Source organism: Flavobacterium piscisymbiosum (assembly GCF_020905295.1).
In the GTDB taxonomy this organism is placed as follows: Bacteria; Bacteroidota; Bacteroidia; order Flavobacteriales; family Flavobacteriaceae; genus Flavobacterium; species Flavobacterium piscisymbiosum.
Genome location: NZ_JAJJMM010000001.1, coordinates 1038085 through 1095157, shown reverse-complemented (window position 1 = coordinate 1095157; position 57073 = coordinate 1038085). Strand labels below are relative to the sequence as shown.

Sequence of the window (57073 nt, the reverse complement as noted above, 5' to 3'; positions counted from 1 at the left end):
ATAACCGTCATTGTTTTTTAACAGAACAATAATCCCTCTTCGGTTACGATCTAATTCGCCGCGGCTTTCATCTTTCACAAACTTACTTTTATCTGTTCCTTTAATGATAAGAGCGCAATCTTCCAGGTCGTCTTTATTTAAATCGCCAAAAGTTTTCTCAAAAATAACGTAACCTTTGGGTAGAAAATCTTCCGGTTTTTTTCCTTTTTCAACTGCTGAAGTTTCATCTTCAGGAACTTCTTCAACACTATTTAAGGATTCCTGAATTTCTGCCGGTTCTTTCTTGTCTTTAGGATCTTTACAACTTGTGTTTAGTAATAGTAAAGCTGTTGCTAAATAGAGTATATATTTATTCATGAATTTTAGGTAGTGATTTATTAAGTTTTGGTTTATTGCTTTTCTTTAGTTTTAGACTTTAATTTCCATTTTCCATTTTTCCCCACATATTCATAATCATACATTCGCTTACCTGTTCGGTCCTGAAAATGCTTTTTTATTGGTATAATAGTAAGATCGGGTTTTAAATAATAATTGCTTTCTTCAGAAACTCCAAAAGCACTTCCGTACAATTCTGTATTAATAGTTTGGGTTGCTTTGTCAAATTCAGGTTTTGACCAGATATCCGTTTTTTCGACTGTATTCAATAATCTGACAAGTTTTTGTTGCTTTTGATCATTAATAAAAATTACAGTCCACTGATTTCCATTTACATTAGAAAATACCCAACACAAAAGATCTTCATCTCCGTCATTATCAAAATCAATTATTTTAAAATTTGAAATAAGCACATCGTTATCAAAGTGCCACATAAAAGGTTGAAAATCCAGGTTTTCCTGAAATTGCAAATTGTTGTTTTTGAATTGATAAAGAGATGCTATCGAGTCATTTTGTAAACGAAAAGAATATTTTAATGGAATTTTTCCTTTCAATTCAAATTCACATTCAGGTTTTTCTTTAGTAAAATCAATATCCTCAATACTTAATGAAGCTGGAGGGAAATTCACTTTGAAAGCAAGATGAAAAGAAGAATCAATTTCAGTTTGTGAAAAAGTAAAGTTGAAAATAAATAAAAAAAACAGATATGAAAATTTCATTAGATCGCTACTAAAGATGTAAATATACTGTTTTGTAAGTAATTTTTTAGTTTTTAGAAGTCTTTAAAATTATCTTAGAAGTTAGTAATACTCTATTTGATTTTCAAAAGTTGTTTTAGATGAAAGTTCTATTTTTTGGTTAAAGATATTTTTTTCATAAACTGTTTTTTGTTTCCAGATCCAGTTTCCTTTTGCATCATACTTATATTGGTATTCATTGTAATCGCCATTTTCCCAAAGTTCTTTTATTATATTTCCATAAGCATCATTTTTTATAGTGACAAAACTGCTTTCTTTTTCATTATTACTTGCATAAGATTGTTTAGTAAGTCTTTTCTTTTCATCATAAAAATATTTTATTATGGTGTGTTGCTGATCTTTATATCTATCGATATAATTTTTCTCTTTTCTTATTAGATTGTTGTCAACATTATAAACAAAAAGGATTTGTTCTTTATTTTTTTGTGGATTAAAGATATTTTGGAGTATTAAATAGTTTCCATTTTGCTGCCAGCATTTAAAATTTATTTCTGAACCTGTTGAATTTGTTTTTTCATTGAGATTCATTAAAATCATTTTAAGTAATGTGTCGTTATAGTCGTAAACATGGGTTAATCGAATAATAGGCTGAAGGGAGTCTAAAAGATAAAGATCTACTTTTGCAGGCAAGTTTTTGTCGTTGTACTGAAAAACGAAATTTTTGTAAAGCTCAAGATCATTAGGTTTTTGTTTTACTTGCCTGGATTTGGTTTGTAACAACAAATTGGTTTTAGAAAATAGACTTTCTTCTATGGTGTTTTGTAGAGATATACTAGGTAAGGCTATATTGGGATGTGTTGTTGTTGTTATATTTTTAATAGAACCTTTAAGATTTAGGTCTTTTAAAGTGTAATTTATATTCAGTTCATTATTGGCAAGTAATAAATCAATTCGATTACAAGGGCATAAAATAGCGTCACTTGGTACAGTTATACTATCTATTTGATGAAGATATGTTTTTTTTAAATCGTCTGATGCTTTAGGATCATAAATCGTGAAATTTTCATTTTTGTTTTGTTGTTTAGCGGTCACGGGTTTTTGTGCTTTACAAGGGAATAAAGAACAAATAGAAAGTAAGATCAGAATTGATTGTTTCATTTTAATAATATCGTATTACTATTTACTAAATGTAAATATAATATTCTGTAGGTAAATTTTTAGTTTTAATAAATAGAATAAAAAAAATAATTCTTAGAATAAGCTTTAATAAGAATAGAATTAGAGAATTTTGGGTTTGAAAATTCAGTATAAAACTGTTATAAAAAAAGCTTATTTTGCCTTTAAGATTCCTTGCTTTTGTATTTAACGAAGCATTAGTATTAATCCATAAAAAGCAAACTAAAAAAAATACTATCTTTACCGATCAAACGTTTATGAACTTAAGTTGCTTTTTTGCAACACTACATATATAATTATGGCATGTACAAGTTGTTCAACCTCAGATGGTGGCGCACCAAAGGGTTGTAAAAATAATGGGACTTGCGGCACCGATAGCTGCAATAAATTGACGGTTTTTGACTGGCTCGCGAACATGAGCCCGTCTAACGGAGAAGCAATTTTTGATTGTGTGGAGGTTCGTTTTAAAAATGGACGCAAAGAATTTTTTAGAAATTCAGAAAAATTAACTTTAAGTATTGGTGATATTGTAGCAACTGTTGCATCGCCAGGACACGATATTGGTATTGTTACTTTGACAGGCGAATTGGTAAAAATTCAAATGAAGAAAAAAGGTGTTAACCACGAAAGTAACGAAGTACCTAAAATTTACCGAAAAGCTTCTCAAAAAGATATTGACATTTGGTCTGTAGCGCGTGATCGTGAAGAACCAATGAAAGTTCGTGCACGTGAATTAGCGATTCAGCATAAACTTGAAATGAAAATATCTGATATTGAATTTCAGGGAGACGGATCAAAAGCGACGTTTTACTATACGGCAAATGACAGGGTCGATTTTAGACTTTTAATTAAAGATTTTGCAAAAGAATTCAGTACAAGAGTCGAAATGAAGCAAGTAGGTTTCCGTCAGGAAGCAGCTCGTTTAGGCGGAATTGGTTCTTGCGGAAGAGAATTATGTTGTTCAACCTGGTTAACAGATTTTAGAAGCGTAAATACATCTGCAGCACGTTACCAACAACTTTCTTTAAATCCTCAAAAATTAGCCGGACAATGCGGAAAATTAAAGTGTTGCTTAAATTATGAGCTTGACACTTACATGGATGCATTAAAAGATTTTCCGGATTATGACACTAAGTTAGTGACTGAAAAAGGAGATGCCATCTGCCAGAAACAAGATATTTTTAAAGGATTAATGTGGTTTGCTTACACCAATAATTTTGCAAACTGGCATGTTTTGAAAATTGATCAGGTAAAAGAAATTATTGCCGAGAATAAACAAAAAAATAAAGTTTCATCTCTTGAAGATTTTGCTATAGAAGTAGTTTCAGAGCCTGAAAAAGACTTTAACAATGCAATGGGTCAGGAAAGTTTAACTCGTTTTGATCAGCCAAAAAGAAAGAAAAAGCCAAATCGCAAACGCAAACCAAATGCCGAAGCAGCGATTGTAGCGACTCCAAACAAACCTCAGGTAGCTTCAAATCAAAATAAGCCTGCAGGAGGAAATCCAAATAAAGGAAATAACCCAAACAAAGGAAACAAACCGAATAATAACAAGCCGAATAAACCTAACAATTCAAACGAGAATAAACCGGCTGAACCTAGAAAACCTATAATTATTACTAAAAATGAGAATAAAAAATAGTGCGATTCTTCTTTTGGTAGGAATATTACTTTTTTCTTGTGATAAAAAAAGAGTATTCGATGAGTACAAATCTGTTGGAAGTGCCTGGAACAAAGACAGTATTGTAACTTTTGATCTGCCAGTTTTAGATTCAACCAAAAAGTACAATTTATTTATAAATTTGAGGGACAATAACAATTATCCATTCAAAAATTTGTTTTTAATTGTCGCTATCGAAACGCCAAGCGGTTTCACCAAAGTAGATACTTTAGAATATGAGATGGCAAAACCGGACGGAACTCTTTTAGGGAACGGTTTTACTGATATAAAAGAGAGTAAACTTTATTATAAAGAAGATGTAAAGTTTAAAGGAAAATATAAAGTACACATCAAACAAGCCGTTAGAGAATCAGGAAAAATTCCTGGAGTTCAGGCGTTAGAAGGTATTACAGACGTAGGTTTTAGAATAGAACAAAAAGATTAGAAAAATAGTTATATGGCCACCAAGAAAATCAATCAACCTAATAGTAATAAAGATATTAACTACTATAAAAAGAAATTCTGGAGAGTTTTTGCTTATACCTTGTTGGGTATTTTAGCTTTCTTTTTATTTGCCTCATGGGGATTATTCGGATCAATGCCTTCATTTGAAGACTTAGAAAATCCGGATTCTAATTTGGCTACAGAAATTATTTCATCTGATGGAGTAGTGATTGGTAAATATTTTAAAACCAACAGATCACAGCTTAAATATTCAGATTTACCAAAAAACCTTGTAGATGCTTTGGTTGCAACTGAAGATGCCCGTTTTTATGAGCATTCAGGAATCGACGGGCGCGGAACTTTACGTGCTGCTTTTTCTTTGGGAACAAATGGAGGAGCCAGTACATTGACACAGCAGTTAGCAAAACAGTTGTTTCATCGTGGTGGATCTAGTTTTTTACCTTTTAGAATAGTACAAAAGATAAAAGAATGGATTATTGCCATTCGTCTGGAACGTCAATATACCAAAAATGAAATTTTGGCGATGTATTGCAACGTTTATGATTTCGGAAATTACGCTGTTGGAGTAAGTTCTGCTGCGCAAACGTATTTCTCTAAAGATCCTAAGGATTTAACGATAGATGAATCCGCAATATTGGTTGGGATGTTTAATAACTCATCTCTTTACAATCCTTTGAGAAACCCTACGGGTGTTAAAAACCGTCGTGATGTGGTACTGGGTCAAATGGTAAAAGCCAAGATGATTACAGAGGCTCAAAAAGAGAAGTACAAGGCAATGCCAATTGCTTTAAAATTCAAACTAGAAAGTCACCGCGAAGGAACAGCGACTTATTTCAGGGAATATCTTCGTGATTACATGAAAAAATGGGTTGCAGAGAATAAAAAACCAGACGGTTCTGATTACGATATTTACAAAGATGGTTTAAAAATCTATACCACTATCGATTCAAGAATGCAGTTACATGCCGAAGAAGCAGTTTCTGAACACATGAAAAATCTGCAACAACAATTTTTTATTGAACAGAAAACCAATAAAAATGCGCCTTTCGTAAATATTTCTCAAGCAGAAACAGATCGATTAATGATGCAGGCAATGAAAAACTCTACACGTTGGGCCATCATGAAAGATTTAGATAAAAGCGAAGATGATATCATTGCTTCATTCAAAGTAAAAACAAAAATGCGCGTTTTTACCTGGAAAGGAGAACGCGATACGGTAATGACACCGCTGGATTCTATTCGTTATTTCAAACACTTTTTACAATCTGGTTTAATGGCTATGGAGCCTCAAACCGGAAACATTAAAGCTTGGGTTGGTGGAATCAATTATAAATATTTTCAATACGATCACGTAGGGCAGGGAGCAAGACAAGTAGGTTCGACATTCAAACCTTTCGTTTATGCAACCGCAATCGAACAATTGAATATGTCTCCTTGCGATTCTATTCTTGACGGGCCTTTTATGATTCACAAAGGGCGTCATAACGTTACTGCAGATTGGGAGCCAAGAAACTCTGATAACAGATACCGCGGAATGGTAACTTTAAAACAAGGTTTGGCGAACTCAATCAATACGATTTCTGCAAAATTAATCGATCGTGTAGGACCGGAAGCAGTTGTAGAACTAACGCATAAATTAGGTGTTAAAACCGAAATTCCTGCACAGCCTTCTATCGCTCTTGGAGCTGTAGATATTACGGTTGAAGATATGGTTGCTGCTTATGGTACATTTGCCAATCAGGGAGTGTATGTAAAACCACAATTTTTAAGCCGTATTGAGAATAAAAGTGGAGAGGTTATTTATGAGCCAATTCCGGAATCTCACGACGTTTTAAATAAAGATATTGCCTTCGCAGTAATCAAATTACTTCAGGGGGTTACAGAGACCGGATCTGGTGCACGTTTGCGTACGCAAGGCGGAGGAAGTGGAGATAATCGCTGGACAGGATATCCGTACATGTTTAAAAACGCAATTGCGGGTAAAACAGGAACAACTCAAAACCAGTCTGATGGTTGGTTTATGGGAATGGTGCCTAACTTGGTAACAGGAGTTTGGGTAGGTTGCGAAGATCGTTCGGCACGTTTTAAAAGTTTAACTTACGGGCAAGGTGCAACAGCTGCATTGCCAATTTGGGGTTACTTTATGAAACTTTGTTATGCAGATCCCGGACTTCAGGTTTCGAAATCAGAGTTTGAGCGCCCGGCAAATCTTTCTATCAAAGTAGATTGTTATAGTGCGCCAAAAGTGAAAGATACAACAGCTACAGAACAAAATACAGACGAATTCGAACTATAGTTTAAATTCCTTTTTTATATAAAATTATCCTTTTGTGATTTTCTGAATTTCAGAAAACACAAAAGGATTTTTTTTGAATAAGTTGTAATGAAAGTTTACCGCAAAGAAAAACGCTAAGATTTACGCAAAGTTCACAAAGAAATTAAAACTTTGCGTCTTCGCGTCTTTGCGAGATTAAAATAGAATTCTTGCGAACTTTGCATTCAAAAAGTAGATTTTATTTTTTACGAAATCGTTATAATTTAATCTAAAAATGGTATTTTTATCAAAAATATACGGTAATAAAGACCATTTGTTATGATTACAAAAAAAGTAAATAACGTTCAAGAGGCTACAGAAGGAATAGAAAGCGGAATAACCATTATGTTTGGTGGTTTTGGCTTATGCGGAATTCCTGAAAATACTATAGCGGCATTAGTAAAAACAACAGTTTCAGATTTAACTTGTATTTCGAACAATGCAGGTGTTGATGATTTTGGTTTGGGATTGCTTTTGCAGAAAAAACAAATCAAAAAAATGATTTCGTCCTATGTAGGCGAAAATGCCGAGTTTGAACGCCAGATGCTTTCTGGAGAACTTGAAGTTGAATTGACGCCTCAGGGAACTTTGGCAGAACGTTGTCGCGCAGCACAAGCCGGGATTCCCGCTTTTTTCACGCCAGCCGGTTACGGGACCGAAGTTGCGGTGGGCAAAGAAGTCCGTGAATTCAACGGAAAGATGCATATCATGGAACAAGCTTTCAAAGCTGACTTTGCCATTGTAAAAGCTTGGAAAGGCGATGAAGCCGGAAATCTTATTTTTAAAGGAACAGCCAGAAACTTCAATGCGTGTATGGCCGGTGCAGCAAAAATAACCATTGCCGAAGTGGAAGAACTAGTTCCTGTTGGCACTTTAGACCCAAATCAAATTCATATTCCGGGAATTATGGTACAGCGTATCTTTCAGGGCGAAAAATTCGAGAAAAGAATAGAGCAACGTACTGTAAGACAGAAGATTTAGATAATGAGATAGTTTGTCAATTAGATAATTAATTATTAATGCATTAAAGTTGCTTTAATATGAATTTGGTTGTTTAAATTTATTGACATTCACGTAATTAGTAGTAATTACGTAAAGTAAAGAATTAGATAATTAGAAAATGTGATAATAGATTTGATTGCTTAAATAATACATTATCTAATTAACTCATTGACTCATTTACTCATTGGCACATTAATAAATTGACACATTAGAAAAATATGTTAACAAAAGAAGATATTGCAAAACGAATTGCAAAAGAAGTAAAAGACAGGTATTTTGTTAATCTTGGAATCGGGATTCCGACTTTGGTAGCAAATTACGTTAGGGAAGATATTGCAGTTGAATTTCAGAGTGAGAATGGCGTTTTGGGTATGGGGCCTTTTCCTTTTGCGGGAGAAGAAGATGCTGATATTATCAATGCCGGAAAGCAAACCATTACAACGCTGCCGGGAGCAAGTTTCTTTGATTCGGCTTTTAGTTTCGGAATGATTCGAAGTCAAAAAGTAGACTTGACGATTTTAGGAGCGATGGAAGTTTCTGAAAACGGAGATATTGCCAACTGGAAAATTCCGGGCAAAATGGTAAAAGGAATGGGAGGCGCAATGGATTTGGTGGCTTCCGCCGAAAATATCATCGTTGCCATGATGCACGTCAATAAAGCAGGAGAATCTAAAATCTTAAAAAAATGCACTTTGCCATTAACGGGCGTAGGATGCGTTAAAAAGGTTGTTACCGAGTTAGCAGTTCTCGAAGTGACTGAAAAAGGTTTTAAGCTCTTAGAACGCGCGCCAGGTGTTTCAGTCGAGCACATCATCGCCTCGACAGAAGCTGAATTAATTATTGAAGGTGAAATTCCCGAAATGGCTATTTAGATTTTTAACCGCAGAGTTCGCTAAGATTTACGCAAAGTCCGCAGAGTTTTTTATGCTGTATGATTTAATCTCGCAAAGGCGCGAAGTCGCTAAGTTTTTATAAAAATAAAGCCGCTCAATTGAGCGGCTTTATTTTTATACTTAAAGATTATGCAAATTATCTTTGCGACTTCGCGCCTTTGCGAGATTAAAAAAAAACTCGCGATCTTTGCGTAAATCTTAGCGCTCCTCGCGGTTAAATAACTCACAATGTAAAACTCATGCGTCCAAAGTAGTAAGCTCCCGTAGTTCCCATTTGCACAGGTGCATATTTGAAAACTCCGTAATAACTGTTCTCGTAAATTTGTCTGTCCGGGAAAATATCAAATAAGTTGTTGGCTCCCAAAGCAATCTGGATTTTTGGAGTGATTTTATAAGCAACAGTCATATCTGTAACTACTTTTCCGTTGTGTTTCTGGATGCCTCCAAAAGGAAAACCATCACGAATTACTTCACCAAAATACGTATTTCTTAATAAGAAATTCCATTTGGTTAAACTGTAATTAACAGCAAAAGTACCTTTGTGTTTAGGTGTATTCGTCTCGATAAGACTTCTTTCCTGAGGTCCGTAGTACACATCTTCCTGACCTACAAATAAAGCCGGAATATTGTTCAGCTGATCATCTACCTTGTTGTCGTTGTAGTTGTACAACAACGAAAGATTCATTTTTCCGGGACCAACATTCATATCATAATCAATTACAACGTCAATTCCGTTTGTAGTTGTGTTGATGGCATTGGTAAAGAAACGTCCGGTTTGAGCGCCGTATTGAGCAAACAAAGCACGAAGCGCAGGAACAGGTTCACCCGCAGCATCATTTCCTAAATTTCCGGTAAGGATGATTCGGTTATCGATTCTAATATGATAGTAATCAGCTGTAATATGTAATTTTTTTGTTGGAGAATAAACAACTCCAAAACTGTAGTTTCTTGAAGTTTCTTCTTTTAATTTCGGAATGCCCAATTCTTTCGCTACCTGACTATCATTTCTAAAAATACCCGAATTCAGGATTTGCCCATCAACCGCATCAGTTGCAATATTGTTGAAGTATTGCTGGTGCAATGATGGCGCTCTAAAACCAGAACTAATCGCCCCACGAACAAATAGGTTGTCTAAGATTTTATATCTCGCAGATAATTTTCCGTTGATCGTATTTCCAAAATCGGTATAATCTTCATAACGACCTGCAACTCCAATCAAGAATTTCTCCGTAATATCAGCCTCAACATCAGCATAAACGCCAACGCTGTTTCTGTTTTCATTCACTTCATTCAAATGAGAAAATCCCGGGAATGATTGTGCTCCACCATTGATATAAGAGTTTTCCTCTCCAGGAACAATTTTGTATTTTTCAAAACGATATTCACCTCCAAATGCAACATTCAAACCATGAAAAACATCTTTGTAAAATCGGGTAATATCAGCATTTACAGTGTTTTGCAGGAAAGAGTGATTTCCGGCTTTAAAATCTGTCTGGCCATTATCGCCTAACGAAACGTTATTGGTATTCGATACATCATAAATAAATTTGTTTTCACCGATAGTATTGCTCACATCCAGTTTCCATTCTCCAAATTTGAATTTAAAACCAACCGAAGAAGAAAGATCCGTTACAACAGAATTCAATTCAGGTTGAAATCCGAAAGGGAAAATAGAAGCCACCACATTTTCAGTTTCACTTGGTAAACGTCTGAAACCGTAACCTGTACCTTCTCTGTGGCTAACGCCTCCGTTTGCATAAAACTCGATTTGATCGTTTAACGGAATCGATGCATTAAAAAATCCCTGAATATTCTGAATTTTTGCATCTCCAATCTGAAAATTAAAATCATCACGCGTCAAACCATTTTGAGCCAATAAATTATCATCAATCTGGCGTGATTGTGCCGGATTATCAGCAAAATCATAAACAAAGAAATTACCCTCAGCCGATTGATCAAAAATAATCAGGTTATTATTTTGAGAACGATTGGTTTTCTGGCGATCATTAAATTCAGCCGAAAGGTTGATAAAACCACCTTTGTTGCCAATTTTTGTTCCGTAGTTTAAGTTCACATTTGTGGTCTGTCCATCGTTTCTTGAGGTAGAACCATAAGTTGCGTTTACTTCCAGACCTGCATTGTCTTTTAAAACCAAATTGATTACACCGGCAATCGCGTCAGAACCGTATTGCGCTGCTGCACCATCACGTAAAACTTCAATTCTCTTGATTGCCGAAGCAGGAATCGCACTTAAATCTGTACCAACAGAACCGTTTCCTACCGTATTTTGGTAATTTACCAATGATGTAGTATGTCTTCTTTTTCCGTTAATCAAAACCAAAACCTGATCAGGACCTAAACCTCTTAAAGAAGCCGGATCAATATGCTCAGTTCCATCTGCAGAAGATTGTCTGTTAGAGTTAAAAGACGGGATCAAATAGGTCAAAATGTCGTTTGTAGTAGTTTGTGGCGTCGTATTTCTAATTTTTGCCAGGTTTACAACATCAACCGGAACTGCTGTTTCGAGTTTGCTTTTATTTGGATTTCTACTTCCTACGACTACAATTTCGTCAAGGCTATTATTTTCTAAAGCCAATTGCACTTCGATAATATGATCTTTTGCAACGACTTCTTTGGTTTGATATCCAAATAACGAAACAATAAGTGTGGGATTATTGGCAGAAGCATTAATCGTAAACTTTCCTAAAGCATCGCTTGACGCATTAATTTGAGTTCCTTTGATCAAGACTGTAGCAAACTCCAGAGGATTTCCATTTTCATTCGTAATCGTTCCTTTTATCTCGTGACTATGCGCAAAAAATAAAGTGCTGGATAAAGTAAGAATTGCTGTTATAACAATTTTTAATTTTTTTCTCATTGATAATTTAGTTTTGTAATTGATTTAATAATTATTCAAAAAAATCGAATAGAACGTTCATTTGTCTATTAATTAGATAGGATAATGAATAAAATGCAAATGTAATTGTAAATAATCAAAATTGATTTATAAAATGACATTATTTGTAAGTTGAAGGTGTCATTTTTTGAATTTAATGAAATATCTTTGCTGAAAATTTAAAAAGAGAAAAAATGAAAGTACGTTTATTACTTTTTTTGTGTGCTATTACTTTTAATGGTTTCGCACAAAATAATGTATTAGTTTTTCAATCAGATTTTGGTTTGAAAGATGGGGCAGTATCTGCTATGAAAGGGGTAGCAATGGGAGTTTCGACCGATATTAAAATATTTGATGTAACTCATGAAATCCCGGCATTTAATATTTGGGAAGCAGCATATCGTTTGTCGCAAACGGCTCAATATTATCCGGCTGGAACTGTATTTGTATCTGTTTGTGATCCTGGAGTAGGTACAGCGAGGCATTCTGTAGTTTTGTTAACTAAATCGGGTCATTATTTTGTAACTCCGGATAACGGAACTTTGACTTTAATTGCAGAACAATTAGGAATTCAGGAAATTCGTGAGATCGATGAAGTAAAAAATCGTCGTCAAAACTCAAACGAATCTTATACTTTTCATGGTCGTGATGTATATGCTTTTACAGGAGCTCGTTTAGCATCTAAAACGATCACTTTTGAAGAAGTTGGGCCAAAATTACCAAACGAAGTAGTAAAAATCGATTACCAAAAACCGGTTTTCGAAAAAGGAATTATCAAAGGCGGAATCCCGATTTTAGATATTCAATACGGAAATGTATGGACAAATATCGACAAGAAAACTTTCGCTAATTTAGATTTAAAAGCAGGTGATTTTGTTAAAATCCAGATTTTCAACGGAACTAAAAAAGCTTACGAAGGAAAATTAAAACTGGTACATACTTTTGGAGAGGTTGCTGTTGGTACAGATGTTTGTTACTTCAATAGTCTTTTAAACTTTTCATTGGCTGTAAACCAGGGAAGTTTTTCAGCGAAACATAAAATTTATAGTGGTGCTGAGTGGAGTATTTTAGTTAGCAAATAGTATAAAGTCTGCCTTTAAAAAAAAGCAACCCGATAAGGGTTGCTTTTTTTTGTAAAAGGAGTTTTACGTTTTTTAAAAGTTTATATTTTGTTGATTATATTGCCATTAAGGAATATAATAATTTACCTTTTTTATAATATGGTTTTTCACCTGACTTCGTTAAAAGTATAAGATCATACAAATTCACTATGTCTTTTTTGAATTCTATTCCTAAATTTTTACTTGATCTATCAACTGTTGTAAAATTTATTGCAGTCATATTCTCAATATTTGCAGCATCCCCATTTACACTGATATAATAATTTTTAAAATTGGCTAGGCCAGCTACATTTCCATCTTCAGAAAATTTAATTTTATTTTTTGAAGAGCCGTTTGTGTAAGTATTATCAGAAAGCGTTTTGTTTATTAAAATACGAAATACAGATACATTTGCATCCTTTGCTTTTTTTACTAAAGAAGCATCTGCTTTAGTATATTCTTGTGAGTGATATCGATCATCCAGTGGAAGTAAGATCAAATTCCCGTTTTTGATTATTGCTTTTTGAATATTAGTTTCATCAAGATGATTAATTAATGTGTCATTTTTAATAGTGGCTGAATATTTTGCACTTTCCAGATCTTCATTTAGAAAAGAGATACTATCTGTGATTTTTTTGGGAATAGTAATCTCCGTAACTCCATTTTTAACAGTTTCAATTCCTTTATTGACAATCATATTATCACTAAAATCTTTTGCGACCCAGGTACCTGCAAAAGCATTTGATTGAGTTGTTATGGTTTTCTTTTCAGAATCTTTACAAGATGTGATCATAAGAGTCATAACAATTATGGGTGTAAAGAAAAAAGAGGATAATTTTAATTTTTTCATAATCTAAATATGTAAATAATTTATTACAAACATATTGAAAAAATATTGAACTTGAGTTGTTTGTAAAAAAAATACCATTTGAATTTCAAATGGTATTTTCAAATATTATAACCCTAAAAGCATATATCTTACAAATTAAAAGACGCTCCTAAACTAAAAGTAAACTGATTGTTTAAGTGATCAAATACTCCGTTGTTACTTCCGTATTTTGCAATAGGGAAACCAAGTTCTGTAAAAACACCAAATCCATCAGTAAAAAAGTAACGACCACCAACATGGCCACCAAAATTGTGTAATCCTAAACTTAAACCAGGATAAACATCTAATTGATCAACACCAATAACGCTGCTTAAATTAGCACTAATTCTTGCTTTAGCATCAAAACGATCGCTAAAATCAGGTTTATAATCACTGTAAGGAGTAGGATTATTATGATAAAATCCATTAAAATTATCTACGCCCAATAAGTAATTAGCAACAAAACCAAAAGAGAAATTTTCACCTAAACCAAAATCAACAGAACCCTGAACTCCTGAACCACCATCTTGTATGTTAGCACCAACGTTAACTTTAACATCTCCCTTTCCTTTAAAAGCTTGTTGAGCTTGTGTAAATCCAAATGATACTAAAAACAAAAGTGTAATAACCTTTTTCATAAACTTAAATATTAATTATTTTAAAATGCAAAAATAGCTTTTTATGAATTAATTCCTACCTTTTTCATCAGAATACAATTCATTTAACGGATCACTTTGCCAGAATTCCTTGGTGTTCACGTCCATAATTGTCAAAGGTCCCTTAAAAGCGGCACCTGTATCAACATTCCAGACACAAGCCTTATTTACTGGAACTGTTTTTCCAATTCGGGTAACCGGTGTATGGCCAATGTAAATTTCTTTATATATTGTAAAACGCTTAGGATAATATAGATCGTCTGGTTTTAATTTTGGGTCTAAAGCAAGTGCAGATTCCCAAAGTGTTCTGTCCCAGTAAAATAATTTCGAAAAATATTCCCAAACTACACCATTCAAATTCGTGAATCCGGCATGAACAAAAAGACGGTTTTCATCATCAAGATAATAATCCTGAAGTGCTTCAAAAAAAGCAATATGTTCTTTTTTTCGCTCTGCCGAAATTTTAGAATATCCTTCAACAGTCGCTTTTCCGCCATGTTTGTACCACATTTCTTCATCAAGATCTTCATGTCTGTTTTCAAGCCAGTCTAAAGCCAGCTGATCATGATTTCCTCTAATGCAAATACAGTTTTGTTGGAGTTTCAGGTCAATTAAATAATCAATTACCTCTGCTGATTGGCTCCAGCCGTCAACATAATCGCCTAAAAATATAAGAGTATCTTGTGTAGTAACTTCAGCTTTTTTCAACACTTGCTCAAGTGCGAGTAATCCGCCGTGTATGTCGCCTATAACAAATGTTCGCATTGTATTTTATTTCGTGTAGAACTACAAAAATAAAGAAAAGGAATGTAATGGTATAATTTACTTTTTTTTCTTTGTGTTTTTCGAAGTCTCTTTCGAAGTCTCTTTCGGAATGTCTTTCGGAATAATTTTTCCATTAATGTCCTTGCATATTTTTTCACCCACTATTTTTCCTCCTGCAAAATTTAGAACGCAATTTATCTGACCGTTTTTATGATACGAAGTAGATGGTCCTTCTGCTAATCCTTCTTTGTAAAAAGACTCTTCCTGAATTGAGCCATCTTCGTAATAAAACTTGCATTCTCCGTTTCTTAGATTGTTTTTAAAAATTAAAATTTTAGAAATAATACCGTTTTCAAAATACTCGGTTTGTTTTCCTTCAAGCTTATCATCGACATAAATATTCGTTTCTTTTATTTTTCCGTTTTTGTAATAATATGCAAAAGTGCCTTCTTTTATCTCAGTAAATTCCCTGTAAACAAAGTTTTCCTCTGCAGATAAAGTACCATCTTCATTGTAATATTTCCATGGGCCATTTTTTTTGTCTTTTGTAAAGTTCCCGGTAGCCTTAATTTTTCCAGTGTCAAAGTAATAGAAAGAAATTCCTTCTCTTTTTCCTTTTTTCCAATTTTCAGCATAAGTTGTTTTTCCGTTAGGATAAAAAGCTTTGCAGGTTCCTTCTTGTAAACCGTTTTTTACACCACATGGCTTTTCTTTTTGTGCAAAAGCAGATGTGAACATAAAAAACAAGTAAACAATTAAAATATTAATTTTCATAAGATAAATAAGTTATTAATTATTATTTTTGTAAGTTATATTTTATAATAAAGCAAAAATACATAATGTTATGAATAAAGTTTTTTTTACACTAGTTTTTTTATTTGTGGTTTTAAATATAAAAGCACAAAAGGCAGAGTATTATCCTCAGGTGGCTTTTGACTCTATTGAGGCAAAAAATATGCTGGCAAAAGGCAAAGGAAGTGTTGAAGGAATTGCTTTTACAAAAACCAGATCAAGTTTTGGTCACAGAGCTCCATTGGGAGCTAAGATTTACGCCAAAAATGTAGAAGTAAATTTGTTTCCTGTCACTAAATATTTTGAAGAATGGTATCAATTACGTAAAAAGAAAGAGAATTCTAAAACCAATGTTTATATGTCAAATGCTGCAAATAGTTACAGACTCGTTACTACGACAGATGATTATGGCCGTTTTAAATTTGAGAACCTAAAGCCCGGAAAGTATTTCATACAATCTTTTGCAAGTTATACAATGTCAGGAACACGTTCAGTATATACAGGAACAGCTTATAATAATTACGGAGGCAAGACAAACTACTATCAAAACCAATCCTATAGCAATAGTTATTCAGATCGAATAGAAGAATTTGTTGAAATTACGCGTGACGGTCAATCTTTAGAAATTAAACTCAAATAATTTTTAGAAACTGTTAAGTGATTTTTAGCGATAAACTTCTCTGTTTTGGTGTTTTACTAGTTAAATTTGTAGTATGTCTGAAACGCCTGTATATCGAAAAATTATTCATATTGATATGGATGCTTTTTATGCGTCGGTAGAGCAAATGGATAATCCTGCTTTGCTCGGAAAACCCGTTGCTGTTGGCGGATCAGAGAATAGAGGAGTAGTTTCGGCAGCCAGTTACGAAGCACGAAAATTTGGTGTGCGTAGTGCTATAAGTGGCGTTTTGGCTAAAAAATATTGTCCTGAAATTATTTTCGTTCGTCCGCGATTTGATCGTTATAAAGAAATTTCAAGTAAAATTCACGCCATTTTTCACGATTATACCGATTTGGTTGAGCCACTTTCGCTTGACGAAGCTTATTTGGATGTAACACAGAATAAAAAAGGAAATCCAAGTGCCAGTTTATTGGCTCAGGAAATAAGATTAAGAATTTTGAATGAAGTTGGAATTTCAGCTTCTGCGGGAATTTCGATCAATAAATTTGTGGCCAAAATTGCCAGTGATGTCAATAAACCAAACGGACAAAAAACGGTAAATCCGGACGAAGTCGAGGCTTTTCTGGAAGAATTACCCATTAGAAAGTTTTATGGTGTTGGAAAAGTAACTACAGAAAAAATGTACCAATTGGGAATTTTTACCGGAACTGATCTTAAAAGTAAATCGGTTGAATTTCTGGAAAAGCATTTTGGGAAATCAGGCGCTTTTTATTACAATGTAGTTCGCGGAATTCATAATAGCGAAGTAAAATCGAATCGCATCACGAAATCTGTTGCAGCAGAAAATACATTTGATGTCAATTTGACCTCTGAAATTTTTATGCTCGAACAGCTAGATAAAATTGCCACTTCGCTTGAAAGGCGATTACAAAGACATAAAATTTCCGGTAAAACGGTTACGCTTAAAATAAAATACAGTGATTTTACGCAACAAACCCGAAGTAAAACGTTGCCCTATTTTATTTCAGATAAAAGTCTGATTCTCGAAACAGTAGAAGAATTATTATATCAGGAAAAAATGAAAGACTCGGTCCGATTGCTCGGAATTTCACTTAATAACCTGAATACCGAAGAAAAAAAAGCGGTTGTGGTACAGCTAAAATTTACTTTTTAACTCATATTAAACAATCGTTAAATAGAAAATAAATTTATTTTATGATGAATTTTCGCTCTATCTTTGGATGGAAAGATTATATCCTTTAAATTATTTAAAATGAAAAATGCCGATTTTGATGAATCTTCCCATCGTAATTCAGTTCCTATTTTAGCATGGGATTTTCATTATGAATATCTAAATGAGCTGAAAGCTATTTTCTCTGATTTGAAGAAAGTCAATAAAATTTCGAATCAATTTACCTGGAATGAGAAGCATCTCGAGATAGAAGAACGTATTAAAGAAGAAGTTGTAGTAGTAACAGATCTTGATTTAAAGATCATTTTTGTCTCAAACGGAATCAGGCGAATGACCGGATATAAAGAAGAAGAAATATTAGGGAAAACTCCAAAAATGTTTCAGGGACCCAAAACATCAAAAACGGTTTTGAAAGAAATAAGAGAAGCAATCAAATTGCAGATTCCTTTCGAAAAAACAATTCAAAACTACAGAAAAGACGGCCGAACCTACAATTGTCAAATCAATGGAGTTCCGGTTTTTAATTTAAAAGGAAAACTGACACACTTTATTGCTTTCGAGAAAGAAGTTGCTTGAGATTTTAACCGCAAAGTCCGCAAGGAGTTTACGCAAGGTTCGCAAAGTATATTAATAAATAAAACCGCCCATAAAGGCGGTTTTTATTGTTTGTACAGTTTATTTTTAAAATTTAGTTAAAAAAAAACTTTGTGTTCTTTGCGTAAACTCCTTGCGGACTTTGCGGTTAAATACTAAAGATTTTCAAAGAAATCGTTTCCTTTATCATCTGTAATAATAAAAGCAGGGAAATCTTTAACGGTAATTTTACGAACTGCTTCCATTCCTAATTCTTCAAAGTCAACCACTTCAACTTTTAGGATATTATCCTGAGCTAAAATTGCAGCTGGACCACCAATAGAACCCAAGTAGAATCCGCCGTATTTGTTACAGGCATCAGTTACTTGCTTGGTACGGTTTCCTTTTGCCAGCATAATCATACTTCCGCCATGTTTCTGGAATTCATCAACATAAACATCCATACGTCCCGCAGTTGTTGGTCCAAAACTTCCTGAAGCCATTCCTTCCGGAGTTTTTGCCGGACCAGCGTAATAAACCGGGTGATTTTTAAAGTATTCCGGCATTGGTTTTCCAGCCTCTAATAATTCTTTGATTTTTGCGTGCGCAATATCACGGGCAACAATTACAGTTCCGTTTAGTTTTAAACGTGTTTTAATTGGATATTGAGATAATTTAGCTAAAATATCTGCCATTGGCTGATCTAAGTCAATTTCAACAGGAGCTTCTAAATGCGGAGCTGTTTCCGGTAAAAATTGTTTTGGATTTACTTCCAATTGTTCAACGAAAATTCCGTCTTTAGTAATTTTTCCTTTGATATTTCTATCAGCAGAACAAGAAACCCCTAATCCAACCGGACAAGAAGCCGCGTGACGAGGCAAACGAATAACACGAACATCGTGCGTAAAATATTTACCACCAAACTGAGCTCCAATAGCACTTTCCTGGCAAATTTGCTGTACTTTTTGTTCCCATTCGATATCACGGAAAGCCTGACCGGCCATGTTTCCTGAAGTAGGAAGATGGTCATAATATCCTGCAGACGCTTTTTTAACAGCACTTAGATTCGCTTCCGCAGAAGTTCCGCCAATTACCAAAGCTAAATGGTAAGGAGGACAAGCCGAAGTTCCTAAGTCTTTTATTTTTGCGCGAACAAAAGCATCCATTGATTTTTCATTCAATAATGATTTTGTTTGTTGGTATAAGTAGGTTTTATTAGCAGATCCACCGCCTTTTGCCATGAATAAAAATTCGTAAGAAGTTCCTTTTTTAGCATAAATATCAATTTGCGCCGGAAGATTCGATCCTGAATTTTTTTCTTCAAACATCGAAATAGGTACAATTTGCGAATAACGTAAATTACGTTTTTGGTACGTGTTGAAAATTCCTCTGCTCAGCCATTCTGCATCATCAACACCGGTAAAGATGCTTTCGCCTTTTTTGGCCATTACAATCGCTGTTCCCGTATCCTGGCAGCTTGGTAATTGACCTTCGGCAGCAACCGAAGCATTTTGTAATAAATTATAAGCCACAAAACGATCGTTGTCTGTCGCTTCCGGATCATCAAGAATTTTACGCAGTTTTTGTAAATGCGTTGTTCTTAACATGAAAGAGACATCTGTAAGGGCTTCTTCAGCCAATAATTCTAAACCTTTTGGGTCAACGGTCAGAACTTCACGTTCTCCAAATTGTTCTACTTTTACAAAATCAGAAGTAATTTTGCGGTACTGTGTATCATCCTTTAAAATAGGATAAGGGTCTTGGTATATAAAATCAATCATTTCTTTGTTTTTTACAAAGTTAGAAATTATTTACCTAAGAAAGAATTTGAATAAGGGATGTTTTAAAGTGTTTATTCTTGTTTATGAAAGTCATCAAAACTCATTTTTTTCTCAAAATAAATCTTGTCTTTTGCCGAAAGTAATTGCTTTTGCCATTGATTTCCGCTTAAGCGAAAAACAATCGAATCTGAATGTTTAGCAATTCCCATGTTCTCATCATTATCATCGGGTTCAAAAGAAACTGTTTTGCAGTAGAATGATTCAGGATTGGCTTTCGCCGAAGGATTTTCGAATTCGACCCAGCTTCCCCAACCACTATCAGACATAGTATACCAATCGTAAACCAATTGTATGTCATTGTTTTTTAAATAATACAAATAATGACTTTGATTGTAACCACAAGCAGGATATCCAAAACTAATTTGAATAAAAGGCGAACTTTTGGCACTTTCTGTTCCTAATCCGTAAATAGCATTCCATTCAGATCCTTTGTCGACTCTTTCAATTGTAATATTTGATGAAGTAGTTTTAGTTTTATTCTGATAAAAATCAAGACGATATTTTCCTGTTACAATGCTGTCCTTATCTGCTTTTTGGTCTAAAAGATAAGCCAAAACATAGTTGTCTTTTGATATTTCTCCATAATCAGCAATAGAAATTGTATCTATTTTTAAGAAATTTTCTTTAACTGCAGTGATTTCGGTTTTAGTTCCGGGAGTTGCAGCGATTGCCTGATCGACTGGTTTTGGCTTTTGGCAACCAATTAAAAGGCATGCGATAAATAGGTATTGTGGTTTCATTAATTTGTGGTATTTTATTAATTCAACGAATTGAATTTGTTTTTATTTTTAAACCGGATTAAAATAGCTCGATTCCTATTTTTAAACCGGATTAAAATCCGGCCCTACAATATAAAGCGTTCCTCCGGAACTCTGAAAACAAGCTATGGGTCCGATTCCTATTTTAAACCGGATTAAAATCCGGCCCTACAATATAAAGCGTTCCTCCGGAACTCTGAAAAACGAGCTATGGATCCGATTCCTATTTTAAATCAGATAAAAATCCGGCCCTATAATATAAAGCGTTCCTCCGGAACTTTGAAAACGATCTATGTGTCCGATTCCTATTTTAAACCGGATTAAAATCCGGCCCTACAATATAAATCGTTCCTCTGGAACTCTGAAAAACGAGCTATGGATCCGATTCTATTTTAAACCGGATTAAAATCCGGCCCTACAATATAAATCGTTCCTCCGGAACTCTAAAAAAAGAGCCATCGGCTCGACCCATATTGTAGGGCTGGACTTCAGTCCAGTCCAGTCCGGTTTAAATAAATTATATTAATTTTTCAAAAATATATTTTTCATCGAATTTGACATTAAATTTATTTAATAAAGAAATATATTCATCTTTAAAATTTTCTCTTTTATGATGCTCCTCTTGATTAGCAATATATTTATATACAGCATCAATGTGGGATTTGCTATAGGAGAAAGCACCATACCCTTCTTGCCATTCGAATTTATGTTTTGTTAATTGACGATCATTTATAAATTTTGATGATTTCCCTTTTACAATTTTCATTAATTCCGAAATAGAAATTGTTGGCTTAAGGCTTAAAAGACAGTGAACATGATCTTCAGTCCCATTTACAATTAAGGTTTTGCAACCCGTTTCATTTATTAATTTTCCAATGACACTTAATATTTTTGATTTGCAGTCACTTGTAATAATTGCTTCTCTATATTTTACTGCAAAAACTGCCTGAATATAAACTTGATGATAAGTATTTGACATTTTGTATTTGTTGGTAACGATTTAAATTCGCAACAATATTACAAAATATTCTTACAAATATTAAATTGTTCATCAGGAACTCTAAAAAAAGAGCCGTAGGCTCGCCCTATATTGTAGGGCTGGACTTCAGTCCAGTTTAGATAAAATCCGGAATAAATCATAATGATTTAAAAAAACCAAGTCGCTACAAAAATTGCCGTAATCACACAAATAAGATCTACAAGAAGCATTGTGCCCAATGCATAACGCGTATTTTTGATATTTACAGAACCAAAATAAACCGCAATTACATAAAAAGTACTTTCGGCACTGCACTGAAAAATGCTGCTCAATCTTGCTGTCAAAGAATCTGCACCAAACGTATTCATCGAATCAATTAAAAATCCGCGGGATCCTGCAGAGCTAAACGGGCGAAGCATAGCTACCGGTAATGCATTCGTAATTTCTTTACTCACTCCCATATTCGAAAAAACAAATGCAATTGCATCGCTTATGATTTCGAATAAACCGCTGTTTCTGAATAAAGAAATAGCCACTAACATTCCCAATACATAAGGAAAAATAGTAACTCCGGTTTTAACACCGTTGTTTGCGCCTACTACAAATGTCTCAAAAACAGTTGTATTAGCATCGCTAAATTTCTTTTCATGTTTGAATGAAAAAATCAATGTAAAGGCAATAATTCCAATCAATATTAAACCCGAAAGATTAGAGGTAAAGTAATTTTTTCCAATTAAATCTAAATGGTTAACGTACATCAGCAAACCAATAATCGCGGCAATTAAACCGATTAAGACAATAACAAGCGAAGCGCTTTTAAAATTGATTTTTTGTTTAATTCCCACAATCAAAAATGCTGCGATCGTACCAATAAAAGAAGTAATAATACACGGAAGCATAACATCGGCAGGATTCGTGGCATTTGCTGCAGCACGATAGCCAATAATTGACGTTGCGATTAAAGTTAAACCCGAAGCGTGAAGGCACATAAACATAATCTGAGCATCACTTGCTCTGTCTTTGTCGGGATTTATTTCCTGTAAACTTTCCATGGCTTTAAGTCCAAAAGGAGTTGCAGCCGAATCTAATCCAAGGAAATTCGCGGCAAAGTTTAAAGTCATATAAGATATAGAAGGGTGATTTTTAGGAATACTAGGAAAAACCTTTACGAATACCGGACTTAGTACTTTGGCTAATTTTCCGGATGCTCCTGAAATGATTAAAAGTTCCATTAATCCGCAGAAAAAAGCCAAATAAGCAATAAGCGGTAAGATTAAATCGACCAAAGTGCTTTTGCAAGTAGGCAATAAACCATCAGATTTTTGAAGACCGCTGAAAATTTTTACCGTTTTATTTTTATAAACATAAGTAGTATCTGCATTAAGCGTATCACGATTGATGATCATGGTCTGATCCGGCGCTTTCTGAATGCTGTCTTTGATGAAAGCAGGAAGTTCGTGAATGTATTTTTCTGAGACCAGAATCGGATCGTCTTTTTTTCCGTTTATAACAGAATCGATAGTATAAGTGTTGGCAGTAAATAAACTGACCACAATAAAGACAATTGAGGAAATAAAAATCACTAACCAGAATCTACTTAATACCATAATGCTAATTTTTTTGTAAATATAATTATTTAGCGATTGTATGCGCAAAGATTTTATAAAGGATAGAAGAAGTATTTCTAAGAAACGATAGTATTTTAATGAAAATGAAAGTTATTCAATAACAACTTTAGTTCCCAGATAGTTCTCAAAAGCTTTAATACCTTCAAACAGAATTTCTTTTTTTGAACTTTCGGGTGTATTAAAAAATTGCGTTTCTATTTTTGCGTGATCTTTTTTGATCGTTCGTTTCCAGGTCCCAATGACCTTTCCGTTTTCGAGAATAATAGGTTTGAAAATTCCATTATTGGTGAAAGCTTGAGATTGATGTTCTAATAAAATAGAAGCTTCTCTGGATTTATACGATATTAAAATCTCATCAAAAGCTGGGAGAAAATGTACGCTTTCGCGGAAGTGGGTTTCATCAGAAATATCTTTTTTAAACCAGTAGATTTGATTTTCAATCTCGACCGAATTCAATTGCAACTCAATTGCACTAAGTGCCAATTTGCAGGTAGTTGGCGGAAAACCAGACCACCACGAAAAGTCAAGAAGCGTTGCAGGGCCATGACTTTCGAAATATCTTAGGGCTAATTTTGCTAAAGCTTCTTCTTTGGTGAATTTAGTTTTAGGTTTCGAAACCCTTTCTTCCAGTAAGGCATAAGTTATCTGTTTGCCTTTCATTTTGCCGTTGCATACCAAACCATCGAGTTCGGCATGCTTCATAATAGCTGCCGCTAAAAAATCCTGACTTGAACCTTTTTTTATGTTGAGTTCCTGCATGATTTCGTCACGCGTTAAATGATTGTTTCCCGCTAATAATTTTTCTATTTGAGAATTAATTTGGTTGAGCATCTTCAGATCATAACCATATTTTTTAGCAGCCGAAATAGTCATTTTTTGAACTTGTGGTCCTGACAGATCCAACATCCAATAAATATCTTCTGCCGAAACAAAATGCCAGGTTGGTCTAAGAATATGCGTTCTGATAATTTGTGCCGAATTTATAGCCTTTTCAATTGCTGCTTCAGTAGCCTCGCATCTGGAACCAATTGCCCATTTTGCCATTGCATAATCCTGAGCCTGCATTGCGCAAAGATGTTTTACAATTTCTTCCGGAGAATTTGAACTTGTTTCATAGAGTTTCTGCGAAACAAGACGATAATGAGAAATTTCCTGGTGCGTCATTCGTTAAATATTTAAACTATAAAAGTTAGATAAGTTTATGAAAAATACCTTAGTATCTTAGCAACTCAGTACCTTAGTGGCTTAGAAAAGCTATACATGAATAATTTCATCATCAATCAATAAATCTTCACGACGTAAGCGCAGGAAAATCTGAGCCACGGCAATAGTATCTTTTTCGCAATACGTAACAATTCGGTCAATATCTTTTTCGACATAAAACACATGACCTACCTGACTTCCGTCGATATCACCTTTTGGTGATGGAATTCCCAGAATTTTAGTTAATAGTTTTAAAGAAGTAAAGTGTTTATAATCGCCAAACTTCCATAATTCTAAAGTATCTAAATGTGGAATTTCCCAAGGTTTTTTACCAAATAAATTCAGTTTGTCCGGAATTGCAACCTGGTTAATGATCATGCGTCGGGCAATAAACGGAATGTCAAACTCCTTCGCATTATGTCCGCATAAAAGATGTTGCGGCTGATGAAAGTGATTGTTGATTAGATTATTAAAGTCTTTTAGAATCTTTTTTTCATCGCCAAAGAACGACGTTACTCTAAAATTCCTGATATCGCCTTTGATTGTAAAATAACCAACCGAGATACAAACAATTTTTCCGAACTCAGCCCAAATCCCGGCGCGGTCGTAAAATTCTTCAGGTGTAAAATCCTCTTTTCGTTGGTATTGTGTTTTATGATCCCAAAGCGATTGCATTTCCGCGTCAAGCGAATTAAAGTTCTCTTCTTCCGGAACAGTTTCTATATCCAGAAATAAAATGTTATTGAGGTTTATTTTTTCAATCATAATTTTAGTTTAACACGAATTACACTAATTGGCACAGATTACTTTGAGTAAAACAATTACACGAACTTAATTTTTGTAAATATAAAGCTATAATTTTAATTCGTGTAATCTGAGAAATTTGTGTTTTAAAACAAAGTCTGTTGTGTAGTGGGGTTTTCGTGTTCGATTAACCATTTTTTACGGGATAAACCGCCAGCATAACCCGTTAAAGAACCATTTGTACCAATAACGCGATGACAGGGAACCACAATCCATAACGGATTTTTACCATTGGCCGATGCAACGGCACGAATCGCTTTTACATCACCCAGTTTTTTGGTTTGATCCATGTAACTTACTGTTTTTCCGTACGGAATCTCTAATAAGGATTTCCAGACTTTCTGCTGAAATTCAGTTCCTTTTGGGTTTAGTTTGAAAGTAAAATCAGTTCTTTTTTTATCGAAGTATTCCTCAAGTTGTGAAACAGCTTCTTTTAAAACTTCCGGAATTTCCTGAGAAATTTCATTGGTGCCAACATCAGAAACGGAAATTAAAGAAATACCATCTTCATCTCCAATAATTTTGGTGATTCCTAAAGGTGAATTGATATAGACTGTTTCCATAGTTTTTATTTAACCGCGAAGATGCAAAGGATTTACGCAAAGTTCGCAAAGTTTTTTAAACCATGTAAGTTATATAAGTAAATTTAAGTTTTAAGTTTTTTACCACAAAGCCTGCAGAGGTTTCACAGAGTTTACAAAGTTTGCTGCGGTCAAAAAAATCGTTTATTTTAGGAGGTCACAAAGCTTTGTAGTTTGGTTTAAATGAACTTATATAACTTATATGGTGAAAATTATAAAGGTTTAATAGTTTTCTATTTTAAACTTATAATTCAAAGTATTTTCAATCTTCTCACTTGAAATAACCTTCTTGATATTCGATTTTTCGGCACTAAATTTCGGCAAAGTCAGGTTTTGTTCTTTTGCTTTTTGAGTGTAATATTCTTCTCTTGTGGGATGAAAAGGCACAACGGCATTAAAAACTTCATTCCATTTTGATTGATGGATGATTTCTTCAATAACTGTAATGCAATCTTTTTGATGAATTAAATTTACAGGAGCGTCCGGGTTTTCGAGGTTTTCTTTTCCTGCCAGAAATTTAACCGGATGGCGATCTTCACCAATTAAACCGCCAAAACGTAAAATAGTAGTTTCGAAATTTTGATTCTTTTGAAGAAGCGCTTCTGCCAAAAGCAATTGTTTGCCGCTTTCGGTTTCAGGATTCGGAATAGTTTCTTCTGTAATATTTCCGTTTTCATCTCCATAAACAGAAGTTGAACTCACAAAAAGCACCTTTTTTACTGTTGATTTTTCTATAAACGGAATTAAATTTTGGATCTTTTCTACAAAAATCTTTCGCGAAGATTGAGATGAATCAGCATTACTTCCTCGTAATTTAGGCGGGATATCTATAATTAAGATTTCACTATTATCGAGAAAAGCATGTATACTTTCTGAAACACTTTCGCTTTCAAGCGTTCCTTCTCCCGAAGCCTCGGGATCCCTCAGGATGACAACAAACGGATTTATTCCAGCATTTTCTAATATCTGCAATTTACTTTCAGAAGTTGTAGAACCGTTTACTGAATGTCCTTTTTCGATAAAGGTTTTCGCTAAAGGTAAACCTAGCCAGCCGCAGCCTAATATGCTTATATTTTTCATTTTTTTAAGGTTCAGAGTTACAAAGATACAAAGGGACAAAGATTCCAGTCTTAAAATTAAAATTTTAAAAAAATGGTGTTTTCGCAACTTGTGAGAAATTATCATTAAGGTTGAAAAGTAAAGGCAAAGCCGCAATTTTTTTGAATAGGCTCCAGCTTCAGCTGGAGAAATAAGATTTAAAGAGAAAAAGGCTTTAGCCAAAACAAGATTAGTTGGCTAAAGCCTTTTTCCGTAACTATATTTTACATCCAGCTAAAGCTGGACGCTATTCAATTTATAATTTTAGCTTCAATTATATTACAAATCTAAAAAGAAACAAACTTTATCTTTTCCTTTTGCACCAATTCGTTGATAGAATTTTATAGCTCTTTCATTAAATTGAGGCGTTCGCCACTGCATATTGACACAATTATTATTCTTTCCGATTTCTTTTAGTTTGTTGATTAAAACTTCACCAATCCCGAAATTTCTGGCACTTTCTTCTAAAAACAAACAATCCATATACAAAAAATCGGCGGCGCTCCAGGTTGAATAAGTAAAATTATAAGATACATAACCTACGATGGTTTCTTTTGTAGCAACGACCAAACAATATAACTTGGGTTGTTCGCCAAATAATGCTTTTCTTAGACCTTCTTCTTTTCCTTCCGGAGAATAATCGGCTCTTTCGAATTCAGCGTGTTTCTGGCATAAAACAACCAGTTTTGGTACATCGGCTATTTCGCAATTTCTTATTGAATATTCCATTGCAGGTTGATTTCGTTTTGTAAAAAGGTAATAAAATGATAAAAGTAATCCGGATATTGTTCGTTTTCGCGAATGGCAATAAAGTGTTTTCTTTTCAAACCGTTTTTTCCAATTTTAATGGCTTTTATCGGGTTGTTTTTTAAATGTGGTAACAAGGCCCATTTTGCCATCGACATTACGCCCATATCGGCTTTAACCATTTCCAGAGAGGCTTCGGTTAAAGGTAGTGGCGTTATTTTCTTTGGAGTTACTTTGGCTGGAGCCAAAACAAACTGATGTATTGTAACGGTTTCCATCGGAAGGGAATGAATTAATAGGTGTTCGTTGATAAAATCTTCGGCAACCACGTATTTTTTATTCGCCCAGGCATGGTTTTCAGAAACCGCCATTACGACTTCGTCCTGAAAAAGTTCAATGTATTTGATATTATTGTCTTTGATCTGATCGCTGATAATCGCGATATCAATGGTGTTTTCTAATAACTTTTGCAGCGGAATATGAGTGGCTTCGGTTACAATTTTCAGTTCAACATTAGGATATAAAAGATGAAATTGTTTTAAAACCGGTGGCAGCCAGTGATAACTCGAAAAACATTCGGTACTAATTCTTATTTCGCCGTGTTCTCCGTAAACCATTTGCTTGATTTGAGATTCGGTTTGTGAGAGTTTCTCCAGAATTTCATTGGCCAATTCATAGATTTTTTCACCGGCTTTGGTCAAAACCAGCTTTTTATTGGTTCTCAAAAAGACAGGAGTTCCTAATTGGTATTCGGCTTCTTTGAGTTGGTGGCTCAAGGCCGATTGCGTCAAATGCAATTTATCAATCGCTTTGGTGATGCTTCCTTCTTCAACAATTGCTTTTATTAATCTTAAATGACGGATTTCCATTTTTTGGGAATTAGAACTACAAAGAAACAAAATTTTAGACTGGGTTTTTTATGAAAAAAAGTAATCAAGTTGATGAATTCTTTTCGTTTTTATAGGATGTGCTGTTGAATTATTTTTGAAAAAAACAAAACCTTAAAAACAGAAAAATGGAAGCGCAAATTAAACACTACGAAAACAAACTGGCCTTCGAAATGGATCCTTCGGATTTATTTGATGCTTTGAACAATGGCGAGAAAGTAATTGTAATCGATGCAAGAAAAGCATTTGGTTTTGAAGCCGAACATATTCCGACAGCCATTAATATTCCGCACAGAGAAATGACGGCTGAAACTACAAAACATTTGGATAAAGATGTTTTGTACGTGACGTATTGCGATGGAATTGGCTGCAATGCATCGACAAGGAGCGCTTTGAATATGGCAAAATTAGGATTTAAAGTAAAAGAATTGATGGGAGGAATCGAGTGGTGGAAGTTTGACGGTTATGCCACCGAAGGAACAAAAGGAGTAAAAGGAGGTTTGAAAATTGAATGTGCCTGTTAACGAAAAAGGGCAAACTTTAATTTTAAAGTTTGCCCTTTTTTATATTTATATCGAAATTATTCGATGACAATATTGTTTTCTGCCGCAATTTTTTTGAAAATGCCTTCTTTGTTTTCTTTTACCATTTTTTGATAAATAGCCCCCATGAGCATTTCGGTATCTTTTGCATATTCTGATTTATTTTCGGTGTAAATTCTGTGGGCTATAAAAATGTCACTTAATGCTTTTTCGTCGTTGTTGAGTTGCAGGTAATTTTTTCCAGCTCCAAAATAGCCTTCAGCATTGTTGGGCTGATATTTTATAAGCCTTTCATAATAATCGATAGCCGTTTTGTAATCTGATTTTAGCGAATAAACTACACCAATATTCATTAAGGCATATTCACCCTCGGGATAAATATCCAATGATTTTTTATAATACTTTACGGCATTATCGTAATCCTCCAATTGTCTGTAGCAAACTGCAATATCATCGAGTGCCAAAACAAATTTTGGGTCTTGTTTTAATGCAAGCTGCAAACCTTCGATCGCTAATTTATAGTTTTGAGCTTGCATAAAATCTTTTGCAATGATATAAGAATTTTGTGCCTGTTCATTTTTAGAATCACTATAATAAATATCTGATTTGTTTTCAGATGCTTTTGGTAAAAACTTCGAACAGGTCTTTCCAATAGTTTCATCTGATTTTTGAAGTAAACTCTTGATTCCTTCCACCGTATTGATACCTTCTCTTACTTTCGCATCTTTATCTTGCAAAACTAATTCTGCCATTGAGTTGGTCAAACAATTTCTGTAGATTTCTTCATTTATTTCTTTGCTTTTTTCCAGGCAAGTGCAAGCTTTAGTAGCTATTTTTTCTTCTAAGGTCTGACTCTTAGCATTGAAAAAACTTAAAGTAATAAAAAGCAGAAATGTTTTCTTCATAATGGTTAGGTTAGAAAAGTTTATTTATTCTGGTCTTACAACAGGTTTTAAACTGTCTTTTGCAATAACAGTACTGTCTTTTACTGCGGTTGCAGGTGCAAGAGTAGCTACCGGTGCTGTATATTTTTTTATTTTTTGTTGAATTAAAACGGCATCATTTAAAACAAAAGGAGTTGGCATCATCCAGTCGCTTCTTGGTTTTATTTGTAATAATGGATTGGTCATTAAGTCGAATGAACTTTCGATTAAATCCATATCAAAAACAGAAGATTTATTGATGTAGAAATCCATGACAAGCGGTTCGTTGCCTACGACATAATAGCATAATATTTTTCCGCCATCTCTTTCCAGACGGTTTCCTTTTTCTCCCGAAGTTGCGACACCATTGGCTTTAAAATTAAAAAATGTCATTTTAGGATTCGCATAAATATCGTAACGGTTTACTTTTCTGTTTGGACTAATTTTAATTTTTAAATACCTATTATTGCCTACAACACTATCTTTTAAGAAAGCAATTGTTGGTTTTGGAATATCCACCACAGGAGCAATTGCGCTATAGGTAAAACCTGAATTGTATTTGCTGGCCAGCGGTAAAGAGTTTAAACCAACGGCTTTTTGATTTTTTTCTCCTAAATAAGTTTTAGTCCATTCGTCTAAGTTTACATCATAAGTGGTCCAGACTGCCGAGTTGGTATTGGCATTATAAACATATAATAAACTATTTGATTTTGCTTCTCCATGTTGGTAACCTGAATGGTAACCGGCATAAATAAAGAATCCGATAGAAACGGCAAAAAAGAACACGGTCCAGGCTCCTTTTTTGAAAAAATCACCAAATACAGGAAGTAATAATCCGAAAAGTAAAACGGTTAGGATAGCACTTCCAAAAAGAATTTTTAAACCTAAACCAACTGGAAACATGACGATGAAAGGCGCAATAATGGCCAATGCAGGAATGCTGAATAATAAATTTACGCCCAAACTATAGTGTTGGGTAATGACAAAGATTCCGAATAAGATAATTCCAAAATAAACCGGAATAATAAGGAATCCAGCTCCTGTTAAGCTATTTGCCAGAAATGCATTGATGATAATCCAAAGCAGCAACGGTGCTACAAAATGGTTCATTGTGATTTTTGCTTCTGAAAAATGATGGTAAAAAGCAAAAGAAATGGCGATACTTAGTGTTACAAAAGCCCCAATGTAAGCGTGACCATTATAAGTGAATCCGTTAAGGAGATCTGAATATTGTGGATAAATTTGAAGCAGAATTTTCCATCCTAAAAAGGTAACCAATCCTGAGATTGTGATGGCGCCTAAAAGCGGAACAAATCCTCTGAAAATTTCTCTGAAGGTAATGACGCGCTTGGCTTTTCCTATAAAAATAAAAACAATCAATAAGCCTAATGCAATGATCGTCATTGGGAAAACCCATGTAAATGGATAACTTATAAAAGAGAACGGAACGCTAAAGTACACATCATCTTCTGTAGAATTGGTTTCATTGAGATTAACATTCGAAAAGTATTTTAATAAAGGCATTAAATACGTTCCCTGATGTTTTAGTGTGGTTTTGCTTAAATGTTGAACATCGTCTTGCTGCGTATGATAATTATAATGTCCGTCGATAAAAGCAAAATTGAAACCCTGAATATTTCCCTGTTCTCTAAAAACAGTTAAATCAGTATCGTTGGGAAGCATTTTATAAATGCTGTACATCAGCGAATTTGAAACCGGATATTGGGTTTTCGCATTTGCAAATTCTTTTACAAGTGCCTGATTTCCTTTATTGGTTTCCATCAGCATATAACTTGGTCCGGAAGAACCTCTTGCTTCAAAATTGATGACAAGTCCAACTTCTTTTGCCCATGGATGTTTGTTCACAAAAAGAGCGGCTCCGTTTAAGCCCAATTCTTCGGCATCAGAAAAAAGAATAATAATATCGTTTTTATGGGGCTGTTTGGCGTATAAAAAAGCACGAATTCCTTCTAATATTGTTGCAACTCCTGAGGCATCGTCGCTTGCACCTTTAGAAAATGAATGTGGTGCACTGTCGTAATGAGATAAAAGTAATAGCGCTTTTGAACTATCAGTTCCTTTTATACGGGCCAGAATATTTTTAGATTTTACTAATAATCCTTTGTCGTTAAGTGTAAAACCTTCCTGAATAGAGGTTTCCAGTCCAATTCGATTGAGTTCAAGTTTAAGGTAATTGGCAACCAGTTCATGATTGGTAGAACCAACATAATGTGGTTTTTGCGCAATAATTTCGACTTGATTTAGCGCTCTTTCGGTAGAAAAATCAGCAAGTGCTTCTTCATCTTTTGAGATCCATTGCGGCATCATCGAGGCATATATGATGCCAAGAATTGCTAAAATGCAGACTATGGCCAGAATTGAGGTGGGGTTTTTCTTCATTACGTACTATATTTCTTTTTTAACAAGCATAAAATAATCATTGTCCAAAGATCGATATCCCCGATCATACAGGAAATAGTAGGTATTCCCTGTTTTGGTCTGCAAGATATTGGTAAAGAATTCGAAATCAAAACCTTTATTGATCATTTTATCCCTTGTTGCTTTAGATTTTCCATCAGTATTTAATTCACACAAAATACGGTAATTTTTTCGTAATTTGTTGTTTACATTACGCATGAAATTAGTGCTGTCTTTATTTATTTTATTGTTGTAGGCATTTCTGCAGCTGTCTGAACAGAATTTTTTGTCTTCGCGGCCTACAAGTTTTTCGGAACATTCAAGACATGTTTTCATGGCACTAGCTTTTTAATCTCGTACAAATCGTTTCGTCTGTCTTTTAAAATTCGTACACTTCCATGTTCATGAAGCTGTTTTAATAGATTTAAGTCGACGTCAACGATCAATGTCATTTCGGTATTTGGGGTTGCTTCCGCTTTTATACCATTACTAGGAAAAGCAAAATCCGATGGCGTAAATACAGATGCCTGTGCATATTGAATGTCCATATTATTCACTTTTGGTAAATTACCCACACAACCTGCTATGGCTACATAACACTCATTTTCTATGGCACGCGCCTGCGAACAATGTTTTACACGTGTATAAGCATTTTGAGTATCGGTTAAAAAAGGGACAAATAAAATATTCATTCCTTCATCAGACATTATTCTCGAAAGCTCCGGAAACTCAACATCATAACAAATCAGGATGCCAATTTTCCCACAATCTGTGTCAAAGGTTTTAAAGTGCGATCCGCCTTTCATTCCCCAATGCTGCACTTCGTTTGGTGTAACGTGAATTTTAGTATACATTTCTGATGTTCCGTCTCTTTTGCATAAAAAACCAACATTGTACAAGTTCCCATTATCTAAAAGTGGCATGCTTCCGGTAATAATATTGATGTTATACGAAATGGCAAATTCCTGAAAACGCTTTCTGATAGGATCAGAATATCGGGCAAGTTCACGAATGGCTTCGGCTTCAGATAAATGATTGTAATCGGCCATTAAAGGCGCAATAAAAAGTTCCGGAAACAAAGCAAAATCAGCTCCGTAACCTGAAACAACATCGATAAAAAATTCTGATTGTTCAAAAAATTCTTCCAGATTATTCAATTGGCGCATTTGCCATTGTACCAATCCTAAACGAATAACACTTTTTTCAAGATTAATTAATTTCGGACTTTCGTCATAGTAAACGTTATTCCATTCTAAAAGAACAGCGAATTCTTTCGACTCTTCGTCGCCTTCAAGATAATTTTTGATAATTCGTAAAACGTGAAAATCATTACTCAGCTGAAATGAAAGTACCGGATCGTGCAATTCTTTATGTTTTACTTTATCGATATACACTTTTGGTGTCATCTTTTTGGCGTGTTGAGCATAATTTGGAATTCTTCCTGCAAAAACAATCGCTTTTAGGTTTAATTGTTCGCAAAGTTCTTTACGCGCATCATATAAACGGCGGCCTAAACGCAAACCGCGATAATTAGGATGGATAAAAACGTCTATACCGTACAATATTTCCCCATCTGGATTATGAGTTGAAAAAGTATAGTCGCCAATAATTTGCCTGTAATTGTGTCTTTTGTCTACCAATTTTTCGTCGACAATTAGTGATAATGCCGATCCTACAACGATGCCGTCAACTAGTATAACCAGTTGGCCTTCAGGAAATATTGAGAGTAATTTTTTAATATCGTTAGATCTCCAGTATGAATTCGCCATTTCAGGATACGATTCAACCATTGAATTTTTTAACTGCTGATAGTCGTCGAATTCTAAATTTCTTAATTCGACTTTATTGATTTTTGTTTGCATTGTAGTATGATTTCTGTTAAATATACGGAAAAATATTTCCATTTACAAACGCTTACAAATAGTTACAACCGAAAGTAATTAGTTTACAACCGATTATTTTTTGGAGTCTGTCGCATCTTTGCCTTGTTGAATTTGATAAACGAATTCTTTTATATACGAACATTTAAATATTATACGCCATGAATGCAATGAAAAACAGAGTACAATTAATTGGTAACGTAGGCAACGATCCGGAAGTCAGAACTTTAGAAAGTGGAAGAAAATTAGCCTATCTAACGATTGCTACAAACGAGAAGTACACCAATGATAAAGGTGAAAAAGTAGAACAAACTGAATGGCACCGTGTGACCGCCTGGGGTAAAACTGCTGAAATTATCGAAAAATATGTAGTAAAAGGGAAAGAAGTAGCTGTTGAAGGAAAACTAACCCATAGAAGTTATGACAATAAAAACGGTGAAAAAAGATATGTGACCGAAGTTATTGTCAATGAAATTTTATTGCTCAGCAGATAACGTTATTCAAATTTACATTTGAGTCCGAAAAGGTTTTTATACCAATAACGGCATACTTAGCAAACCCGACAGATTTTTAAAACCTGTCGGGTTTAAATTTTGTGTTGTAATGCTATAAAACAGAAGCGCCATTGATATCGGTTGAAAGTATTTCGCTCATATAATCGAAAAAAGGTCTCATATTTTTGCAAGTGTTTAAAGCCTGTTCTAAAAACAACGGACTTAAAACTTCCTCATCAGTAAAACGTTTGATGATTAAAAACTGTTTGTAGCGAAGCAAATCTATGGCTTCGTGGTTGATATCGTAACCTTTTGGTGCTGTTTTGAGTTGTTCACCTTGTAGAGTTCCAAAAGTTTTTACAAACGATTTCGATTGTAATATTTTATTCATTGGTCCGGCATCATGAGCAAATTCGCTTCGTATGCGTTTTAAGTCTGCAGCATTGGGTCCCCAAAAACCACCGGCAAAAAAACTGTTGCCTTTTTCGATATGAAAATAATAACCGCCGCGTCTTGCACTTGTTGCTCTTGTATAACTGCCGCCCCAAAAGGTTTTAAAAGGAGTTTTATCTTTAGAAAACCGAATGTCGCGATAAATCCTGTACACACTTTTTTTACCCGAAGACGTTTCAAGAACATCAGTTTTAGACAGTTCCTCAAGCAAAGCGCCTGCAAAGGTTTCAATATGATTTAATTCTTTTAAATACTCAGGTTTATTGGCATCAAACCATGGCTTGTTGTTATTTTCTTTAAGTTGAGTCAAAAAATCAAGACTTGATTGGGGTATAGTAATCTGGTTTTTCATAATTAAATTTTGAGGAATCAATGCTAAATGTTATACGCCTAATTATTTTTTACCGCAGAGAAACGAAGGTTTTTCGTAGAGTTCACTAGGATTTAAGTGCGTTTACACCATCTAAGTCCGCAAAGCTTTGTGTCCTGATCCCGAAACTTCGGGACGGGATGTGTTTTTACCAACTTAGCATATTTAAAAAAACTTTGTGTTCTCTATGATAAATTTTTTCTCTCTCCACATGATTTAGAATTGATCTGTTTTGTGTCTTTTAAGACTACTGCAATTTAAACTAAAAACCCACCAAATTTCTTGGTGGGTTTTATATATTTTAGTTAAGCAGTTTTTTTGAATAAATCAAACATAGGACAGCGAGAGCAACGTTTCTTTTCACTCTTTTTGTATTTCTCACAACAAGAAGATTTGCAGTTTTCCAAGTTTTTAATCTTGTCAAGAAGCTCTTTTTTCTTCTTTTTCTTTTTGTCCTTTTTCTTGTCCTTATCTTTTTCTTTCTTGCTCAATTTTCCTCCGTATTTAAAAACAGAGACAAATATAAAAGAAAATAGTTATTTTTAAGTATTCTAAATAAACTTTAACTTTTTTTATTTTGGATTGATAGCAATAGAGCTTGTCACCGTTAATTGCTGAATATCACGGTCGAACAAGTATAGTCCTCCTTTGTCATCACCAATTAAGTTGATTTTATCTAAGATAGATTTAGCTGTCGCTTCTTCCTCGATTTGTTCTGCTACATACCATTGTAAGAAATTGTGTGTTGCATAATCTTTTTCTGAAAAAGTAATATGTACCAATTCGTTGATAGATTCTGAAACAAAAATCTCATGGTTGTAAAGTGCTTCAAACATTTCTTTGAATGTAGAATAAGATGTTTTTGGCGCTTTAAGATCGGTAATCTGAGCGTGACCTCCGCGTTCGTTGATATACTTAACTAGTTTAAGCATATGTGCGCGCTCTTCGTCTGATTGGGTATACATAAATTGTGCAATTCCCTCTAATCCGTGTACTTCGGCCCAACAAGCCATAGAAAGGTAGGTTTGCGAAGATTCTGCCTCTATGCGAATTTGCTTGTTTAAAGCTGCTTCAATATTTTTCGATAACATAATGTGACTTTTTTGTAAAGTTAGAAAAAATAATTGGTTTCGGTTTTTTGAAAGCGGTAAAGAGGATACATTTGGATTAATTCTCAATAAATTTAAGCTTCTCAAATTTAGCCGGTCTCGAGAATTGAGACTTATTCATGATCGGATTTCTATTGTCTTCTCTTATCAAACCATCTGTAAATTTGCGTAATACAAACTGTTTTAAAACATTATCATAATAGCTCAGGATGTAATAATCTTTTAGTTTAAGAATGTTTTGAAGAGTTACATTTTTATTGATACTTAGAAAATAGAAAATATTGTCGATTGCTAAAGGTTCTTGTTGCGGGTTATTTACAAATTCATTGTTAGCATTTAACATCGCATCAAAAGAAACCATTTTACTTTGTGAATACTGCTGAACTCCCATGTCATCAAAACCTCTTAAAGACATGTTGTCAAATGGGCTGTAAGCAAAAGAAGAATAAATATGCTCAATAAATCCGCCAAAAGTTACTACGTTATTGTTCTTCTTTTTAAAAACAGAAACACCAACATTCAAATTATACAATTGTTTGAGAAACTTTCCTGTAGTTTTTAATTCCTGAGGTTTTTCGTTATTTAGCTGAAGAAAAATCGGAGAGTTTTTAAAGCGTATCGTATCATTTTTTGAAATTGAAACGCTTTTGATCGATTTTTGCGAATCAAAATCTTTTATATCAAATAAGAATTCATCTTTACTTGCCTTAACCTGAAATAATTTGTTTTGACTATAGAATGAATTTGAAGATTTAGAAGGATTTTTTGAAACAGGCTGCTCAAAATTTTTCTCTGTAATCTCGCCATTTCCCATATTAAGACTCATTACTTGTGTTTTCTTTGAGTTGTAATCAAATGTCAAAATAATTTGATTGTCAAGTGTATACATTTTGTTGATACCAGTGGTTTTGTCTAAGGAATTAAAATCGTCTGATTCCATTTTCTGAAGTGGAAAATATCGAATAAGTGAGCTAAAGGTAAATTTTTGTCCTCTTTCATTTTGAAATGGCATACCAGAAAAATCAAACATTTGGATTTCACATTTTCCATTCTGAAACTCATAAAGAAGTAAGTGCTGTTGGTTTTTCTCTTTTCCAAGAACATAGAAAATATTGTCTTTTTGAAATGTAGTGACAAAATATTCAATGTTTTCAGGGAAATCAAAATTTAAAGCCCTGGAAGTTTTGGTATCCAGATAGTATTTTATGATTCTTAGGTTTCTTCTGTTTTGTGAACTCCAGTAAAGTGTTGGATTTCCATCTTCACTAATACTGTGACCAATTAAAGTTCGATCATCTACATTCCTTAGCGTATCTGAAAACTGATTGGTCAGAAATAACGATTTATTATATTTTAAAATATTGATTTTTTTATCATCTGCTGCAAAAACGTAAATGTCATGAGTTTTTACATCGTCGACATTTAAAGCCTGGCCATTTTCTAATGGATTATTTAAATTTAATGGATACGTATTTAATACTGTCTGGCTTAATAGTATTGATTGATAGAGGAGGAGCGAGAAAAGTAGAAGCTTTTTCATAATTAATTGGAGCACAAATATTATTCCAAATTTAATTAAAATATCCTCTAATAAATAGTATCTGTAAAAGCATTTCTTTTGTTTCGTAAAGTCCTAAAAAAAGCCCTAAAAGAAATTTTCCTTTAGGGCTTGATTTATTTTTTGATTAAGATTATTATCTTACTCTAAAAGTAACTCTTCTTGCTAATCTTCTAGCTTCTTCAGAATCTTTTTGGATTGATGTATCAGCTCCGTTAGCCACAACATTTAATCTTGAAGATGCAATACCTGCTTTTTCTAAGATAGTTTTAACATTAGTAGCTCTTGCATTTGATAGTTTCTCGTTGTACTCAGATTTTCCAACCTGATCAGCATAACCTAATATATCTATAGAAGTAGATGGGTTTTTTCTTAAGTAAGTTAAAACAACATCAATTGCTGCAGTAGAATTTTCGATTGGAGTTGATTTGTTGAAATCAAAATAAACACTGTAATATTTGTCATTGATCATTTCTTTCACAATGTCTTTATCACTTACCACATTCGTTGTAACAGGTTTTTCTACGATAACTTGTTTTGATGGAATGTTTTTTATCTGTGCTTCAAGTTCAGCAAGTTTGTTGTCATACGCTGTAAGATCAACATTTTGTGAAAGAACAGTCCAGTCAGCATGTTTTGTATTTTTTCCTAAGTAAACTTGCAAACCTACTGTACCATTAAAAATAAGTCCTGAAAAACCTCTGTTTTCGCCAACGTAAGCACCATCAAAAGTATGGTCTTGTGATGCGTTTAGAATAGAAGAGAAATCTCCAGTTAAAGCAATTCTGTTTGATAATCTTATTTGTCCAGTTATACCGGCAATAAAGTTACCTGTCCAGTCTTTTCCTCTAAAATTATCACTTTTTAACTGACCTACACCAAAACCAGCGTGCCCTAATAAACCAAATGTATTAGTCCAAGTTTCGAAATTCATGATACGGCCTAAGTTAGCAACTCCTTGTAAGTCTAATCTTTGGTATTTTGAATCAAAGTCCATAGAATCGTCTCCACTAGTGAAACTGTGGTAGCCATAATCAAGTTTTAATCCAAACTTGTTATTAAACATATAACGAACTCCTGCTTCACCAACCCAAGGACTTGGAGTATCTGTAGAGAAACCTGCAGATAATGGTCGCTGAGGTTTAGTAAAACCTCCACCTAATTCAATAGACCATTTATTATAGCCATTTGAGGTATTTTCTGTTTGCGCATGTAGGTTGTTGAAACCCAGTGAAAACGCTAAAATAATTACAATTTTTTTCATTATTATTTGAGATTTTTAAATTCACCCCAAACAAACAATATATTGTAAGAATTATTCTCCAGTATAAGTTTTTATAACAACAGAATAAGGTTAAATTTGGTTTTGGCCATTCATTAATTCCTGAAAATAGTCAACAAATTGGCCCATATGCAAACCATCCATCAAGCCATGATGTACATGGATTGACATAGCAATAGTTCTTTTACCTGCCTCTGAAGTAATCATTTTTCCGAATGAAATTTTAGGGCAACTATCTGGAAACGTGTAACTTCGCGCGTGTGAAAGCGAAGTGAAATTCAACCACGGAATTGCCGAAAAATGAATCAGATTGTCATCATCAAAGGATCTTGTAAAAAGCCCGGTTGTGTTTTGAATACGCTCAATTTCGGCTAAAGCATTTTGTTCGAATATTTTAAAATCAGGATTGTATTCAATTAAAGAAAATCCAAAAGTACCATCTTCGCGGCCAATTGTTGCCGATGCATCAACACGATCATTAATATAGATCTTGTCATCGGCAATTCGGTATTTAAAATTCTCGATTGCATTTACCGCAACCAATGTTTTGTGTAGATAATAGATGAAGAAAGAAGCTTTAAGGCTTTTGGCAGTTTGATAAGCTTTGGTACAATCAATTTCTACAGTTGCGCCAAAAAAAGGCTCTTCCATTTGTTTAAAGTGCTGGAAATGTTCTTTTCTGTTCCAGTTTTCTAAATCTAAAAGTGTTTTCATTATGATAAGTTCTGAAGTACTTCAGTAATTTTTTCGAATGAACTAAAATGCTCGTGTTCGACTTTATGACTAATTTTTTCGTGTTCCCAAGTGGTGTGAAACGGAATATGAACGGCGTAACCTCCAAGTCCTAAAACGGGTAAAACATCAGATTTTAATGAATTCCCGATCATCAGAAACTCATGGGCCTGAATATCTAAACGCCCTAATAGTTTTTCATAATCGATTTCCTGTTTGTCTGACATTACTTCGATATGGTGAAAATAATGACCCAAACCTGAACGATGTAATTTGCTGTGCTGATCTTTTAAGTCTCCTTTTGTAGCAACAACCAATTTATATTTTCCGTGCAGGGATTGTAAAGTTTCTTCCACTCCGTCCAGAAGTTCGATTGGTTTTTCGAGTAATTCTTTTCCGTACTGAATGATTTTTGCAATAGCCTCAATTGGGATAGTATTGTTCGAAATATTCATTGCAGCTTCAATCATCGAAAGAATATAGCCTTTGATTCCGTAACCGTATAAAGGTAAATTGTCAATTTCGATTTTAAATAATTCTTGTGAAATTCCCTGATGCGAAAGATAGTCTTCCATCAAAGCACAGAATTTATGCTCCGTTTCCTCAAAGTAAGGCTCATTCACAAATAAAGTATCATCAGCATCAAATGCGATTACTTTTAAGTTTGGTATTTTGTTTCTATGTAACATAAAGATGTTGTTTTTTTAGTTTCAAGTTTGCTTTGTTTCAAGTTTTTTTGCCACTCCCGATAGCTATCGGGATAAAAGATTAGAATGATTTAAAAAAATAAATCTGCTTAAATCTCTTTAAATCTGCGTGAAACCCTTTTTAAATCTGTATCATCCATGGACTTTTTTTTCGCCACGAATTCACGAATTATTTTAAATAAATCTGCTCAATCTGCTCAATCTGCGAGAGAACTTTTTTACAACCAAATAAAACCAATCAGCGTAAACCCGTTTAAATCTGCGTCATCCGTGGGCTGTTTTTTCGCCACGAATTCACGAATTATTTTAAACAAATCTGCCCAATCTGCGAGAGAATTTTTTCACAACCAGATAAAAAACAATCAGCGTAAACCCGCTTAATCAGTAAAATCCGTGGACCATTTCTTAATCCTAATTCTTAGTAAACAGTTTTTTTAATGAAATAGTCTTATCGTAAAAAGTAATTCTAATTCCAAATAGCAAAATGATGCCGCCAAAAACCATTTGTAAAGTTATTTGTTCTTCTAAAAACAACCAAGCTAATATGGATGTAATTACCGCCTGACTCAATAAACTTAATGAAACTCTCGTAGCGCGCATGTGTTGCGTGGCGTAACTAATAGAAAGCCATGCGCACAATTGACACATTACCGCCTGAAGTACTAATACAAACCAACCAGTATCTGAGAATCCGGTAAAAGGTTCGTTTAAGGCATAACAAAGTATCCCTAAATATATACTTGAAGCAATTAAATTAATGGTCATAAAGGATAGAACATCAACATGCGAAAGGACATTTTTACTTACTAGAAGATAAATGGAATAAAGAATCCCGGATAAAACGGCAAACAAAAAGGCCTGATTGAAATTTAATTCCAGAAAAAAACTAAAACCAACCAAAGTAACCATTCCGAATAATGAAACAACCGTTCCTATCCAGAAGTTGGTTGCGGGTTTTGATTTTAAAAAGAAAAAAGAACCAATCCCAACCCAAACCGGAGATAAATTCGTAAGTAAAGAAGCCTGAGTAGCACTTGAATCCTGAATGGCAATATTCCAAACCGCAACATCAGATGCAAATAAAAGACCACAAAGAGCCGATAATAAAATATATTTAGTCTTTGGGAGTTTAAAATTTTTGGTAATCAGGACATAAGGCAAGAGTAAAAGCAGGGCAAAAGCCATGCGATAAAAAGCCGAGATTAATCCTGGTGCTAATTTAAGTTTAACTAATATTGGAAAAATCGAAATACAAAGTATTCCGCCAATTAAAGCTAATCTTGGTTTGGTGATTTTCATTAGGTATATATATTCGCGTATTATTTTTCAAAGATACTTTACAAAATGAATACTTTGAAAGCAAAAAGCGCGAATCAATTAAAAATCTTAATCGGTTCGCGCTTTTTGATAATAGAATGAATTATTATTCTTCTTTTTCTACAACTTCAATTGTTGGAGGAACTTCTGGAGCATCTTCGCCTTTTAAATAAGAAGGTAAATTAAGTCCGGCCATATTAAATAAGTCATTCAATGGAGGGACCGTTTTCATCATTCCTGAAACAAAGTTTGCAGTAGATGAATTTCCGTTATCGCCTTGTCCGTTACCTGAATCCCAAACCGTAATTTTATCAATTTTAATGTTTTTAACGGCTTCAACCTGAGTTCTAACCAATTCTGGAAGTTTTTCTAATAATAATAGTTGGAAAGCTTTGCTCGGATCTCCTCCTGCAGCAGCCACAACTTCTTTGTAACCTTCGGCCTGCTTGGTCAATATTTCAAAGAGACCTTTTGCTTCTGCTTCCATTTTAGCAAAAATCGCATCAGCTTCTCCTTTTGCATTCTCTCTTATAGTTTCGGCAGCAGCCTGTGCTTCGATGATTGCTCTTTGTTTGGCAATTTCAGCAGGAATTACAATGTTCGCAATCTGTGTAGAACGTTCTCTTTCAGAACGCGCTAACTCGGCTTTTTGCTCAGCAACATACGATTCTTCGAGTGCTTTTGCCTGTTGTACTTTCTCGGCAGTTATCGCAATACGCAATGATTCTGCTTCTTTTTCTCTACGTAAAGCTTCAGAATTTGCAATAGCAATCTTGGCCTCATTTTCTCCCTGAATTGCAATTGCATTGGCTTCAGATGTTTTTACCCTTGTATCTCTTGCAGCTTCTGCTTTTCCAATAGTTTCATCTTTAGAGGCAGTTGCAATACTAATTTCTCTGTCTTTTTGTGTGATAGCGATTTTTACATCTCTGTCTCTGTGTGTTTCAGCGATTTGAGTGTCTTTTTCTCTATCAGCAAGAGCTTTACCGGTTTCTCCAATTTTTTCCTGCTCAGCAACGCTAATTTTTGCTTCGTTAATTGCTTTTGCAGCCGCTTCTTTTCCAAGAGCTTCAATATAGCCAGACTCGTCTTTAATATCGGTAACGTTTACGTTGATTAATTTTAAACCAATTTTCTTTAGTTCACTGTCAACGTTTTTCGAAATATTATCCAAAAATTTATCACGGTCAGAATTGATTTCTTCAATAGTCATCGTTGCAATTACCAAACGTAATTGTCCGAATAAAATATCTTTTGCCAGTTCCTGAATTTGTTCTGATGATAACCCTAAAAGTCTTTCTGCAGCCGTATTCATACTATCAGTTTCTGTAGAAATTGCAATAGTAAATCGACAAGGAACGTCGACTCTAATATTTTGTCTGCTTAAAGCATTGGTCAGGTTAGCCTCGATCGAAAGCGGTTTTAAATCTAAAAATGCATAATCCTGAATCACCGGCCAGATAAAAGCACCACCACCGTGAACACATTTTGCCGATGTTCCGCCGGTACGACCATAAATGACTAAGATTTTATCAGAAGGACAACGTTTGTACCTTGAAATTAATGCCGAAATTGTTACGAATAAAACGATTGCCGCAACTGCAATTAAAATAATTGGGTTCATGCTTGGTTATGTTAAATGGATTCTACTATTAAAATATTATTATTTTCTATTTTTACTACTCTAACTACCGCTCCTGATGGGATTCTGTCATTTTCGGTCATGGCCTCAAGTTCGTGAAAAGCACCGTTTACACTAATCATAATTTTTCCTTTTCCTTTTTTGTTTTCGGGAATGGTCAAATAAACTTCGGCAGTTTTATTTAATGTATTGGTTATTTTAAACGAATTGTCTTCGGCTAATTTTTGTACTTGTTTGATAACCAGAAAGAATAAAACAACGAATAAAACCCCAACGATAAATGAAGCAATGATGAGCAATACCGGTTGATCGCCAATTAGGGAATAAAAAGAAATTCCGGTCCAGCTAAATCCTAATAAAAAATTGATAAGATTTCTTAACGAAAAAAGCTGAAAGTCTGAACCTCCATCGTGTACATCTGCATGAAAGTCAGTGTCAAAACCATCGGCTACGTCAAGACCGGTGAAGGTAATAATGGTCTGAATAATAAAAATGATACTTGTTGGAATAGCGATATACCAAAAAGATTTAAGTAAAGTGGGTAAACTATCTAGCAGTTCCATCATTATAGGTTTTTTAGAACGATTTAGGCGCTAATATCTTACTTTTTATGAAAGAAAACTAATTTGTAGAATAATTATCCAGTAAAATATCAGGAATTATATAACAGATGTTGATTGATTCTCTGAGCGCCCGGAAACCAAGAAATTAAAATGTGCCGTTAGGCACGACAGGTTGGTAGAAAAACATGAATTAGAATAAATTCAGCGTGCCGTAGGTACGCAAGAGATTTCATTTTGTTGCGTACCTAGGGCACGCCAATGAATTTGAAACTGATTTTTTTTCTACCAACCTGTAGTGCCTGGCGGCACAAAAATATAAGATCAATTTGTTTTTAGAAATCTCGAAAAACAAATTGATCTTTAATCCTATTATCTTTAATTGACCATACAACATTATACGCTCCGGCACCATCTCCGTTAGACATTGTTATGAAAACTGTTTCATCTAAACCAATAGAAATTTGTGTGTTTTTGAAGCTGGGACTGTATAATCCGGTTAAATTATTTATTGGAAGAGTATAAGTTTTATTTTTATGGGAAATTTTTATCTCTTTTATTTCGATGAGGTTCTCGGATTTTATTCCGTCAATTCCCCAAGGATATTGATCATCGATCTTTGATATGAAACCATCTTGTTTTTTAATTTGATGTTCTTTTGGTATGAACTTTCCGGTTTTGATCGAAATTACGAACTCATCATTTTTGAATTCAGCACTATTTTCTGAGATAAGCTTCATCTTTAGTTTTGGCAGATCACTTAAATACTGTATCCGACTTTTGTGAATATAGCCAAAACCCTGATCTTCAGTTTTTTTTGATGAGTCTGTTTTTGGTTTTGAGATTCCGTAAGTGATGTAAACCCATTCATTTTTTTCATTTTGGATGGCATCCATGTCTTCAAAAATTTGATTTTCAGAAACTTTGCCTACTATTTTTGATTTTGCATTTCCACTTTCCCGAACATTTACAAAGCCATCTTTATCTTTAATAATACCAAAAGCGGCGATATATTGTGCTTGAGAACAGGTAAAACTCAAAAGAAGAAATAGAGTAAAGGTTAATTTTATTTGTTTGGTCATTGGTTTTATTAATTCTAAAGAAAGTGCTAATCTATTAACAAATTCCCATTTTTTAATAAATATAAAAAGTTAGTTTAAACTTGTTTTTATTTATTTATTTAAAAATTGAATCAAGAATCAAAATGTGTCGTTAGGCACTACAGGTTGGTAGAAAAACATGAATTAGAATAAATTCAGCGTGCCGTAGGTACGCAAGAGATATCGTTTTGTTGCGTACCTACGGCACGCTATCGAATTTGAAACCTGATTTTTTTTCTACCAACCTGTAGTGCCTAACGGCACAAAAAAAAGATGCGCAATTGCGCATCTTTACTATTTTGATATTTATAAAACTTAGTTTATAGTTTCACCATTCGGCGCATCAGTATCAGGATTTACAAATACTAATTTTCCTTCGGCGTTTGTTGTCATTAAGATCATACCCTGGCTTTCAACTCCGCGTAGAGCTCTTGGCGCTAAGTTGGCTAAAACCGTAACACGTTTACCAATGATTTCTTCTGGCGAAAAGCTTTCGGCAATTCCTGAAACAATTGTACGAACGTCGATTCCGGTATCGATTTTAAGCACTAAAAGTTTGTTGGCTTTTGGCATTTTTTCGGCTTCAATGATTGTTCCTACGCGTAAATCCATTTTGGCGAAATCCTCATACTGAATCAATTCTTTTTGAGGTTCCGGCTGTTTGTTTTCGGCAAGATTTGCAGTTTTTGTAGCTTCCAATTTATCTATTTGTTTTTGTATTTCTTCGTCTTCTATTTTTGCGAAAAGCACATCGGCTTTTTCCGTTTGAATTTGATGATTTGGAGAAATTAATTCAGATGAATCTACAATATCATTCCATTTCAAATTACCATCTAATTTTAAAATTGAATTTAATTTTTTAGCTGTAAACGGTAAAAATGGTTCAGATAAAATGCTTAAAGCTGTTGTGATTTGCAACGCAACATACATTTGAGTTTTAACTCTTTCTGCATCTGTTTTAATTAATTTCCAAGGTTCCTCATCTGCCAGATATTTATTTCCAAGACGAGCCAAATTCATTAATTCGTTTAACGCTTCTCTAAATCTGTATCTTTCAATAGAGCTTGCAATTACTGCAGGATATGCTTTTACTTCTGCTAAAGCTGCTTCATCAACTTCATTAAATTTATTAGGGTTAGGAACAACTCCGTCATAATATTTTTGAGTAAGAACAACGACACGATTAACAAAGTTTCCTAAATTATCCGCAAGTTCATTGTTATTTCTAGCCTGGAAATCTTTCCATGTAAAATCGTTATCCTTAGTTTCGGGAGCGTTTGATGTTAATGCATAACGCAAAACGTCTTGTTTCTCCGGAAATTCTTCTAAATATTCGTGCAACCAAACCGCCCAATTTTTAGAAGTCGAAAGTTTATTTCCTTCCAAGTTTAAAAACTCATTTGCAGGAACATTGTCCGGCAAAATGTAGCTTCCTTCGGCTTTAAGCATCGCAGGGAAAATGATACAGTGAAAAACAATATTGTCTTTCCCGATAAAATGAACCAGTTTGGTGTCTTCATCCTTCCAATATGGTTCCCAGTCTTTTCCTTCGCGTAAAGCCCACTCTTTCGTAGATGAAATATATCCAATAGGCGCATCAAACCAAACATATAATTTTTTTCCTTCGGCACCTTCAACCGGAACATCAATTCCCCAATCAAGGTCACGCGTTACCGCACGAGGTTCCAATCCGCCATCAACCCAAGATTTTACTTGTCCGTAAACATTAGGTTTCCAGTCGTTTTTATGTCCAACCAAAATCCATTCTGTCAAGAACTCAGTATATCTGTCAAGAGGTAAAAACCAGTGTTTTGTAGATTTCAAGATCGGAGTTTCTCCGGTAATCGTCGATTTTGGGTTTATTAAATCCGTCGCATTCAAAGTCGATCCGCAATTTTCACACTGATCTCCGTAAGCTCCGTCATTGCCACATTTTGGGCAAGTTCCAACAACAAAACGATCTGCTAAAAACTGATCTGCTTTTGCATCGTACAATTGCTCTGTTGTTTCTTCAATAAAATCGCCTTTATCATACAATGTTCTAAAGAATTCCTGAGCCGTATCATGATGAATCTTAGCCGAAGTACGGGAATAATTATCAAACGAAATTCCGAAATCAGCGAATGATTTTCTGATAATTCCGTCATATTTATCAATAACTTCTTGTGGTGTAATTCCTTCTTTTTTGGCTTTCATCGAAATTGCAACCCCGTGTTCATCGCTTCCGCAAATAAACGCAACGTCTTTTCCTTGCAAACGTAAATATCTCGAATAAATATCTGCAGGCACGTAAACCCCCGCCAAATGCCCAATATGTATAGGTCCGTTGGTGTAAGGCAATGCCGCCGTAATAGTATATCTCTTAGGATTCTGTATCATAACTCAATTTTATTGAGTGCAAAAATAAGCAATAGAATTGAGAATTCTAAGTTTCGCAGAGATTCACGAAGGTTTTAGCAAAGATTCACGAAAGTTTTTTAATCTCGCAAAGTCACGAAGGCGCAAAGTTTATTCGCTATTGCTATGCGTATTGTAGACTGGACTGAAGTCCAGCCCTACAAGATAAGACGTTCCTTCGGAACTCGGCTCTGGACATTAGGGTGGTTTTTAATACATTCAAAAGTGAAACAAAAACTTTGCGCCTTCGAGCCTTTGCGAGATTAATTCTCATTTCTTAAAAAAATCTTCGTGAATCTCTGTGAAAACCTCTGTGGTAAAACCCATAAAATAGAACCAGTTTAAACTAGCTCCTCAATAAAAATCTTCAGAATTTATTTTGCAATCTTTGCTTTCGAAAAAAAACAAAAACAAGTTATGAGCAAGACAAAATTAATCATCAATAAAAACGGATCTATCAAAATCGAAGGTGATTTCGAAATAATGGATTCAGAAGGAACAGTTTACGGATTACAAGGAAGAGCAGCATTAGGACTTTGCCGTTGCGGATTATCTGCAAACAAACCTTTTTGCGACGGAGGACACCGTAATAATTTCGAACACGATTCTATCGCATTCGATTTACCACCAATGAAAACAAACTAAGAAAATATTCTGGTTAAGATATAAAGCTGCATTTTTTGATGCGGCTTTTTTTATGATTTATGTTGATCAATTATAAAGCGAAGAACATCTTCAAAATACTCTTTTAGATTTTCGTAAGGATGTTCACCCGGATACCAATTTGCAAACTTCCAATATTTCCATTCTTCGTCTTTTGATTTTGGAGGAAGTAGTAAAAAATATTGTTCTTCGGATATTCCTGCAATTTGTATAGCATTCTCTAATTCGGGTAAATATGCATAAGCTTCGATTACAAAATCATCAATATTTTTTAAGAAGTCAATGTTTTCTATATTTTCAAAACTTGGTTCGATATCATTTGGTGCTGAAAAACCATTAGTTATTCGAATGAATTCAATATAATCTTCTGGTAGTTTTATGCCAAGTTTGTTTTCTGCATCATTAATCTGTTTTTCGGTAGCCGGAACAGTTCCGAGCCAATTATTTTCAATTTGTTCAGATGTAAAATTGAAATCTTCGTATTTAATTGCTTTTTCCGAAATACTAATTAGTAAATTTTTGTTCATCCTTTCTATATATAAATTTCCCCCTTCATTGTAATAACCGCAGAACCACCCACCAAAATATCATTTTCTCTGGCCATAACTTCAATCAACGAAGGTTGATTTAGTTTTACGCCCTGCAGGATTTTATATTCGGTATTGGGTTTTGTGTATTTGGTTTTAGTTAAAAAACCTATTAAAGGTCCGGCAGCTGTTCCTGTAGCAGCATCTTCATCAATGCCAATTAGCGGATTAAAAAATCGGGCTTCGACTATATTTTCATGTTTTGCATCGAAAATGGTAAAGCAATAAAAACCTTCAAATCCGTACTCCTTGGAGATTTCAATTAAGCGTTTATTATCAGGAATGCAATCGTGCAGGAATCGTCTGTTTTTTATGGGAACCATTATATGGGCAACTTCGGTTTGAACAATTGTAGGCAGAAGATCACCAACCGTTAAATCGTCAATTGCCAAACCAATTGCTTTTGCTATTAGCGAAGCCGGAACTTCTTTTAGTGCAACAGCCGGTTTTTGATGCATTTGTACAATGGGATATTCTGTAACGGGATCAAAACTTGTAGTTAATGGTATTGGATTGTCTTTCATAATGACAAAATGATTGGTTTCGTTTTGTTCATGAAAAATGGAAATTTTTTTGAATAATGCCGCACAAACTGCACCTAATAAATTGTGTCCGGCGCCATCTACCTCAAAACCAGTTGGAGTAAAAGAGCGAACATTGAGCGCTTTTTGAATTGTAGAATAATAAACAAACGAAGTTTCAGAATAGCCAAATTCCTTTGCGATATTATGATAGGTTTCTAACTCCAGATTGCCATCAGTAAAAACAACAGACAACGGATTTCCTTTGTAACTTTTATTAGAGAATACATCCAAAACGTAGTATTCTAATGCTGTTCTATCTTTCATTATCATAGTTGTTTTTTGCACCATATAAGTGATGTAAGTTCATATTAAAAGCTACTACTTTGCATCTAAATTGTTTTAGTATAGAATGCTACTTTTTTCTATGTATTTTAAATCCAGTTTAAAGATTAAAAAAGAAAATCTGCTCAATCTGCTTAATCTGCGTGAAAAAATAATACATACAGATGTAACTTCAATACTTCAATTTTTTTCGATAGAATAAAGTTACCATTTGTCTTTTGATCTCAGTTACAAAGATTCGTTTTTCTTTTACAGCATTCTTTTTCCTTCGGCACTAAACTTTATCGCTTTTTCCAATCTTGCAATTCTGGTTTTTTCTTGTTTGGCGCTCATAATTACGTGAATTATTACCTTTTTGTACGATGGTGCCTGATTGTTGAAATATTCCCAAGCTGTTTTATTAGCTTTAAATTGCTTTTCGAGTTCAGGATCGAGAATATACGCTTCATTTTCATGAGAGTAAATTTTAGATCTTTCTTCAGACCTGAATTCGAAAGCTTTTATTCCGGCTTCTTTCATCAATCCGGCTTTTGTGAGTGTTTCGATTTTCTTGATATTGATAGCGCTCCAAATACTGGATTTTTTTCTTGGTGTAAACCTGATAGAATAACTTTCTTCATCAATCGATCTGCGAACGCCATCGATCCAGCCAAAACAGAGCGCCTGATCGACAGATTCTGACCAGGACATGGATGGTTTTTTGCTATTCACTTTATAAAAACCTACTAAAAGTTCTGTTTCTTTTTGGTGATGCTTTTCCAACCATGATCTAAATTGTTCTTGTGTTGGGAAGAAAGTTGCGTTCATTTAGTTAATTTTTATAAATTACTCGCTAATAGGCCAAATAAAAAAGAAAAGATTATCAATAAAATTAGATAGGATATAGCATCTCTTTTTTTCTTAGTTTCGACATAATATTTAAATGAAAATGGAATGTCATATTTATTGGATATAACTTTTAATATTTCATTTGCGAATTCATATGATTTTGTTTGGCTACTTAATTTTGTTTCTTCAATCACACAAAATCTGAAAAATTCTATTGCCTCAAATTCTCCCTTTTTTAAATAATAAATTACTGCTTCCTGACTTAAGTTTGACGATCTATGAGAGATATCTGCTATTTCGAATTGAAATTCTTTGATTTCTTCTGGGATAAGTATTATTTCTTTGGAGTTTATTTGATAGATTATTTTTTCGGCTAAAGTTATTTCCCAATCTATTTTTTTATTGGCCAAGTATAAATATTCGCATTTAATTTTTTCTTCTGCGATTTCAATTTTGCAATTATTGTATGATAACTTCATTTATTCTCAGAGATTTATTTTTTAAAAATCGCAAAATAATATTAATTGATTAATAGATCAATGTTTCTAATAATGAGCGAAACTACACCAATAATTATTAAATACTTACCCCATTTTTTTGCGTCCTGGTAATTTTTATTTTCTGTTGTTCTTACAAATAAACCTACACCAATAACGATTAGTGGAATTATAATATCTCGAAGTTTTTCAGGATCCATTTTTGCTTTTAAGACTTGTTCTCGCAATTAGTTCTTTATCTTTGTAAACGTAATTAAAGAAAATTAAATTATGGCAAAAGGTCCTGAGAAAAATACCAAAAACAAGGCTTTGCATACTAAATTGCTCAATAAGAAAAAGGCCAAACTTCAAGCCGAAAAAAAAGAACGTGCCTTACGTTTGAAAGCTTTAGTGGCCAAAATGAATGAAAAGAAGAATAATGACGAATCTGGTATTGTTTAATTTGCTGTTTGCTTTTGTTTTACTATTTGCAGATTTTATTATATTTTAGAATCAAATTTTTGTTGAAGGCAATTGGCATCAAAGAATCATTGGCTGTGTCGTATTCGTAAAGTTCGTTTTTAGACGGATCAAAAGTATATCTTGCAATAGTTGGCATTCGGTCAGGATAAGTTTCATGAAGATTTAATTCATAAGTTTCTGAGTAATCGAGGGAGTTGTCTCTTTTCGGATTCGGGCTTCCTTCAACTGTAATTCCAAAAGAAGTTCCTCCATTTTTTACAACAGCTTCGTATAAACCTTTTGTTCCTTCAACATAAGATGGCGCAGTTCTCAAAATTTCTAAAACAACATCAATGCAGGTTATAGAATCACTTATATTTTTAGTTGATACAGGTTTGATTGTATCTTTTGCAATTGTTTTTTCTGTATTTATTGTTGCCGGAGCTTTTATTGTTTCGGTTTTATGACAGGAAAATGTAATAATTAAGGCTAAAAGCAATGCATTCTTTTTCATCGATTATTCTTTATTTTATAGATGTTGTGTTCAATTCAAATTTCAATTTTGTGCTTTATTCCTCAAGTTCTTTCCAGCAAAGATCTATTTCTCGCTGAATTTCTTTTTCCAGTTTAGGAAGTTCGTTCTCAACCCAAAACTGACTTTCGTTGGTTAAATAAAATTCGTTTTCTTTAAGTTTAAATTCCATTGCTCCTTTGATCATTGCAATCATTTCATCAACTTCAGATGTTCCGTTTGCGAAGTTTGGACCTATTAGATATCTTAAAAGATCTTTTTCGTATTCAGGTTTATAATAGAGAATGTGACTTACTATTGGAAAATAGAAATAGAAAACAGTGTTTGTATTAGACGAAAATTGAATTTTATTGAGTTCGGAAACCAGAATGTGAGTTTGTGCTGTTGTGGTTTCCGGATTTAATTCTTTTAATAATTCGAAAGTGGTTTTTGCGCTCGCAAATCTTTCTCCAATTCTTTTTAGAGATGAAAAAGTTTCTTCAAATTCTGAGTTAGCTATTTTCGTCTTCATCTATTTGCATTTGTTCCCTAATGTAAGTATGAAAAGATTGATTAGTATAATATAGTTCTCCGCTTTCATGCCAAAATTCGACAACATTGCCGTCATTATTGTCAAAGTCAAAGCCTGAAAAGTCGCCACAATAATTATCTCCAAAAAAATATACATTAGATTTTAGCTCATAATGATCTTCAAGTCCAATATCTTCAAGATCAAAAAGAAAGGGATGGACTTTAAATTTACATTCTCTAAAATTTCCGGAACCAATTTCTTGCAAGTAAGCAATATAATCTTTCGGAATTTTTGGGTGTTTTTCAAGAATGTCTTTTATTTGATCATCTGTTAATATTTCTCTTTTGTTTGTTATATTATTAGGATCCTCGACTTTTTTTAGAAATTGTGTTTCTAAGTTGTAGTTTAAGCTCATGAAAATATATTTAATATATAAACTTAATGTTTTTTATGAGCATTTTACAAATTTAAAACCATTTTTATAATCCACAAGAATAAAATAAATCCCAGAAAAGAGAACTCCACTATATTTACTTTTTGATTCCCAAATTTTGTAACCAGAAACCGATCGATTATTATGAGAATAATAACCGGAAGCAAACCAAACAAAATATAAATTCCCATTAATCCGTCTGGTCCTGAATTTCCGTCGATGAGCATTATGGCATAAATTATTCCTACTATGAGAGAGCATATGCCTGAGACGTAAAATAAGGTGAGGTTTTTTGGTAGGTCATCCATAAACTAAGGGTTTTTACGTTTTTAATAGAGAACTGCTTTTTCGTATTTGAGTATTTCAGGATAGGATAAAGCATTCTCTTTGTTAACAGATGACCCTTTTGAAAAATGGTTGCGTTAAAATTTCTATTTTTTTTATAAAATTTTGCTTTTTAGTTCTTATAAAAATTAAACTCTTCGATATCATGATATCCAAAAACTTCGATTTCAGGATGTTCGTTTATTAAATTTCTGATTTTATCTAAAGTGCTCAATCGTAAATCGTTGTCTTCGGCTCGCATTTTTGCCAATTGGTTTACGGGATGATCGCTATTGGTAAGTTCAATTCGCATATAATAAGCATCGGCAATATAAAATAACCATCCTTTTTCTGTTTTTATCGCAACACCGCAATGTCCTAATGTATGTCCGAAAAGGGGAATTAGGTAAATTTCTGTTTCAGTATCGATGTCGACTTTTCTGGCTTCGAATCCAAACCAGTTCAAATCTAATTTTTCGTAGGTTTTTATTGTTGGCTGATGCGATAAAGGTGTTTTTAAATACCTTGGATTTCCTGAAATATAGTTGTCGCATTCTTCCAATCCAACGTGAACGGTTGCGTTTGGAAAATCTGCCAAACCGCCAATATGATCATTATCGAGATGAGAAATAATACAATCGGTCACTTTTTCCGGATCAAGTCCCAGTTTTTCGATTTGTCTTATTGCGGTTTGATTTTCATCAAAACGATATCCAACCATATCTATAAGTTGTTGACCGATTCTTTCTTCCGGGTTTTGAATGTCTAAAAGACCAATTCCGGTATCGACTAAAATGAGTTTGTCGTTTTCCTGAATCAATAAACAATGTCCGCAAACATTGTCGTTTACGGGTGAAACAATTTTCACGCAGTTGAGGTGGTGTATTTGGGGCATGAGGATTTTGTTTTTGATTGATGTTTCCAAATCAGCCTTGTAACATGAAAAAAAGCAAATGATTTATTTGATGTTTTTATAAAACATCAAATAAATCATTTGAAAAGCTATTATTATCATCATTTATAAATTCAAGTTCCAACATATTTAGTGTTTCATACAAATCATATTTAGGTCCATATTTTTCAGCTATATATGGTATTATAGTTCCATTTTTTATATCACGAAAATTTTCTTCATCTGAAAAATTGATAGTATTCTTTAAGTAATTTTTCAATAATGCTATTATATAATATTTAGTAAAGTACTTATAGTCTAATTCGTGTAAAAAATCATAAAAATTTTGACTCAAATAAATTCTACTGTTTCTTGCTAGTTTGTTGTAAAATTCTTGTTTAAAAGTGTTGTCTAGTCTGCTAATAAATAAACAAGTAAGATATTCTAATATTAAAATGTGAGGAAAAATATAATGATTTTCTTCATCTAAAAGTATATTTATTGTAATTGTTAAATCAAATAATAATTTTTCATTCTCAAAAGCTATTTTTGTTGTTCTTTTTATGATATCAAATTCTTTGTAAATATCATCCTTAGATAGTTCGAATTTTCCAGAAAAAAGCATTCTAAATGCAAGAGCTGTTGTTATTTTTTCAAGTTCATCTTTGTTTAATTCTGAGATTTTATCCCTTACATAACCTAATTTAGATATAGAATCATGATGTGAGAATAGTGCATCAATGATATTTCTAAAGAAGATACTTTTTTTATCTAAAAAGTTTTTATTGCCATTATTGTAAGAAGCAATATAAAGTGATAAGAATAAAGGTATATTAAGAATCCCCTTTAAATTATAATTATTCTTAATATTGTCAAGAATATCTCTTTTTAGTTTATTAGGTAAATTTATTTTATTAACATATAAATAAATATCGTCAGAATTTAAAGGATTAATATTAAAAATATGTAAGGGTGGAATACTTTCAATATTTGTACCAGGACGAGAAGTCATAACAAAAATGTTGTTATTATATTTGTTAATAAAACTGTCAATTTTAGTTATAAAATCATTACCTTCTACGTAGTCAATTTCATCAAATCCATCAAATAAAAATATAAATTCTCCAGATTTAAATAAGGATTTTATTTGATCAGGAAAATCTTCGTTAACTGATGAAGCAATATAATCTTCAAAACTTAAAATTTTAGATTCTAAGTTTCTAAGTTCAATATAAATAGGTATTTTATATTGATTTTCAATACAAGAAAGTGCAATGTGTTTTAGTATGGTTGTTTTGCCACTACCTGCAGAACCAATAATTCCAATATACTCATATTCCTTTATTAAATTAATTGGATCATTTACTCTGAAATTTTTTGTTTTACTTGTTAATGTTAATGGGATATAATTTTCGTTAAAATTGATTGGCTCATTTCTGAAAATTAAGTTTTTTGTTTGATTTAATTTATTGTATTCTTTATTTATATATTGTTCTAATGATTGATGTATTTTCATTACATCTTCATGATTTCTCTTATATCCTAAATATTTAGATATAATTTCTTCTATAATATAGTTAAGCATAATTAATCTTATTTAGTTTATATTTGGAATATTTACTGAAGTGCTATAATTACAACTTGCTAATTCGGAAGATTTATGCCAATCTTCTACATTTTTAAGATCACATCTTTCAAATGTAGAATTTTTTAAATTAGTGTTGTTGAAATTTGCTCCGGTTAAATTACATTCTATAAATTTTGCTCTCGTTAAATTGGAAAGTTTAAATGTAGCTCTATCAAATTTGGAATTATTAATCTGAACATCAATTAATTCTACAAGTTCAAAATTGGAATTTAAAAAATCAGAATTGGAAATTTTCGAATTGTTAAGTATTGATCAATACAAATTAGAATTTTTAAGTACGGTTTTGTCAAATATCGCATTTTCAAAATTACTTTCTCTTAATTCGGCATTTAGAAAACTGGTATTTTTTAAATTTGCATATTTAAAGATCGCTTTATTTAGTAATGCGTTGTTAAAAATAGTGTTTTCCAAACAGGCATTAGAGAAATCCAATCCCTCTAAATTTGCTTTTGATAAATCTATCCCGTTCAAGCTGCCATCTGTTAAATAGCCTAGTTCCTTAATCTCTTTTAGTGCCCTAGAAGTGAACCCTTTGTCTTCGCTTCCTAGTTCTCTAATAAGTCGTTTTTTGTTGTTTTCAATTTCTTTGTTCTCATAAAGATAATTTATCAATAAAATCGTAGCAGAAATACTTAAAAGTTCAAAAGAAAAATTTGCATATGTATCTTGTACGAATGGTTTAAAAATCCAACTTTCAGGATAATTATGGAAGATTAAGAGTGTTAGAACACCAATGGCAAGGCTGATGTAACCAATTCTTTTTATAATTTTTGCGTTTTCCAAAATTGAATAGT

60 protein-coding genes (1 of these 60 cut by a window edge) are annotated in these 57073 nt (G+C 33.6%); 13 read left to right on the top strand and 47 right to left on the bottom strand.

What is annotated here, in order from left to right; translation table 11 throughout:
• The 3 genes from LNP81_RS05030 to LNP81_RS05020 all read right to left on the bottom strand — a co-directional run.
• A protein-coding gene (locus tag LNP81_RS05030; protein WP_230033890.1) for a hypothetical protein crosses the window boundary here: on the bottom strand, positions 1 to 357 show its beginning. The gene continues 396 nt to the left of window position 1, outside the view; only the first 357 of its 753 coding nucleotides appear in the window; it begins with the start codon at positions 355 to 357; its stop codon lies beyond the left edge, outside the window.
• Between the two features lie 32 nt (positions 358 to 389).
• On the bottom strand, positions 390 to 1094 hold the full coding sequence (locus LNP81_RS05025) for a hypothetical protein (protein ID WP_230033888.1): 705 nt from the start codon (positions 1092 to 1094) through the stop codon (positions 390 to 392).
• A gap of 81 nt (positions 1095 to 1175) precedes the next feature.
• Positions 1176 to 2231, bottom strand: a complete 1056-nt coding sequence (locus LNP81_RS05020; RefSeq protein ID WP_230033885.1) for a hypothetical protein — start codon at positions 2229 to 2231, stop codon at positions 1176 to 1178.
• Between the two features lie 316 nt (positions 2232 to 2547).
• Here LNP81_RS05020 and LNP81_RS05015 point away from each other — a divergent pair, with 316 nt between their 5' ends.
• The 5 genes from LNP81_RS05015 (at position 2548) to LNP81_RS04995 (ending at position 8562) form a co-directional block, all read left to right on the top strand.
• Positions 2548 to 3891, top strand: coding sequence for a PSP1 domain-containing protein (locus LNP81_RS05015; protein WP_230033883.1), 1344 nt, complete (start codon positions 2548 to 2550; stop codon positions 3889 to 3891).
• Complete coding sequence (locus LNP81_RS05010) at positions 3875 to 4354, top strand: gliding motility lipoprotein GldH (protein ID WP_055094324.1); 480 nt, start codon at positions 3875 to 3877, stop codon at positions 4352 to 4354. The genes LNP81_RS05015 and LNP81_RS05010 overlap by 17 nt, the downstream gene beginning before the upstream one ends.
• A 12-nt stretch (positions 4355 to 4366) precedes the next feature.
• Positions 4367 to 6670, top strand: a complete 2304-nt coding sequence (locus LNP81_RS05005; RefSeq protein WP_230033881.1) for a penicillin-binding protein 1A — start codon at positions 4367 to 4369, stop codon at positions 6668 to 6670.
• A gap of 297 nt (positions 6671 to 6967) precedes the next feature.
• Positions 6968 to 7669, top strand: a complete 702-nt coding sequence (locus LNP81_RS05000) for a CoA transferase subunit A (RefSeq protein ID WP_230033879.1) — start codon at positions 6968 to 6970, stop codon at positions 7667 to 7669.
• 239 nt (positions 7670 to 7908) lie between these two features.
• Positions 7909 to 8562: a 3-oxoacid CoA-transferase subunit B gene (locus tag LNP81_RS04995; protein WP_116750617.1), complete on the top strand. Its 654-nt coding sequence runs from the start codon at positions 7909 to 7911 to the stop codon at positions 8560 to 8562.
• A 244-nt stretch (positions 8563 to 8806) separates the two neighbouring features.
• Here the strand turns inward: LNP81_RS04995 and LNP81_RS04990 are convergent, their stop codons facing one another.
• Positions 8807 to 11461, bottom strand: coding sequence for a TonB-dependent receptor (locus LNP81_RS04990; protein WP_230033877.1), 2655 nt, complete (start codon positions 11459 to 11461; stop codon positions 8807 to 8809).
• 212 nt (positions 11462 to 11673) lie between these two features.
• Here LNP81_RS04990 and LNP81_RS04985 point away from each other — a divergent pair, with 212 nt between their 5' ends.
• Positions 11674 to 12561 (top strand): SAM hydrolase/SAM-dependent halogenase family protein, encoded by an 888-nt coding sequence (locus LNP81_RS04985; RefSeq protein WP_230033875.1) that lies wholly within the window; start codon positions 11674 to 11676, stop codon positions 12559 to 12561.
• A gap of 94 nt (positions 12562 to 12655) precedes the next feature.
• Here LNP81_RS04985 and LNP81_RS04980 read toward each other — a convergent pair whose 3' ends face one another.
• The 4 genes from LNP81_RS04980 to LNP81_RS04965 all read right to left on the bottom strand — a co-directional run bounded on the left by LNP81_RS04980 (position 12656) and on the right by LNP81_RS04965 (position 15642).
• Positions 12656 to 13429 (bottom strand): hypothetical protein, encoded by a 774-nt coding sequence (locus tag LNP81_RS04980; RefSeq protein ID WP_230033873.1) that lies wholly within the window; start codon positions 13427 to 13429, stop codon positions 12656 to 12658.
• A gap of 128 nt (positions 13430 to 13557) precedes the next feature.
• A complete protein-coding gene (locus LNP81_RS04975) occupies positions 13558 to 14085 on the bottom strand; it encodes a DUF6646 family protein (protein WP_230033871.1) in 528 nt (175 codons plus the stop codon).
• 48 nt (positions 14086 to 14133) lie between these two features.
• Entirely contained in the window at positions 14134 to 14868 is a 735-nt protein-coding gene (locus LNP81_RS04970; protein WP_230033869.1) for a metallophosphoesterase family protein, read from the bottom strand.
• 57 nt (positions 14869 to 14925) lie between these two features.
• Positions 14926 to 15642, bottom strand: coding sequence for a toxin-antitoxin system YwqK family antitoxin (locus LNP81_RS04965; RefSeq protein ID WP_230033867.1), 717 nt, complete (start codon positions 15640 to 15642; stop codon positions 14926 to 14928).
• A gap of 70 nt (positions 15643 to 15712) precedes the next feature.
• Between LNP81_RS04965 and LNP81_RS04960 the strand changes: the two genes are divergently transcribed.
• The 3 genes from LNP81_RS04960 to LNP81_RS04950 all read left to right on the top strand — a co-directional run bounded on the left by LNP81_RS04960 (position 15713) and on the right by LNP81_RS04950 (position 18050).
• A complete protein-coding gene (locus tag LNP81_RS04960; protein ID WP_230033865.1) occupies positions 15713 to 16300 on the top strand; it encodes a carboxypeptidase-like regulatory domain-containing protein in 588 nt (195 codons plus the stop codon).
• A 73-nt stretch (positions 16301 to 16373) separates the two neighbouring features.
• Positions 16374 to 17456: a DNA polymerase IV gene (gene dinB / locus LNP81_RS04955; protein WP_230033863.1), complete on the top strand. Its 1083-nt coding sequence runs from the start codon at positions 16374 to 16376 to the stop codon at positions 17454 to 17456.
• A 99-nt stretch (positions 17457 to 17555) separates the two neighbouring features.
• Positions 17556 to 18050: a PAS domain-containing protein gene (locus LNP81_RS04950; protein WP_230033861.1), complete on the top strand. Its 495-nt coding sequence runs from the start codon at positions 17556 to 17558 to the stop codon at positions 18048 to 18050.
• A 173-nt stretch (positions 18051 to 18223) separates the two neighbouring features.
• Here the strand turns inward: LNP81_RS04950 and LNP81_RS04945 are convergent, their stop codons facing one another.
• From LNP81_RS04945 to LNP81_RS04900, 10 genes are all read right to left on the bottom strand, one after another.
• A complete protein-coding gene (locus tag LNP81_RS04945) occupies positions 18224 to 19828 on the bottom strand; it encodes a fumarate hydratase (RefSeq protein WP_230033859.1) in 1605 nt (534 codons plus the stop codon).
• 71 nt (positions 19829 to 19899) lie between these two features.
• Positions 19900 to 20628, bottom strand: coding sequence for a hypothetical protein (locus LNP81_RS04940; RefSeq protein ID WP_230033857.1), 729 nt, complete (start codon positions 20626 to 20628; stop codon positions 19900 to 19902).
• Between the two features lie 535 nt (positions 20629 to 21163).
• Entirely contained in the window at positions 21164 to 21625 is a 462-nt protein-coding gene (tnpA, locus tag LNP81_RS04935; RefSeq protein WP_230033856.1) for an IS200/IS605 family transposase, read from the bottom strand.
• A 167-nt stretch (positions 21626 to 21792) separates the two neighbouring features.
• A complete protein-coding gene (locus LNP81_RS04930; RefSeq protein WP_078006692.1) occupies positions 21793 to 23232 on the bottom strand; it encodes a nucleoside recognition domain-containing protein in 1440 nt (479 codons plus the stop codon).
• A gap of 111 nt (positions 23233 to 23343) precedes the next feature.
• Positions 23344 to 24417, bottom strand: coding sequence for a winged helix DNA-binding domain-containing protein (locus tag LNP81_RS04925; protein ID WP_230033854.1), 1074 nt, complete (start codon positions 24415 to 24417; stop codon positions 23344 to 23346).
• 90 nt (positions 24418 to 24507) lie between these two features.
• Positions 24508 to 25221 carry a 3'-5' exonuclease gene (locus tag LNP81_RS04920; protein WP_230033852.1) on the bottom strand — a complete coding sequence of 238 codons (714 nt, stop codon included), beginning with the start codon at positions 25219 to 25221 and terminating at the stop codon, positions 24508 to 24510.
• A gap of 125 nt (positions 25222 to 25346) precedes the next feature.
• On the bottom strand, positions 25347 to 25823 hold the full coding sequence (locus tag LNP81_RS04915) for a methylated-DNA--[protein]-cysteine S-methyltransferase (RefSeq protein ID WP_230033850.1): 477 nt from the start codon (positions 25821 to 25823) through the stop codon (positions 25347 to 25349).
• A gap of 240 nt (positions 25824 to 26063) precedes the next feature.
• Positions 26064 to 26921, bottom strand: coding sequence for an NAD-dependent epimerase/dehydratase family protein (locus LNP81_RS04910; protein ID WP_230033848.1), 858 nt, complete (start codon positions 26919 to 26921; stop codon positions 26064 to 26066).
• A gap of 297 nt (positions 26922 to 27218) precedes the next feature.
• Positions 27219 to 27668 carry a GNAT family N-acetyltransferase gene (locus tag LNP81_RS04905; RefSeq protein WP_230033846.1) on the bottom strand — a complete coding sequence of 150 codons (450 nt, stop codon included), beginning with the start codon at positions 27666 to 27668 and terminating at the stop codon, positions 27219 to 27221.
• Positions 27653 to 28555: a LysR family transcriptional regulator gene (locus LNP81_RS04900; RefSeq protein WP_230033844.1), complete on the bottom strand. Its 903-nt coding sequence runs from the start codon at positions 28553 to 28555 to the stop codon at positions 27653 to 27655. The genes LNP81_RS04905 and LNP81_RS04900 overlap by 16 nt, the downstream gene beginning before the upstream one ends.
• A 146-nt stretch (positions 28556 to 28701) precedes the next feature.
• Between LNP81_RS04900 and LNP81_RS04895 the strand changes: the two genes are divergently transcribed.
• Positions 28702 to 29097 carry a rhodanese-like domain-containing protein gene (locus tag LNP81_RS04895; RefSeq protein WP_230033842.1) on the top strand — a complete coding sequence of 132 codons (396 nt, stop codon included), beginning with the start codon at positions 28702 to 28704 and terminating at the stop codon, positions 29095 to 29097.
• 56 nt (positions 29098 to 29153) lie between these two features.
• Here the strand turns inward: LNP81_RS04895 and LNP81_RS04890 are convergent, their stop codons facing one another.
• Genes LNP81_RS04890 through LNP81_RS04875 form a run of 4 tightly spaced genes read right to left on the bottom strand, consistent with a single transcriptional unit; the run spans position 29154 to position 34318 of the window.
• Positions 29154 to 30020: a tetratricopeptide repeat protein gene (locus LNP81_RS04890; protein WP_230033840.1), complete on the bottom strand. Its 867-nt coding sequence runs from the start codon at positions 30018 to 30020 to the stop codon at positions 29154 to 29156.
• Positions 30021 to 30044: 24 nt separating this feature from the next.
• Positions 30045 to 32438, bottom strand: a complete 2394-nt coding sequence (locus LNP81_RS04885) for a M28 family peptidase (protein ID WP_230033838.1) — start codon at positions 32436 to 32438, stop codon at positions 30045 to 30047.
• Positions 32439 to 32444: 6 nt separating this feature from the next.
• Entirely contained in the window at positions 32445 to 32792 is a 348-nt protein-coding gene (locus LNP81_RS04880; protein ID WP_230033836.1) for a hypothetical protein, read from the bottom strand.
• Entirely contained in the window at positions 32789 to 34318 is a 1530-nt protein-coding gene (locus LNP81_RS04875; protein ID WP_230033834.1) for a carbon-nitrogen hydrolase family protein, read from the bottom strand. Before LNP81_RS04875 ends, LNP81_RS04880 begins: the two co-directional genes overlap by 4 nt.
• Before the next feature lie 179 nt (positions 34319 to 34497).
• Here LNP81_RS04875 and LNP81_RS04870 point away from each other — a divergent pair, with 179 nt between their 5' ends.
• Positions 34498 to 34830, top strand: coding sequence for a single-stranded DNA-binding protein (locus LNP81_RS04870; RefSeq protein ID WP_230033832.1), 333 nt, complete (start codon positions 34498 to 34500; stop codon positions 34828 to 34830).
• Positions 34831 to 34942: 112 nt separating this feature from the next.
• On the opposite strand, the gene LNP81_RS04865 is transcribed toward LNP81_RS04870, so the two are convergent.
• The 12 genes from LNP81_RS04865 to metG form a co-directional block, all read right to left on the bottom strand.
• Positions 34943 to 35635 (bottom strand): DUF2461 domain-containing protein, encoded by a 693-nt coding sequence (locus tag LNP81_RS04865; protein WP_230033830.1) that lies wholly within the window; start codon positions 35633 to 35635, stop codon positions 34943 to 34945.
• A 323-nt stretch (positions 35636 to 35958) separates the two neighbouring features.
• Positions 35959 to 36144 carry a hypothetical protein gene (locus tag LNP81_RS04860; RefSeq protein ID WP_230033828.1) on the bottom strand — a complete coding sequence of 62 codons (186 nt, stop codon included), beginning with the start codon at positions 36142 to 36144 and terminating at the stop codon, positions 35959 to 35961.
• Between the two features lie 81 nt (positions 36145 to 36225).
• Positions 36226 to 36744, bottom strand: coding sequence for a ferritin (locus LNP81_RS04855; RefSeq protein ID WP_065451911.1), 519 nt, complete (start codon positions 36742 to 36744; stop codon positions 36226 to 36228).
• Positions 36745 to 36820: 76 nt separating this feature from the next.
• A complete protein-coding gene (locus LNP81_RS04850) occupies positions 36821 to 38302 on the bottom strand; it encodes a hypothetical protein (RefSeq protein WP_230033827.1) in 1482 nt (493 codons plus the stop codon).
• Between the two features lie 154 nt (positions 38303 to 38456).
• Complete coding sequence (locus LNP81_RS04845) at positions 38457 to 39584, bottom strand: OmpA family protein (RefSeq protein WP_230033826.1); 1128 nt, start codon at positions 39582 to 39584, stop codon at positions 38457 to 38459.
• A 90-nt stretch (positions 39585 to 39674) separates the two neighbouring features.
• On the bottom strand, positions 39675 to 40316 hold the full coding sequence (locus LNP81_RS04840; RefSeq protein ID WP_230033825.1) for a chloramphenicol acetyltransferase: 642 nt from the start codon (positions 40314 to 40316) through the stop codon (positions 39675 to 39677).
• Positions 40316 to 41023 (bottom strand): HAD family hydrolase, encoded by a 708-nt coding sequence (locus LNP81_RS04835; RefSeq protein ID WP_230033824.1) that lies wholly within the window; start codon positions 41021 to 41023, stop codon positions 40316 to 40318. The genes LNP81_RS04840 and LNP81_RS04835 overlap by 1 nt, the downstream gene beginning before the upstream one ends.
• 429 nt (positions 41024 to 41452) lie before the next feature.
• On the bottom strand, positions 41453 to 42340 hold the full coding sequence (locus LNP81_RS04830; RefSeq protein ID WP_230033823.1) for a DMT family transporter: 888 nt from the start codon (positions 42338 to 42340) through the stop codon (positions 41453 to 41455).
• 124 nt (positions 42341 to 42464) lie between these two features.
• The gene (locus LNP81_RS04825; protein WP_230033822.1) at positions 42465 to 43982 is read right to left on the bottom strand and encodes a flotillin family protein; all 1518 of its coding nucleotides are present in this window, start codon (positions 43980 to 43982) and stop codon (positions 42465 to 42467) included.
• An 11-nt stretch (positions 43983 to 43993) separates the two neighbouring features.
• Entirely contained in the window at positions 43994 to 44563 is a 570-nt protein-coding gene (locus LNP81_RS04820; protein WP_230040870.1) for an NfeD family protein, read from the bottom strand.
• Between the two features lie 332 nt (positions 44564 to 44895).
• The gene (locus LNP81_RS04815) at positions 44896 to 45642 is read right to left on the bottom strand and encodes a hypothetical protein (RefSeq protein WP_230033821.1); all 747 of its coding nucleotides are present in this window, start codon (positions 45640 to 45642) and stop codon (positions 44896 to 44898) included.
• A gap of 333 nt (positions 45643 to 45975) precedes the next feature.
• Positions 45976 to 48039, bottom strand: a complete 2064-nt coding sequence (gene metG, locus LNP81_RS04810) for a methionine--tRNA ligase (protein WP_230033820.1) — start codon at positions 48037 to 48039, stop codon at positions 45976 to 45978.
• A gap of 435 nt (positions 48040 to 48474) precedes the next feature.
• On the opposite strand from metG, the gene LNP81_RS04805 reads away from it, so the two are divergent.
• Complete coding sequence (locus LNP81_RS04805) at positions 48475 to 48702, top strand: CDGSH iron-sulfur domain-containing protein (protein WP_056248078.1); 228 nt, start codon at positions 48475 to 48477, stop codon at positions 48700 to 48702.
• Positions 48703 to 48752: 50 nt separating this feature from the next.
• Here the strand turns inward: LNP81_RS04805 and LNP81_RS04800 are convergent, their stop codons facing one another.
• The 5 genes from LNP81_RS04800 to LNP81_RS04780 form a co-directional block, all read right to left on the bottom strand.
• Positions 48753 to 49247 (bottom strand): SMI1/KNR4 family protein, encoded by a 495-nt coding sequence (locus LNP81_RS04800; RefSeq protein WP_230033818.1) that lies wholly within the window; start codon positions 49245 to 49247, stop codon positions 48753 to 48755.
• A 5-nt stretch (positions 49248 to 49252) separates the two neighbouring features.
• Complete coding sequence (locus tag LNP81_RS04795) at positions 49253 to 50155, bottom strand: PhzF family phenazine biosynthesis protein (RefSeq protein WP_230033817.1); 903 nt, start codon at positions 50153 to 50155, stop codon at positions 49253 to 49255.
• 267 nt (positions 50156 to 50422) lie between these two features.
• Positions 50423 to 50980, bottom strand: coding sequence for a YdeI/OmpD-associated family protein (locus tag LNP81_RS04790; RefSeq protein WP_230033816.1), 558 nt, complete (start codon positions 50978 to 50980; stop codon positions 50423 to 50425).
• 11 nt (positions 50981 to 50991) lie between these two features.
• Complete coding sequence (locus LNP81_RS04785; RefSeq protein ID WP_230033815.1) at positions 50992 to 51480, bottom strand: hypothetical protein; 489 nt, start codon at positions 51478 to 51480, stop codon at positions 50992 to 50994.
• Positions 51481 to 51521: 41 nt separating this feature from the next.
• Positions 51522 to 51698 carry a hypothetical protein gene (locus LNP81_RS04780; protein ID WP_230033813.1) on the bottom strand — a complete coding sequence of 59 codons (177 nt, stop codon included), beginning with the start codon at positions 51696 to 51698 and terminating at the stop codon, positions 51522 to 51524.
• 70 nt (positions 51699 to 51768) lie between these two features.
• Between LNP81_RS04780 and LNP81_RS04775 the strand changes: the two genes are divergently transcribed.
• A complete protein-coding gene (locus tag LNP81_RS04775; protein ID WP_168199925.1) occupies positions 51769 to 51939 on the top strand; it encodes a hypothetical protein in 171 nt (56 codons plus the stop codon).
• A 22-nt stretch (positions 51940 to 51961) separates the two neighbouring features.
• Here the strand turns inward: LNP81_RS04775 and LNP81_RS04770 are convergent, their stop codons facing one another.
• The 8 genes from LNP81_RS04770 to LNP81_RS04740 form a co-directional block, all read right to left on the bottom strand.
• Positions 51962 to 52453, bottom strand: a complete 492-nt coding sequence (locus LNP81_RS04770) for a hypothetical protein (RefSeq protein WP_230033811.1) — start codon at positions 52451 to 52453, stop codon at positions 51962 to 51964.
• A 55-nt stretch (positions 52454 to 52508) separates the two neighbouring features.
• On the bottom strand, positions 52509 to 52982 hold the full coding sequence (locus tag LNP81_RS04765) for a hypothetical protein (RefSeq protein WP_230033809.1): 474 nt from the start codon (positions 52980 to 52982) through the stop codon (positions 52509 to 52511).
• Positions 52963 to 53397, bottom strand: a complete 435-nt coding sequence (locus tag LNP81_RS04760) for an SMI1/KNR4 family protein (protein WP_230033807.1) — start codon at positions 53395 to 53397, stop codon at positions 52963 to 52965. Before LNP81_RS04760 ends, LNP81_RS04765 begins: the two co-directional genes overlap by 20 nt.
• A 44-nt stretch (positions 53398 to 53441) precedes the next feature.
• The gene (locus LNP81_RS04755; protein ID WP_230033806.1) at positions 53442 to 53723 is read right to left on the bottom strand and encodes a hypothetical protein; all 282 of its coding nucleotides are present in this window, start codon (positions 53721 to 53723) and stop codon (positions 53442 to 53444) included.
• Positions 53724 to 53872: 149 nt separating this feature from the next.
• Positions 53873 to 54634, bottom strand: a complete 762-nt coding sequence (locus LNP81_RS04750; RefSeq protein WP_230033805.1) for an MBL fold metallo-hydrolase — start codon at positions 54632 to 54634, stop codon at positions 53873 to 53875.
• Positions 54635 to 54710: 76 nt separating this feature from the next.
• Entirely contained in the window at positions 54711 to 56216 is a 1506-nt protein-coding gene (locus tag LNP81_RS04745) for an NACHT domain-containing protein (RefSeq protein WP_230033804.1), read from the bottom strand.
• A 12-nt stretch (positions 56217 to 56228) separates the two neighbouring features.
• The gene (locus tag LNP81_RS27510) at positions 56229 to 56528 is read right to left on the bottom strand and encodes a pentapeptide repeat-containing protein (protein ID WP_428979545.1); all 300 of its coding nucleotides are present in this window, start codon (positions 56526 to 56528) and stop codon (positions 56229 to 56231) included.
• 3 nt (positions 56529 to 56531) lie between these two features.
• On the bottom strand, positions 56532 to 57062 hold the full coding sequence (locus tag LNP81_RS04740; RefSeq protein WP_230033803.1) for a pentapeptide repeat-containing protein: 531 nt from the start codon (positions 57060 to 57062) through the stop codon (positions 56532 to 56534).
• Positions 57063 to 57073: the final 11 nt, after the last annotated feature.

What these genes read in the sequence shown, in the direction of transcription:
- LNP81_RS04795 (WP_230033817.1), bottom strand. Translation starts at nt 50,155, where the DNA reads ATGAAAGATAGAACAGCATTAGAATACTACGTTTTGGATGTATTCTCT.
- LNP81_RS04870 (WP_230033832.1), top strand. Translation starts at nt 34,498, where the DNA reads ATGAATGCAATGAAAAACAGAGTACAATTAATTGGTAACGTAGGCAAC.
- metG (WP_230033820.1), bottom strand. Translation starts at nt 48,039, where the DNA reads ATGATACAGAATCCTAAGAGATATACTATTACGGCGGCATTGCCTTAC.
- dinB (WP_230033863.1), top strand. Translation starts at nt 16,374, where the DNA reads ATGTCTGAAACGCCTGTATATCGAAAAATTATTCATATTGATATGGAT.
- LNP81_RS04940 (WP_230033857.1), bottom strand. Translation starts at nt 20,628, where the DNA reads ATGAAACCACAATACCTATTTATCGCATGCCTTTTAATTGGTTGCCAA.
- LNP81_RS04790 (WP_230033816.1), bottom strand. Translation starts at nt 50,980, where the DNA reads ATGAACGCAACTTTCTTCCCAACACAAGAACAATTTAGATCATGGTTG.
- LNP81_RS04975 (WP_230033871.1), bottom strand. Translation starts at nt 14,085, where the DNA reads ATGAAAAAGGTTATTACACTTTTGTTTTTAGTATCATTTGGATTTACA.
- LNP81_RS04830 (WP_230033823.1), bottom strand. Translation starts at nt 42,340, where the DNA reads ATGAAAATCACCAAACCAAGATTAGCTTTAATTGGCGGAATACTTTGT.
- LNP81_RS04970 (WP_230033869.1), bottom strand. Translation starts at nt 14,868, where the DNA reads ATGCGAACATTTGTTATAGGCGACATACACGGCGGATTACTCGCACTT.
- LNP81_RS04805 (WP_056248078.1), top strand. Translation starts at nt 48,475, where the DNA reads ATGAGCAAGACAAAATTAATCATCAATAAAAACGGATCTATCAAAATC.
- LNP81_RS04985 (WP_230033875.1), top strand. Translation starts at nt 11,674, where the DNA reads ATGAAAGTACGTTTATTACTTTTTTTGTGTGCTATTACTTTTAATGGT.
- LNP81_RS04930 (WP_078006692.1), bottom strand. Translation starts at nt 23,232, where the DNA reads ATGGTATTAAGTAGATTCTGGTTAGTGATTTTTATTTCCTCAATTGTC.
- LNP81_RS04880 (WP_230033836.1), bottom strand. Translation starts at nt 32,792, where the DNA reads ATGAAAACATGTCTTGAATGTTCCGAAAAACTTGTAGGCCGCGAAGAC.
- LNP81_RS04980 (WP_230033873.1), bottom strand. Translation starts at nt 13,429, where the DNA reads ATGAAAAAATTAAAATTATCCTCTTTTTTCTTTACACCCATAATTGTT.
- LNP81_RS04845 (WP_230033826.1), bottom strand. Translation starts at nt 39,584, where the DNA reads ATGAAAAAAATTGTAATTATTTTAGCGTTTTCACTGGGTTTCAACAAC.
- LNP81_RS04965 (WP_230033867.1), bottom strand. Translation starts at nt 15,642, where the DNA reads ATGAAAATTAATATTTTAATTGTTTACTTGTTTTTTATGTTCACATCT.
- LNP81_RS04875 (WP_230033834.1), bottom strand. Translation starts at nt 34,318, where the DNA reads ATGCAAACAAAAATCAATAAAGTCGAATTAAGAAATTTAGAATTCGAC.
- LNP81_RS04900 (WP_230033844.1), bottom strand. Translation starts at nt 28,555, where the DNA reads ATGGAAATCCGTCATTTAAGATTAATAAAAGCAATTGTTGAAGAAGGA.
- LNP81_RS04775 (WP_168199925.1), top strand. Translation starts at nt 51,769, where the DNA reads ATGGCAAAAGGTCCTGAGAAAAATACCAAAAACAAGGCTTTGCATACT.
- LNP81_RS05025 (WP_230033888.1), bottom strand. Translation starts at nt 1,094, where the DNA reads ATGAAATTTTCATATCTGTTTTTTTTATTTATTTTCAACTTTACTTTT.
- LNP81_RS05000 (WP_230033879.1), top strand. Translation starts at nt 6,968, where the DNA reads ATGATTACAAAAAAAGTAAATAACGTTCAAGAGGCTACAGAAGGAATA.
- LNP81_RS04770 (WP_230033811.1), bottom strand. Translation starts at nt 52,453, where the DNA reads ATGAAAAAGAATGCATTGCTTTTAGCCTTAATTATTACATTTTCCTGT.
- LNP81_RS04800 (WP_230033818.1), bottom strand. Translation starts at nt 49,247, where the DNA reads ATGAACAAAAATTTACTAATTAGTATTTCGGAAAAAGCAATTAAATAC.
- LNP81_RS04825 (WP_230033822.1), bottom strand. Translation starts at nt 43,982, where the DNA reads ATGAACCCAATTATTTTAATTGCAGTTGCGGCAATCGTTTTATTCGTA.
- LNP81_RS04915 (WP_230033850.1), bottom strand. Translation starts at nt 25,823, where the DNA reads ATGGAAACAGTCTATATCAATTCACCTTTAGGAATCACCAAAATTATT.
- LNP81_RS04920 (WP_230033852.1), bottom strand. Translation starts at nt 25,221, where the DNA reads ATGATTGAAAAAATAAACCTCAATAACATTTTATTTCTGGATATAGAA.
- LNP81_RS04780 (WP_230033813.1), bottom strand. Translation starts at nt 51,698, where the DNA reads ATGGATCCTGAAAAACTTCGAGATATTATAATTCCACTAATCGTTATT.
- LNP81_RS04765 (WP_230033809.1), bottom strand. Translation starts at nt 52,982, where the DNA reads ATGAAGACGAAAATAGCTAACTCAGAATTTGAAGAAACTTTTTCATCT.
- LNP81_RS04910 (WP_230033848.1), bottom strand. Translation starts at nt 26,921, where the DNA reads ATGAAAAATATAAGCATATTAGGCTGCGGCTGGCTAGGTTTACCTTTA.
- LNP81_RS05005 (WP_230033881.1), top strand. Translation starts at nt 4,367, where the DNA reads ATGGCCACCAAGAAAATCAATCAACCTAATAGTAATAAAGATATTAAC.
- LNP81_RS04820 (WP_230040870.1), bottom strand. Translation starts at nt 44,563, where the DNA reads ATGGAACTGCTAGATAGTTTACCCACTTTACTTAAATCTTTTTGGTAT.
- LNP81_RS04885 (WP_230033838.1), bottom strand. Translation starts at nt 32,438, where the DNA reads ATGAAGAAAAACCCCACCTCAATTCTGGCCATAGTCTGCATTTTAGCA.
- LNP81_RS04990 (WP_230033877.1), bottom strand. Translation starts at nt 11,461, where the DNA reads ATGAGAAAAAAATTAAAAATTGTTATAACAGCAATTCTTACTTTATCC.
- LNP81_RS04850 (WP_230033827.1), bottom strand. Translation starts at nt 38,302, where the DNA reads ATGAAAAAGCTTCTACTTTTCTCGCTCCTCCTCTATCAATCAATACTA.
- LNP81_RS04895 (WP_230033842.1), top strand. Translation starts at nt 28,702, where the DNA reads ATGGAAGCGCAAATTAAACACTACGAAAACAAACTGGCCTTCGAAATG.
- LNP81_RS05010 (WP_055094324.1), top strand. Translation starts at nt 3,875, where the DNA reads ATGAGAATAAAAAATAGTGCGATTCTTCTTTTGGTAGGAATATTACTT.
- LNP81_RS04835 (WP_230033824.1), bottom strand. Translation starts at nt 41,023, where the DNA reads ATGTTACATAGAAACAAAATACCAAACTTAAAAGTAATCGCATTTGAT.
- LNP81_RS04840 (WP_230033825.1), bottom strand. Translation starts at nt 40,316, where the DNA reads ATGAAAACACTTTTAGATTTAGAAAACTGGAACAGAAAAGAACATTTC.
- LNP81_RS04995 (WP_116750617.1), top strand. Translation starts at nt 7,909, where the DNA reads ATGTTAACAAAAGAAGATATTGCAAAACGAATTGCAAAAGAAGTAAAA.
- LNP81_RS04755 (WP_230033806.1), bottom strand. Translation starts at nt 53,723, where the DNA reads ATGGATGACCTACCAAAAAACCTCACCTTATTTTACGTCTCAGGCATA.
- LNP81_RS04865 (WP_230033830.1), bottom strand. Translation starts at nt 35,635, where the DNA reads ATGAAAAACCAGATTACTATACCCCAATCAAGTCTTGATTTTTTGACT.
- LNP81_RS04815 (WP_230033821.1), bottom strand. Translation starts at nt 45,642, where the DNA reads ATGACCAAACAAATAAAATTAACCTTTACTCTATTTCTTCTTTTGAGT.
- LNP81_RS04950 (WP_230033861.1), top strand. Translation starts at nt 17,556, where the DNA reads ATGAAAAATGCCGATTTTGATGAATCTTCCCATCGTAATTCAGTTCCT.
- LNP81_RS04905 (WP_230033846.1), bottom strand. Translation starts at nt 27,668, where the DNA reads ATGGAATATTCAATAAGAAATTGCGAAATAGCCGATGTACCAAAACTG.
- LNP81_RS04855 (WP_065451911.1), bottom strand. Translation starts at nt 36,744, where the DNA reads ATGTTATCGAAAAATATTGAAGCAGCTTTAAACAAGCAAATTCGCATA.
- LNP81_RS04945 (WP_230033859.1), bottom strand. Translation starts at nt 19,828, where the DNA reads ATGATTGATTTTATATACCAAGACCCTTATCCTATTTTAAAGGATGAT.
- LNP81_RS05015 (WP_230033883.1), top strand. Translation starts at nt 2,548, where the DNA reads ATGGCATGTACAAGTTGTTCAACCTCAGATGGTGGCGCACCAAAGGGT.
- LNP81_RS04890 (WP_230033840.1), bottom strand. Translation starts at nt 30,020, where the DNA reads ATGAAGAAAACATTTCTGCTTTTTATTACTTTAAGTTTTTTCAATGCT.
- LNP81_RS04960 (WP_230033865.1), top strand. Translation starts at nt 15,713, where the DNA reads ATGAATAAAGTTTTTTTTACACTAGTTTTTTTATTTGTGGTTTTAAAT.
- LNP81_RS04925 (WP_230033854.1), bottom strand. Translation starts at nt 24,417, where the DNA reads ATGACGCACCAGGAAATTTCTCATTATCGTCTTGTTTCGCAGAAACTC.
- LNP81_RS05020 (WP_230033885.1), bottom strand. Translation starts at nt 2,231, where the DNA reads ATGAAACAATCAATTCTGATCTTACTTTCTATTTGTTCTTTATTCCCT.
- LNP81_RS04745 (WP_230033804.1), bottom strand. Translation starts at nt 56,216, where the DNA reads ATGCTTAACTATATTATAGAAGAAATTATATCTAAATATTTAGGATAT.
- LNP81_RS04785 (WP_230033815.1), bottom strand. Translation starts at nt 51,480, where the DNA reads ATGAAGTTATCATACAATAATTGCAAAATTGAAATCGCAGAAGAAAAA.
- LNP81_RS04760 (WP_230033807.1), bottom strand. Translation starts at nt 53,397, where the DNA reads ATGAGCTTAAACTACAACTTAGAAACACAATTTCTAAAAAAAGTCGAG.
- tnpA (WP_230033856.1), bottom strand. Translation starts at nt 21,625, where the DNA reads ATGTCAAATACTTATCATCAAGTTTATATTCAGGCAGTTTTTGCAGTA.
- LNP81_RS04750 (WP_230033805.1), bottom strand. Translation starts at nt 54,634, where the DNA reads ATGCCCCAAATACACCACCTCAACTGCGTGAAAATTGTTTCACCCGTA.